The 56239-nt window shown below is 57.9% G+C and carries 53 protein-coding genes, 1 tRNA gene, 2 pseudogenes and 1 riboswitch; of the genes and pseudogenes, 35 read left to right on the top strand and 21 right to left on the bottom strand.

The window, feature by feature from the left end; all coding sequences use genetic code 11:
• Positions 1-28: 28 nt before the first annotated feature.
• From NW805_RS07690 to NW805_RS07670, 5 genes are all read left to right on the top strand, one after another.
• A protein-coding gene (locus NW805_RS07690; protein WP_414422143.1) for an IS5-like element ISSoc13 family transposase occupies positions 29-771 on the top strand; the annotation gives its coding sequence in 2 pieces (ribosomal slippage) (positions 29-347 and positions 347-771; 744 coding nt in all).
• 234 nt (positions 772-1005) lie between these two features.
• Positions 1006-3012 carry an argonaute PAZ domain-containing protein gene (locus tag NW805_RS07685; RefSeq protein WP_414422142.1) on the top strand — a complete coding sequence of 669 codons (2007 nt, stop codon included), beginning with the start codon at positions 1006-1008 and terminating at the stop codon, positions 3010-3012.
• 70 nt (positions 3013-3082) lie between these two features.
• Complete coding sequence (locus tag NW805_RS07680) at positions 3083-3271, top strand: hypothetical protein (protein WP_414374286.1); 189 nt, start codon at positions 3083-3085, stop codon at positions 3269-3271.
• A 129-nt stretch (positions 3272-3400) separates the two neighbouring features.
• Positions 3401-4636: a hypothetical protein gene (locus NW805_RS07675; protein WP_414422141.1), complete on the top strand. Its 1236-nt coding sequence runs from the start codon at positions 3401-3403 to the stop codon at positions 4634-4636.
• Between the two features lie 92 nt (positions 4637-4728).
• Positions 4729-5148, top strand: coding sequence for a bis(5'-nucleosyl)-tetraphosphatase (locus NW805_RS07670; protein WP_414422140.1), 420 nt, complete (start codon positions 4729-4731; stop codon positions 5146-5148).
• A gap of 50 nt (positions 5149-5198) precedes the next feature.
• Here NW805_RS07670 and NW805_RS07665 read toward each other — a convergent pair whose 3' ends face one another.
• Positions 5199-5342 carry a hypothetical protein gene (locus NW805_RS07665; RefSeq protein WP_414422139.1) on the bottom strand — a complete coding sequence of 48 codons (144 nt, stop codon included), beginning with the start codon at positions 5340-5342 and terminating at the stop codon, positions 5199-5201.
• Complete coding sequence (locus tag NW805_RS07660; protein ID WP_414383228.1) at positions 5339-5890, bottom strand: hypothetical protein; 552 nt, start codon at positions 5888-5890, stop codon at positions 5339-5341. The genes NW805_RS07665 and NW805_RS07660 overlap by 4 nt, the downstream gene beginning before the upstream one ends.
• Positions 5891-6026: 136 nt before the next feature.
• Here NW805_RS07660 and NW805_RS07655 point away from each other — a divergent pair, with 136 nt between their 5' ends.
• Positions 6027-7004 carry an acetyl-CoA carboxylase carboxyltransferase subunit alpha gene (locus NW805_RS07655; protein WP_414399575.1) on the top strand — a complete coding sequence of 326 codons (978 nt, stop codon included), beginning with the start codon at positions 6027-6029 and terminating at the stop codon, positions 7002-7004.
• 283 nt (positions 7005-7287) lie between these two features.
• Here NW805_RS07655 and NW805_RS07650 read toward each other — a convergent pair whose 3' ends face one another.
• The gene (locus NW805_RS07650) at positions 7288-9063 is read right to left on the bottom strand and encodes a phospholipase D-like domain-containing protein (protein WP_414422138.1); all 1776 of its coding nucleotides are present in this window, start codon (positions 9061-9063) and stop codon (positions 7288-7290) included.
• Between NW805_RS07650 and NW805_RS07645 the strand changes: the two genes are divergently transcribed.
• From NW805_RS07645 to NW805_RS07630, 4 genes are all read left to right on the top strand, one after another.
• The gene (locus NW805_RS07645; RefSeq protein ID WP_414416458.1) at positions 9034-9357 is read left to right on the top strand and encodes a fasciclin domain-containing protein; all 324 of its coding nucleotides are present in this window, start codon (positions 9034-9036) and stop codon (positions 9355-9357) included. The two genes, NW805_RS07650 and NW805_RS07645, sit on opposite strands and share 30 nt — an antisense overlap.
• Before the next feature lie 67 nt (positions 9358-9424).
• Positions 9425-9604 carry a hypothetical protein gene (locus NW805_RS07640; protein ID WP_414349732.1) on the top strand — a complete coding sequence of 60 codons (180 nt, stop codon included), beginning with the start codon at positions 9425-9427 and terminating at the stop codon, positions 9602-9604.
• A gap of 210 nt (positions 9605-9814) precedes the next feature.
• Positions 9815-11317: a DUF697 domain-containing protein gene (locus NW805_RS07635; RefSeq protein ID WP_414422137.1), complete on the top strand. Its 1503-nt coding sequence runs from the start codon at positions 9815-9817 to the stop codon at positions 11315-11317.
• Between the two features lie 267 nt (positions 11318-11584).
• A complete protein-coding gene (locus NW805_RS07630; protein WP_414349734.1) occupies positions 11585-11938 on the top strand; it encodes a DUF6464 family protein in 354 nt (117 codons plus the stop codon).
• Here the strand turns inward: NW805_RS07630 and NW805_RS07625 are convergent.
• Positions 11935-13395, bottom strand: coding sequence for a BCD family MFS transporter (locus tag NW805_RS07625; protein WP_414422136.1), 1461 nt, complete (start codon positions 13393-13395; stop codon positions 11935-11937). The two genes, NW805_RS07630 and NW805_RS07625, sit on opposite strands and share 4 nt — an antisense overlap.
• Positions 13396-13564: 169 nt before the next feature.
• Between NW805_RS07625 and NW805_RS07620 the strand changes: the two genes are divergently transcribed.
• Both NW805_RS07620 and NW805_RS07615 read left to right on the top strand, forming a co-directional pair.
• Positions 13565-14914 (top strand): hypothetical protein, encoded by a 1350-nt coding sequence (locus NW805_RS07620; RefSeq protein ID WP_414422135.1) that lies wholly within the window; start codon positions 13565-13567, stop codon positions 14912-14914.
• Positions 14915-15149: 235 nt separating this feature from the next.
• Positions 15150-16616, top strand: coding sequence for a hypothetical protein (locus tag NW805_RS07615; protein WP_414422134.1), 1467 nt, complete (start codon positions 15150-15152; stop codon positions 16614-16616).
• On the opposite strand, the gene cbiD is transcribed toward NW805_RS07615, so the two are convergent.
• Positions 16613-17725, bottom strand: a complete 1113-nt coding sequence (gene cbiD / locus NW805_RS07610; protein WP_414422133.1) for a cobalt-precorrin-5B (C(1))-methyltransferase CbiD — start codon at positions 17723-17725, stop codon at positions 16613-16615. The genes NW805_RS07615 and cbiD overlap by 4 nt on opposite strands.
• 199 nt (positions 17726-17924) lie before the next feature.
• Here cbiD and NW805_RS07605 point away from each other — a divergent pair, with 199 nt between their 5' ends.
• The gene (locus NW805_RS07605) at positions 17925-18278 is read left to right on the top strand and encodes a hypothetical protein (protein ID WP_414350209.1); all 354 of its coding nucleotides are present in this window, start codon (positions 17925-17927) and stop codon (positions 18276-18278) included.
• A gap of 38 nt (positions 18279-18316) precedes the next feature.
• Here the strand turns inward: NW805_RS07605 and def are convergent, their stop codons facing one another.
• The 4 genes from def to NW805_RS07585 all read right to left on the bottom strand — a co-directional run bounded on the left by def (position 18317) and on the right by NW805_RS07585 (position 19870).
• The gene (gene def, locus NW805_RS07600; protein WP_414350211.1) at positions 18317-18907 is read right to left on the bottom strand and encodes a peptide deformylase; all 591 of its coding nucleotides are present in this window, start codon (positions 18905-18907) and stop codon (positions 18317-18319) included.
• A 142-nt stretch (positions 18908-19049) separates the two neighbouring features.
• A complete protein-coding gene (locus tag NW805_RS07595) occupies positions 19050-19364 on the bottom strand; it encodes a DUF3593 domain-containing protein (protein ID WP_414422132.1) in 315 nt (104 codons plus the stop codon).
• 3 nt (positions 19365-19367) lie between these two features.
• Complete coding sequence (locus NW805_RS07590) at positions 19368-19694, bottom strand: DUF2499 domain-containing protein (RefSeq protein ID WP_414408724.1); 327 nt, start codon at positions 19692-19694, stop codon at positions 19368-19370.
• Positions 19694-19870, bottom strand: coding sequence for an NblA/ycf18 family protein (locus NW805_RS07585; protein WP_041437678.1), 177 nt, complete (start codon positions 19868-19870; stop codon positions 19694-19696). Before NW805_RS07585 ends, NW805_RS07590 begins: the two co-directional genes overlap by 1 nt.
• Positions 19871-19989: 119 nt before the next feature.
• Between NW805_RS07585 and NW805_RS07580 the strand changes: the two genes are divergently transcribed.
• From NW805_RS07580 to NW805_RS07555, 6 genes are all read left to right on the top strand, one after another.
• Complete coding sequence (locus NW805_RS07580; protein WP_414350215.1) at positions 19990-20178, top strand: hypothetical protein; 189 nt, start codon at positions 19990-19992, stop codon at positions 20176-20178.
• 69 nt (positions 20179-20247) lie between these two features.
• The gene (locus NW805_RS07575) at positions 20248-20499 is read left to right on the top strand and encodes an RNA recognition motif domain-containing protein (protein WP_011434316.1); all 252 of its coding nucleotides are present in this window, start codon (positions 20248-20250) and stop codon (positions 20497-20499) included.
• Positions 20500-20622: 123 nt separating this feature from the next.
• Positions 20623-21927 carry a metallophosphoesterase family protein gene (locus tag NW805_RS07570; RefSeq protein ID WP_414422131.1) on the top strand — a complete coding sequence of 435 codons (1305 nt, stop codon included), beginning with the start codon at positions 20623-20625 and terminating at the stop codon, positions 21925-21927.
• Positions 21928-22435: 508 nt separating this feature from the next.
• The gene (locus NW805_RS07565) at positions 22436-22681 is read left to right on the top strand and encodes a GlsB/YeaQ/YmgE family stress response membrane protein (RefSeq protein ID WP_414357675.1); all 246 of its coding nucleotides are present in this window, start codon (positions 22436-22438) and stop codon (positions 22679-22681) included.
• 70 nt (positions 22682-22751) lie between these two features.
• A complete protein-coding gene (locus NW805_RS07560; protein ID WP_414422130.1) occupies positions 22752-23126 on the top strand; it encodes a hypothetical protein in 375 nt (124 codons plus the stop codon).
• Position 23127: 1 nt separating this feature from the next.
• The gene (locus tag NW805_RS07555) at positions 23128-23367 is read left to right on the top strand and encodes a hypothetical protein (RefSeq protein ID WP_414329398.1); all 240 of its coding nucleotides are present in this window, start codon (positions 23128-23130) and stop codon (positions 23365-23367) included.
• 113 nt (positions 23368-23480) lie between these two features.
• Here NW805_RS07555 and speA read toward each other — a convergent pair whose 3' ends face one another.
• Positions 23481-25403 (bottom strand): biosynthetic arginine decarboxylase, encoded by a 1923-nt coding sequence (speA, locus tag NW805_RS07550; RefSeq protein ID WP_414422129.1) that lies wholly within the window; start codon positions 25401-25403, stop codon positions 23481-23483.
• 439 nt (positions 25404-25842) lie between these two features.
• Between speA and pstS the strand changes: the two genes are divergently transcribed.
• The 3 genes from pstS to NW805_RS07535 all read left to right on the top strand — a co-directional run bounded on the left by pstS (position 25843) and on the right by NW805_RS07535 (position 30253).
• Complete coding sequence (gene pstS, locus NW805_RS07545; RefSeq protein WP_414422128.1) at positions 25843-26943, top strand: phosphate ABC transporter substrate-binding protein PstS; 1101 nt, start codon at positions 25843-25845, stop codon at positions 26941-26943.
• Between the two features lie 249 nt (positions 26944-27192).
• Positions 27193-29085 (top strand): molecular chaperone DnaK, encoded by a 1893-nt coding sequence (gene dnaK, locus NW805_RS07540; RefSeq protein ID WP_414408719.1) that lies wholly within the window; start codon positions 27193-27195, stop codon positions 29083-29085.
• Between the two features lie 208 nt (positions 29086-29293).
• Positions 29294-30253: a DnaJ C-terminal domain-containing protein gene (locus NW805_RS07535; protein WP_414382310.1), complete on the top strand. Its 960-nt coding sequence runs from the start codon at positions 29294-29296 to the stop codon at positions 30251-30253.
• A gap of 140 nt (positions 30254-30393) precedes the next feature.
• On the opposite strand, the gene NW805_RS07530 is transcribed toward NW805_RS07535, so the two are convergent.
• A complete protein-coding gene (locus NW805_RS07530; protein WP_414415919.1) occupies positions 30394-31293 on the bottom strand; it encodes an RNA methyltransferase in 900 nt (299 codons plus the stop codon).
• Between NW805_RS07530 and NW805_RS07525 the strand changes: the two genes are divergently transcribed.
• From NW805_RS07525 to lpxB, 5 genes are all read left to right on the top strand, one after another.
• The gene (locus NW805_RS07525; protein WP_414422127.1) at positions 31292-31879 is read left to right on the top strand and encodes a hypothetical protein; all 588 of its coding nucleotides are present in this window, start codon (positions 31292-31294) and stop codon (positions 31877-31879) included. The two genes, NW805_RS07530 and NW805_RS07525, sit on opposite strands and share 2 nt — an antisense overlap.
• Before the next feature lie 14 nt (positions 31880-31893).
• Positions 31894-32748, top strand: a complete 855-nt coding sequence (gene lpxC / locus NW805_RS07520) for a UDP-3-O-acyl-N-acetylglucosamine deacetylase (protein WP_011434326.1) — start codon at positions 31894-31896, stop codon at positions 32746-32748.
• 213 nt (positions 32749-32961) lie between these two features.
• Entirely contained in the window at positions 32962-33462 is a 501-nt protein-coding gene (fabZ, locus tag NW805_RS07515; RefSeq protein ID WP_414422126.1) for a 3-hydroxyacyl-ACP dehydratase FabZ, read from the top strand.
• A 233-nt stretch (positions 33463-33695) separates the two neighbouring features.
• Positions 33696-34673 (top strand): acyl-ACP--UDP-N-acetylglucosamine O-acyltransferase, encoded by a 978-nt coding sequence (lpxA, locus tag NW805_RS07510; RefSeq protein ID WP_414422125.1) that lies wholly within the window; start codon positions 33696-33698, stop codon positions 34671-34673.
• Positions 34674-34699: 26 nt separating this feature from the next.
• The gene (gene lpxB / locus NW805_RS07505; RefSeq protein ID WP_414422124.1) at positions 34700-35908 is read left to right on the top strand and encodes a lipid-A-disaccharide synthase; all 1209 of its coding nucleotides are present in this window, start codon (positions 34700-34702) and stop codon (positions 35906-35908) included.
• On the opposite strand, the gene NW805_RS07500 is transcribed toward lpxB, so the two are convergent.
• The gene (locus NW805_RS07500; protein ID WP_414422123.1) at positions 35905-37377 is read right to left on the bottom strand and encodes an NAD(P)/FAD-dependent oxidoreductase; all 1473 of its coding nucleotides are present in this window, start codon (positions 37375-37377) and stop codon (positions 35905-35907) included. The two genes, lpxB and NW805_RS07500, sit on opposite strands and share 4 nt — an antisense overlap.
• A 34-nt stretch (positions 37378-37411) precedes the next feature.
• Positions 37412-37573 (bottom strand): annotated as a pseudogene (locus NW805_RS07495) (RNA-guided endonuclease TnpB family protein); the annotation flags it as partial.
• 176 nt (positions 37574-37749) lie between these two features.
• Between NW805_RS07495 and NW805_RS07490 the strand changes: the two are divergent.
• Complete coding sequence (locus NW805_RS07490; RefSeq protein ID WP_414422122.1) at positions 37750-38664, top strand: sensor histidine kinase; 915 nt, start codon at positions 37750-37752, stop codon at positions 38662-38664.
• Here the strand turns inward: NW805_RS07490 and NW805_RS07485 are convergent.
• Entirely contained in the window at positions 38654-39145 is a 492-nt protein-coding gene (locus NW805_RS07485; RefSeq protein WP_414329775.1) for a DUF4168 domain-containing protein, read from the bottom strand. The genes NW805_RS07490 and NW805_RS07485 overlap by 11 nt on opposite strands.
• An 819-nt stretch (positions 39146-39964) precedes the next feature.
• Between NW805_RS07485 and NW805_RS07480 the strand changes: the two genes are divergently transcribed.
• Both NW805_RS07480 and NW805_RS07475 read left to right on the top strand, forming a co-directional pair.
• Positions 39965-40306, top strand: a complete 342-nt coding sequence (locus tag NW805_RS07480) for a DUF3155 domain-containing protein (RefSeq protein WP_049749658.1) — start codon at positions 39965-39967, stop codon at positions 40304-40306.
• 220 nt (positions 40307-40526) lie between these two features.
• Positions 40527-40784, top strand: coding sequence for a DUF3146 family protein (locus NW805_RS07475; protein ID WP_414329773.1), 258 nt, complete (start codon positions 40527-40529; stop codon positions 40782-40784).
• A 181-nt stretch (positions 40785-40965) separates the two neighbouring features.
• Here NW805_RS07475 and NW805_RS07470 read toward each other — a convergent pair whose 3' ends face one another.
• Positions 40966-42513, bottom strand: coding sequence for a primary-amine oxidase (locus NW805_RS07470; RefSeq protein ID WP_414422121.1), 1548 nt, complete (start codon positions 42511-42513; stop codon positions 40966-40968).
• Entirely contained in the window at positions 42501-42890 is a 390-nt protein-coding gene (locus NW805_RS07465; protein ID WP_414422120.1) for a hypothetical protein, read from the bottom strand. Before NW805_RS07465 ends, NW805_RS07470 begins: the two co-directional genes overlap by 13 nt.
• A 984-nt stretch (positions 42891-43874) precedes the next feature.
• Here NW805_RS07465 and NW805_RS07460 point away from each other — a divergent pair.
• The gene (locus NW805_RS07460) at positions 43875-46502 is read left to right on the top strand and encodes an ATP-binding protein (RefSeq protein WP_414422119.1); all 2628 of its coding nucleotides are present in this window, start codon (positions 43875-43877) and stop codon (positions 46500-46502) included.
• Between the two features lie 13 nt (positions 46503-46515).
• On the opposite strand, the gene NW805_RS07455 is transcribed toward NW805_RS07460, so the two are convergent.
• A tRNA-Arg gene (locus NW805_RS07455) sits at positions 46516-46588 on the bottom strand.
• A 209-nt stretch (positions 46589-46797) separates the two neighbouring features.
• Here NW805_RS07455 and NW805_RS07450 point away from each other — a divergent pair.
• A complete protein-coding gene (locus NW805_RS07450; protein WP_414422118.1) occupies positions 46798-47235 on the top strand; it encodes a hypothetical protein in 438 nt (145 codons plus the stop codon).
• A gap of 101 nt (positions 47236-47336) precedes the next feature.
• On the opposite strand, the gene rpsT is transcribed toward NW805_RS07450, so the two are convergent.
• The gene (gene rpsT / locus NW805_RS07445; RefSeq protein WP_414355736.1) at positions 47337-47666 is read right to left on the bottom strand and encodes a 30S ribosomal protein S20; all 330 of its coding nucleotides are present in this window, start codon (positions 47664-47666) and stop codon (positions 47337-47339) included.
• An 87-nt stretch (positions 47667-47753) separates the two neighbouring features.
• Here rpsT and NW805_RS07440 point away from each other — a divergent pair, with 87 nt between their 5' ends.
• The gene (locus tag NW805_RS07440) at positions 47754-49118 is read left to right on the top strand and encodes a CRTAC1 family protein (protein ID WP_414422117.1); all 1365 of its coding nucleotides are present in this window, start codon (positions 47754-47756) and stop codon (positions 49116-49118) included.
• Here the strand turns inward: NW805_RS07440 and moaA are convergent.
• Both moaA and NW805_RS07430 read right to left on the bottom strand, forming a co-directional pair.
• On the bottom strand, positions 49115-50092 hold the full coding sequence (gene moaA, locus NW805_RS07435; RefSeq protein WP_011434340.1) for a GTP 3',8-cyclase MoaA: 978 nt from the start codon (positions 50090-50092) through the stop codon (positions 49115-49117). The two genes, NW805_RS07440 and moaA, sit on opposite strands and share 4 nt — an antisense overlap.
• Positions 50093-50290: 198 nt before the next feature.
• Positions 50291-52198, bottom strand: a complete 1908-nt coding sequence (locus NW805_RS07430; protein WP_414422116.1) for a cation:proton antiporter — start codon at positions 52196-52198, stop codon at positions 50291-50293.
• 246 nt (positions 52199-52444) lie between these two features.
• A riboswitch (Glutamine riboswitch) is annotated at positions 52445-52543 on the top strand.
• Positions 52544-52623: 80 nt separating this feature from the next.
• On the opposite strand from NW805_RS07430, the gene NW805_RS07425 reads away from it, so the two are divergent.
• Positions 52624-53076 carry a DUF4278 domain-containing protein gene (locus NW805_RS07425; protein ID WP_011434342.1) on the top strand — a complete coding sequence of 151 codons (453 nt, stop codon included), beginning with the start codon at positions 52624-52626 and terminating at the stop codon, positions 53074-53076.
• A 248-nt stretch (positions 53077-53324) separates the two neighbouring features.
• Here the strand turns inward: NW805_RS07425 and glnA are convergent.
• Positions 53325-54750, bottom strand: a pseudogene (glnA, locus tag NW805_RS07420) (type I glutamate--ammonia ligase).
• Between the two features lie 289 nt (positions 54751-55039).
• On the opposite strand from glnA, the gene NW805_RS07415 reads away from it, so the two are divergent.
• Positions 55040-56233: an RNA-guided endonuclease InsQ/TnpB family protein gene (locus NW805_RS07415; RefSeq protein WP_414422159.1), complete on the top strand. Its 1194-nt coding sequence runs from the start codon at positions 55040-55042 to the stop codon at positions 56231-56233.
• The last annotated feature ends 6 nt before the right edge of the window (positions 56234-56239 follow it).

Raw genomic sequence — 56239 nt, 5'->3', positions numbered from 1 at the left:
AGAGAGAATAATTTATAGAGGAAAGAGGATGAAGTTGGTTTTTTTAGATGAAAACAAATGGCAGAAGATATTGGCTTTTTTACAGACAGAAGAGAGAGTTAACATTGGGAAAGAAGCAAACTGCAAACAGTTTATTGAAGCAGTTCTTTGGATAGCCCGTTCCGGTGCTCCTTGGCGCTACCTCCCAGAAGGATATGGCAAATGGTACACCATCTATCAAAGATTCCACCGGTGGAGTCGTTTTGGAGTGTGGGAACGGATGTTCAAGTATTTTATTGACGACCCTGATTTAGAGCATCTCATTATTGATTCAACCATGGTTCGAGCGCACTCCTGTGCTGCCGGAAAAAAGGGGAGCAAGCTTTGGGGAGAAGCCGAGGCGGATACAGCACCAAGATTCATGTGAGTGTAGATGGGTTGGGAAATCCGCTGGAATTGAGAATAACTGGCGGAGAAAAGAGCGATATTACTCAAGGGGAAGAATTGATAGAGGGCTGGCAGAGAAAGGATACCAAAGTAATTGGGGATAAAGGATATGATGCGGATAAGTTGATTAAGAAGATAGGGGAAGCTCAAGCGGTTATTCCGCCTAAAAGGAATAGAAAGACGCAGCGGCATTATGACAAGCATCTGTATAAAGAGAGGCATTTAATCGAATGCTTTTTTCATAAGTTAAAGCAGTACCGGCATCTATGTTCTCGTTTTGACAAATTGGCCAGGAACTTCTTGAGTTTTCTCTATCTCGTCAGTGCTCTCTTTTGGCTCAAATGAAAGATCAACACAACCTAGAGCTTATCCTAGAGATCCTAGAGAGAAACTTGAAACTAGAGTCTGCCAATGAATTTACTCCAGAAGAAAGTTGAGGTTACTCTTAATCGCTTCTTCGTTAAGAGGCTAACTCAGGAGGATCTCACCTTCTACGGATACCATTGCAAGCCAAACCCTCTCCCCGCTCCGGGGGAAGAGCACAAAGCCCTCGCAAGGGTTTGTAATCAGCTAGGTGTAGTGGCTGTTCCTCTAGAGGGCTGCATTATAGCCCGGGAAAAGGTTGACCCCGATAAACTTAAGACAAAGGACGGGGAACTAGAGGAAATTGGACAGAGAGTTCTAAACTGCACCAATGTCCAAGAAAAAGATGCCCTCGAAAGCTTTGAGCGTAGGAGGCTACGGCTGTGTCTCAAATCTTTATACTCTGGGAAAACCGAAGTTGAAACATCAGGAGGCAGCTTACTTTGGTGGAAGAAGGAAGAAGTTGATTGTGGAGAGGGTTGGAAAATCCACGAAGGAAGAAGAATAGATGTTGTTGTCAACCAGGACAGTGAGCTGTACATAGAGATAGATGTTCAGTACCATTTCTACACGCCATGGACCTTGCATGAGTGGCTTGATAAATATCCAGATGTCCCGATCCATTGGGTCCAGAATACATACGATAAACGCCAGACTTGGGAATATCTGGGTATCCTTTCCAAACAGTCGCCGTGGGAGATTCAATTGCCAGAGCTGAACATGAGTCTAGCGGAGTATCATTTGCAGAAGCACAGTGCACCTAGAGAGGAAGTGGAAAGCTCCTGGGTAGTCGAAGTATCTTCAGGTCGAGGGTGTTTTCCCCATCTGTCTCGAAGGCTATCGCCTGTCTTAACTTTGGAGATGCTGGCCAGCATAGAAGATGCTAGAAATCCTGGTAAAAAAGTCAGTGCTTCGGTCATCGAGCATTTTAGAAAAAGTTTAGAATATAGACTTCAAGAGTCTAAAAAAGTTGCAGAGACTATCATAAGAAGAATCTACAAATCTCCCATTGCTCAAGAGAGAATTCAGCCTCTGAAAATAGAGGGCTATATCCTGCCAAGGCCAAGACTACTGGGTCGCAACAATCAAGCAATCGAGAACCCAGCCAGAGTTAGGTACCAAGGATGTGCAAGAGTTGGCGAGACAAAGTTTGGACTTCTAAATCTTGACGATAATAAACGTGAGTATCCTACTGAGGTTCGCAAGTGCCTACTTGAAGTAGCTAAAAAGAGCGGAGCAAGAGTTGAAATAGACTTTTACGCAACCCGTCAAGATTTGCCTGAAGGCGACCTTGCTCAACAGAGGTTTTGGCAAAGCTGGGCCGACAAAGGGATCAAAACCGTTCTGGTTGTCATGCCCTTGTCGCCTAATGAGCACAAGCAAAAGATCCGCTTGCAAGCACTTCGAGCAGGAATAGCAACTCAGTTTATGATTCCTGGAGCTGACCCCTACAAAGCTCTAAATGTCGTACTAGGACTTCTGTGTAAAGCTGCGTGGCAACCCGTGTTGCTTGAACCCCTCGATCATCCTGAGTGCTCCGAGCTTACCATTGGTTTTGATGTGGGGACGAATCGAGAGCTTTACTACGGAACCTCTGCCTTCGCGGTACTGGCCAATGGTCAAAGCTTAGGCTGGGAGTTGCCCGATATACAAAGAGGAGAAACTTTTTCCGGCGAGGCAATTTATCAAACCGTGTCCAAGCTCGTCAATAGATTCTACAACAAATTTCATCGATACCCTAGAAAGGTTCTTTTGATGAGGGATGGCTTAGTTCAAAGAGGCGAATTTGATAAAACAATTGAGGAACTAAGAAAAGAAAAGATTGCTGTGGATATTGTTGGAGTGCGCAAAAGTGGCACAGTCAGAATGGGAAGAGAGGAAAAAGGAAGCTATAGAGACGCTGCAATGGGCACTGTCATTTTTGACCATGAACGGAGGTCATTTATGCTCGTAACAAGCCAGCCCATTAAGAAGTCCTCGGTGCCAATTGGCAGCGCAAGACCGCTGCGAGTTGTCCATGAACACGGCAACACTCCTTTGGAAGTTCTGGCTATACAAACTTACCATCTCTCCCAGCTTCATCCCGCCAGTGGTTTTCAAGCCTGTAGGCTTCCTTGGGTATTGCACTTTGCCGACAAAAGCAGTAAAGAGTTCCAGCGCATTGGCAACAGCATTTTTAGTGTGCTGCAGAACATAAACCGAGAGAAGTTGATTGCCGTCTAGCCAAGGGAGGGGATCCCCACCTGCCGGCCTTGCTAGGATTGGGGGGGTGGTTGGTGTTGCGGCTATGGAGATGAATGAGGTCTGGAAGACCTTTCTGAGCAATCCTGTTCCGTTCTGTGGCGGTTTTCTCAGCGGCCTGCTGCGTTTGGACGTGAAGCAAGATCCGCTGCGCAGTTGGCTGGAGTCCCAGGGGCTGAGGGTGGAGGAGCCCCCGCCTTCCGGTCGCTCCGACGGCCCCCAATCCATTTCCATTGAATAGGCGTACTCAATCGGCGGGCAGAGAGTAGGGATCCCTTCCAAAGGGTTACTCACGGTCGTGGGAAGCGCTCCGATCCCGGCAGAAGCAGTGGCAAGAAGGGCAACAAGAGCAGGGTTGCGAGGTGAGCTGATGTTCCCTGAACAGTCCCAATTCAGGAAGTGGCAGGGATCCCTTCGAGGCTGGGGCTATCTCGGCGGGGTGGTGTTCCTGGCAACGGGACTGGTCGGTCTGCCGTCAGGGGATCCAGCCGTGGCCCAATCGGCTCCCTCTTCTCTTGCCAGCCCTAAGCAGGATCCCCAAGCTTGGCTGGAGCGCTACAACGCCGCTCTAGAGCAATTGCCCCCTTTGCCCAACTTGCAATATCGCCAGCAGGTGCGGGTGGAGGGATCCCAAACCTTCACAGCCACGTTGGATGTGCTCTACCGCCGCGACGGCAGTTGGCAGGCTTGGGTAGCCGAAGGGGATCGCATCCGCCTCTTGGATTCGCGCCAATTGGAAGTGGTGAACCAGTCGGATCTGCTGCAGCTGTACTCGGTGTATGTGAGCCGACCGGAAGCCCTCTTGCCCTCGGTGAGCTTTTACTTGAAGGCGGATCCCAGCCGCTACCGCGTCCTCTCCTCAGAACGGGTGGATTTGGCTGGATCCCCTGTCCAGCACTTGCGCCTAGAGCCCATTCAGGAAGGCCAGTTGCGGGAGCTGTGGCTGGATCCGCAGTCGGGGCTGCCGCGGCAGGTGTTGCTGTTTTTGTCGGGGGTGTGGGGGCAGGCCTATGTCCTGATGGGGTTTACGGCGGTGCCAGCTCCCGAGGGAGGGGAGCGCTACTGGCTGCCGGAGAGCACCCGCATCAATTTGGGCTATGGCTTTTGGACCCTGGAGGGCCTGAACCGCCGCGTGTTCAGGGGATCCCTGTCCATCCAGCATGACTACCAGGACTACCGCATTTTGCCAGAAGGGACGCAGTTGCGCTTTTTGCCTTCGCAGCCGCCGGTGGATGCGCCGCCGGTGGTAGCCGGCCTGCCGGGGAGCGCTCCTCAAGCGGAGTTGGGAGATGTGCGGGCCTTGGGAGTGGATGAGCAGGGCAACCAGCAGTTCAGCATTGGCCTGGGCCGGCGCTCCAGCCCGGACAATTCCTTGGAAGACCGAATCGTTGCTTTCAACCTAACCCGACCCACCAGCCGCAACGCCCTGACCCAAATCGATACTTTAGCTCTTTTGCCTCTGGGGAATGGCCAGTTGCCCATCTATCTCTTCCAATTCGACACCGGTCGCCCCCTCTCGCCCCTGCAGGGGGTAGAGCGCCCGCAGATGGATCCCAACGAGGTCTTCGCTCCTAAGCCGCCAGCCATCAAACTCTTTGGAGATTAGCTCCCCAATGCTGATAGATGCTGCCTATGGGGTGATCCCCATCCTGCCCCCACCCACCCGCCCAGGAAGCTCCCAGACTGGGCTCTTCTCATTTGTATCTGCTCATCCAGCACCAGAAGGGGCATTGGGCTTTCCCAAAAGGGCACAAGGATAGCTCCGAAAGCGACCTGGAGGCGGCGCAGCGAGAATTGCGAGAGGAAACCGGCTTGACCGACTACCAGCTTCTGACCCTGCCCGGCCAGTCTGACCCTTTGACGCTGCAGGAAGCCTACACCTTTACGGATCCAGAGGGGAACCGAGTGGCCAAAACCGTTACCTACTACGTGGCCTTGCTGCCGCCCCAATTTCCTCCTCCGGCCCTGCAGGTGCAACCGGAGGAGGTGGCCGCCTACCGCTGGTGCTCCTACCCCGAAGCCTTGGAGCAGATCAGCTTTGAAGAAAGTCGGCAACTGCTGCGCCGCTGCCAGGCTTATCTGCAAGAGCTGTGGGGAGGTCAGTCCACTGGAGTCTGACCTAGGGCAGGCCCGGCCCATCCGACTTGGCCAATACCTGGGAAACGCCCTCACTCGGCAGCCTGCGCCGCCTGACATCCTCCCAGTTGCAGCCTCTCCCCAGCCGCTATGCAGCTCAGGCCCGCCAACGGGGTATTGTGCAGTGGATCCCGCCAGTTGAAGGTCAGCTCCCCCTGTTGGTGTTCGACCCTCATCTCTGGCCTGCCTGTTCTTGAGAAGGGAGAAGGGGCAGTTGCAGCTCTGGATTCTCCACGCGGGTTAGCTCCCAGCGAAAGGGATCCCCACCCCGTCGCTGCCAATTCAATTGGAAGGGTTGCTCCAGCGCATTCACCTGATCTCGCGTCAGGTTGGCCAAGGGGCCGCCGGAGCCCTCGATAACAAACCAGAGGGTGGCCCGTCCTTGGCGACTGGGATCCCCTAGGTCGAGCTGCACCTGCAGCGCTTGGGGTTGGAGGCGCAAGCGAAAAAATTGGCCGAAGATCTCGCGGCTGTAGGCCAGCGCCCGCTGCTTGTTCAGGCCCCAACCATCGCTATAGGCCTCAGATACCAACATCTCCACCTGATCCCAGTTGCGCTGCTCCACCGCCCGCAGCAATCTCTGGGTGTGGGCCCGGATTTGCCGCTCGGGCCGCCCGTAGTGCCAAAAGGCGCCCCCTGCGATGGCCAAAACGACGGATCCCACCACCCCCCAGCGCAGCCAGGGGGGAAGGGGTGAAGGGGGAGAAGAGACAGAAGCAGACAAGGGATCCCTCTTGGGCAGTAGGGGGATTGCTCCCTCTAGCCTACGGGATCTACATGTGAGAAGATCAAAGCCTGACCCCGAAATCTGTGCAGCCTCTGCCGGTCACAGCACGCTCCCGAAATTTAGCCAACCGGTCATGACCAAGTCCACCGACCGCCTGCTGCTGGAGTTTGAGCAGCCTGTTGCCGCCCTGGAGCAACGAATTCAAGAAATTCGGGCCTTGGCAGAAGAAAACGACATCGATGCTTCTGAGCAGATTCGCCAATTGGAAGCCAAAGCCGAAGAGCTGCGCCGTGAGATCTTCAGCCAGCTCACGCCGGTAGAACGGCTCCAGGTGGCCCGTCACCCCCGCCGCCCCACCACCCTGGATTACGTACAGACCATCTGTGACGACTGGTTTGAGCTGCACGGGGATCGCCACGGCCAGGACGATCCAGCCATTGTGGGCGGGTTGGCCAAGCTGGGGGATCAGCCGGTGATGATCCTCGGCCACCAAAAGGGTCGCGACACCAAAGACAACATCCACCGCAACTTTGGGATGCCCAATCCCGCCGGCTACCGCAAAGCCCTGCGGCTAATGGAACATGCCCACCGCTTCGGCCTGCCCCTGCTCACCTTCATCGATACGCCGGGGGCTTACCCAGGCGTTAAGGCGGAAGCCGAGGGCCAAGGAGAGGCCATTGCCACCAACCTGCAGACCCTTTTCCGGCTGGAGATCCCCATCATCTGCACTGTCATCGGCGAAGGGGGATCGGGCGGAGCCTTGGCCATTGGGGTGGGCAACCGCATCCTGATGTTCGAGCACGCCGTCTACTCCGTGATCTCGCCGGAAGGCTGCGCGGCTATTCTCTGGAAAGACGCCAAAAAAGCTCCGCAAGCGGCGGCAGCCCTGCGCATTACCGCCCAAGACCTGCTGCAACTGGAGGTGATCGACGAGATCCTGCCAGAGCCGGTTGGCGGCGCCCACCGCGCGCCCTTGGAAGCTGCTCAAACCCTCAAAGAGGCTCTTCTCAGGCATCTCAAGGAACTTTCTAGCCTGAGCGGGCGAGAATTGCGCGAGGAGCGCTACCAAAAGTTTCGCCGCATGGGAGCGTTTCTGGAGCTTTCTGAATAGACTTATGCATCCCTGATTTATAGTCGTTTCAGATTAGGGTGAGACACCTGGGCCATTGATCGCGCCAGCGGGACGGAGTCCTTGAAAAGCCTTTTGGCCCCCTGCATTATTGCTCTGCAACGCCGATGCGACCAACATTTTAGGCGTGGGTGCAGTGTCCTGGTTTGAACTGAAATGACTATATTTGGGGTTTATTCGAGGGGAGAGGCCCTTTAGGAGCTGCTCTGGGATGAACTTCCGAAAGCACTCCGCGCCCTCAACCTGACCAAGAGGGGGCTAACTCCTACCAGGTTACCCGATCCCGCAGTTGCTCAATCCGGGCTGGGCCAATGCCATTGACCCGTTGCAGATCCTCCAAAGAGGAGAAGGGGCGGGCCTCGATAATGCGCTGCGCCAGGGCGGGGCCAATGCCGGGCAACTGTTCCAGCTCCGCCGCCGTGGCCGTATTCAGGTTAACGCGAGGGGATCCCCCAGGAGACGCCACCGGAAAAGCAACCGACGGGGAAGGGGATCCCGCCTCAGGAGGAAGAACGACCTCGACTTCCAGCAGCTCCGGCTCCGGTTCAGGCAAGGAAGCGGCAACGGGGACGGGGTTGGGGCAGCGACGGGATCCCTCTTCTGCCTGTTGTTGCAGGCGGCGGCTGGGGCCAAAACGGGCCTCGGCCATCAGCCGGTCGAACTCCCGCACAAAGTGATCCACCACTCGGCCATTGCGGATGATCAGGAGGTTTTCATCGTTGACGTGATTGGCGGCCATCGACCAGTTGTGGGATCCGGTGATCACCGTGGCCTGAGGAGTGCCGGGATCGATGATGGCAAACTTATGGTGCAGCTTATCGCCGGGGGCGAGGTTGGGTATGCCTACAGACTGGGCCGGCAGCGTCCAGGGCAGGCGCGCCGCCTCCACCTGGCACTTTTCGTCGGGGAGCAACAGCCCCCACATCTCCAGGGTGCGGCTGTAGTCGCGGAAGGCAAAGCCGGGATCGAACACCCCGCGGATCTCCACGTTACGCTCCTGGCGCAGTTGCCTGAGCTGGTTGGCAATGCCCGGATCCGTAAAGACGAACAGAGCCAGATCCACCTGTCGCCGGGCTTGGGCCAGGGCGGCGGCGATGATGCCGTTGGAGGTGGCTTCATAGGGCAGGGAGCGGCTGGCAGGAGAAAAGTGAACCCCCACAATGGCATCGCCAAGGTACACCGTTTCCAGGGGACGCTTGAGCTTTTGCACGCCGAAGCGGCTATCGGTCAAGCCACCGGGGCCATCGCCCCACATGAGATCGAATTCCTCGGTGTAGAGGCGGGCCAGCTCCGGGCTGTCCAGCAGCAGCAGATGGTTGGCATTGCCGACGCTGTCGGGGGCATCAAAGTCCCCGTGAATATCAGAGAGCGTGAAATTGGCCGATCCGGTCAAGACTTTCTGCCCGTCGATCACCACAAATTTGTGGTGCATCAGGCCACTGCCCTTGGAACCATCGGCGGTATCGTCCAGCCAGGGCACCTGGCCTCCATCCAGCAAGGCGTACACATCCCGCGTGGCGACCTCCTCAGCCGAAAACCGTCCATCCCGGTTCACATCCACCAGGTTGCGGTACTCCTCGAACTTGCGACGGCTGCGCTCGTCCAGCGCCCGCACTTCGGCAGGGGTGAGCTGGTGCCAGGCTCGCACGTAGGTGTTTTCAGTAATAAAACGCACAGGGATCCCCGCCTGCCGCCGCTCCACCAGAGCCTGGGCAATCAGGGGTAGGTTCAGCTCCTGCACGGCAATATCCACCGACTGCCGAGCGGAGCGAATCTGGGAAATGATGAACTCTTCCAGGTTGTAGCCATAGCGGCGGATCTGGCGATAGGGATCCCGATAGGTGCTCTCGCGGCTTTGGTTGAACACCACCCGGATGCGGGGGTGCTGCGGCAGAGGGGCCAGGGTGGGCAGCTCCGGCTCTTGGGGGTAGGCTCTGGGCCGAGGACCCACCCAGTAGCCGATCAAGACCAGAATGAGAAGCAGAGCAGCCCAGGGCAGCCAGCGGCGGAGTTGCCGCAGCCACGACGGGATCCCGTTCATGGCCTTTCTCCTCTCCAGCAATCACACCCCCAGGATACCGAACTTTATCGCAGCCACTTCTGGGGCAAGGTGTCTCTGGGGGGTATTCTCACCTATCACGTGGTTCCCGGTTTGGCCCCTTCCGACGCCCTCAGAGCCGGCCAGCAGGTGGCGACCTTACAGGGATCCCCGGTGACGGTCACCCTCGAGGGAGGACAGATCCGCATCAACAACGCCAAGGTAGTTGTGGCAGACATTCAAGCCTCTAACGGCATCATCCACGTCATCGATGCAGTCTTGATCCCGCCGCGTTAGGAATTGGGCCACCACTTCGGGCATCATAGAAGCATCGAGATCCAGCACTTTATTGGGGAGATTCAGCGTGGAGCGGCCTAAGTGGGTAGCAATCGTTACAGGGATCCTGGCCATTGCTCTGGGGGTGGGCTACTTGCTGCTGGCACAGCTGTTGGATTATCGCGGGGGCGAGTTTTTGCCGGCACCGCTGGAGCCGCCGGCGATTTTGGGAGAGGGGATCCCTGGCTCATTGGGCCGGTTGAGCTGAGGGCGCTTTTGACTTCCTGCTTCCCCTTCCTCTTTTACTTGCGGGTGGCTGATCCCCAGCAAAACTCTTGACAAAATTGTATGCTCAGCTACAGCAAGCCCTATGCTGGAGAAGCGGTTGCAGATTCAGTTGACAGCGGGGGCTGTCCTCTGGGATGACCGGTCGATTTTGGCTTTTTGATCTGGAGATCTGGGCAGGCTGTGGGTTGGGATGGTGCTGTCGCGCTCCACTTGGGTGTGGTTGTGGGCAGGGCTGGGTTTGGCGGCCCTGAGCCAATATCTGCAATGGGTTAGCGGGATCTATAGCTTTATCGCCCCCCATTCGTTGCCGCTGGCGGATCTGGCAGTGGCCGGGATCCTGGGAGGGACAGCAGCAGCAGGTCTGGCAGCGCGCCATTGGTGGCAGCAGGCTGGCCGACGGCAAAGTACTCCAAACCAGCGGACACAACCGCTGCGGCGGGTTAAGTTAACTCGGAATCAGGTGCAAGCCGATCTGGAAGATGCCGATCGCCTGATCCAGAAGCTGCAGAATGACATCAGTCGCCGTGCCCTGCGTGCCAAGCTGCAAGAGATCAATCAGCGGCTTAACCAGGAGGAATTGCATCTGGTGGTGTTCGGCACCAGTTCCGCCGGCAAGACCTCGTTGATCAATGCCTTGATGGGCCGACCAGTGGGCGAAACAGCCCCCACCCTGGGCACCACCCAGCAGGGATCCATCCACACCTACCAATTGGAGGGCTGGAACGGCCCCATTTCCCTTACCGACACACCTGGGCTGCTGACGATTGGGGGAGCAGGTGAAGCGGAAGCCCGCGCCCTGGCCCAGAAGGCGGATCTGCTGATCTTGGTGGTGGCCGGAGACCTGCTGGCTTCGGAATATGCCGAAATGCTGGAGTTGGCCCGGCTGGGCAAATCCGCCATCCTGGCCCTCAACAAAACCGATCAGATGCTGCCGGAGGATGTAGAGACCATCTTGGCCCATTTGCGCCGACGCACTGCCGGTGTGATCCCCGCCGAACAGGTGGTGGCCATCGCCGCCGATCCAGAGCCCCTCAAGGTTCGCTACTACTCCGAAGATGGCTCTGTGCGGGAAACTTGGGAGCCGCAGCCCCCCGATACGGAGGCCCTCATTCAACAAATGGCTCACCTGCTGCAGCAGAAGGGATCCCACCTGCGCTTGGCCAATGCCTTGTTGCAAACCCGAACTCTCAGCGAAGCCGTCCAGCAGGCCCTCCAAGAAGAACGTCGCCAACAGGGTCGCCAGATCGTGGAACGGATGCAGTGGGCCACCGCTGCTGCCCTGGCGGCAAACCCTCTTCCTGCTTTGGATGTGCTGGCAGGAGTAGCCATTCAGGCGCGCATGATTGGGGAACTGCACCAGGTGTTTGACCGACGCATTACCTTGCGCCGGGCCCAGCAAATTGCCCAGAGTTTGGCGCAAATGGTGGTGCAACTGGGGGGGCTGGAGCTGGCTACTCAGGCTTTGGGCTCTCTGCTCAAGGCCAGCCCCTTGATGGTTATGGGGATCCCCCTGCAGGCAGTGACGGGGGCCTATCTGACACGGGTGGCGGGGCTCAGTTACCTAGAGTGGCTGTCCTCTGGGGATCCCTGGCAAGAGGAAATCCTGCAAGAGCGGATTAGGCAGCAGCTCCAAAACCGTCATCCTCTGGCTTTTCTCACCCAACTGGCCCGCCAAGCCCATTCCAACAGCTAGTCGAAGCATCCATCTTTTCGCCGCCGCAGGCCCAACCTATCCCGTTCTCCGCCCGCCGCAGAAAATCCATTACACTGAGTACAGCTTTTTCTAACTTAACTTTGTAGAAGTTCTGTAGATTAGCAGGCTCCAGGTCACACAAGAGAGAACATTTGTACCAGCCATACTCAGTGTTGCCGGAAAAAGTTGCACAATTTGTTAATCACAAGTCAAGCCCAGTCCATCATTTTGTAGTCTGCTGCCCTAAACTGGCTCCGTTTGCGCCTTATGTCTTCCATCAACCCGACCTTGCCCATTCAGTGGATCGACGCGGATTCGGGAGAGGTGGTGGAAGAATGCCCTTGGGAGAGCAGTCCCCATCCGGGCACCTACGTCCAACTGGCAGAGCAGCACTACCTGGTTCTGGAAAAGCGTCATTCCTACCGGCTCCGGCAAGGCAAATACCACCTGTGTGGGATCCGCGCCCTGGTGCGTTCGGTCACCCCACCTCAGGAAGTGGGAAGGTTCCTGGGGGATCCCTCCTGTCGGTTTAATGCCCACTCGCCCTTGCTGCGTTGTGCCGTCAACCCCAGCGGGCCCTGTCAGGGCTGCCCCCACTACGAGTCGGCCCCGCGTTGCTAGCCCTCCAGCTCCAGAGCCAACACCTGGGTCAGCGCACGGTTGGTCTTTTCGCGAAACTCGGCCACGCTCACCCGCCCCAACAAATACACAGCCAGCAACATCACCGCCGCCTCTGTCCCGAACACCGTGGCATAGGCAAGTATTGGCGAGCCGGGAAATAGGATCCGCCCCAGATCGAGCAAAGCCCCACCAAGTAAGGTGGAAACTGCCTGGGACATGGCCTGGGCCAGTCCCCAAGCCCCGATAAAGGTGCCTGCCGTCTCCGCTGCCGTCAAGTCCAACATGAGGCTAATGGCGCCATTGGTGGTGATCCCAGAAGCCAAACCAAACAGGATCATGCACAGTTGCAACAGCCGTGAATTGCCTGTAAACCCTGATGCAATGGTCAGCCCAAAAGAGATGGCCACCAGCAGGCAGCCCAGACGAGCCGTTGTCTGTTTGCCCAGCTTGGGCACAATGAAAAATCCGGTCAGCACAATCCCTGCCAAAATACCCAGGCTCCAAAAGGCATTGAGCTGGGTGCTCTGGGCCACCGTCATGCCAAACACCTCGCCGCCGTAGGGTTCTAGGATCGGCTGTTGGATAAACAGGCCCATGGTCATCAACACCAAAAAGCCGAAAAAGATCAGGGTTTGGCGGCTGGCGGTCAGCACCTTGATGGCCGTACCCAGGGTGATTTGGTCTTCCCGTCCGGCCAGGGTGGAACGGGATCCGTAGCGGGAATAGCGCTTTTCCACCCCCCAGGTGGCAACCACCCCCAGCAGGATCACCACGGCTGGAATGATGATGAAGAGGCGATTAATGGTGCTCTGCAGGTTGTCCGGATCCAAGCCCCGCAGCAGAACTGCCGAGCCAATGGCCCCGCCGGCAATCCCCACCATCAACATAGACCAGACGATCCCCACCAACTTAGAGCGGTTGTCCTCCTCTGACACATCCACCAGCAGAGCCGCAAAAGGTGTGGAGCAGGCGCTGAGGCAGAGACCATAAAGGGCAAACATCAAACAGGCCAAGCCTATCCAGCCATAGGTGGCTCCAGACCAGCCCGTAGCCGCAAAGCTATCCCCCAAACCCCACACCACCTGCACCCCCAGGAAGATGCAGACCGCAAACAGCACCGATCCCAGACGCACATAGCCGGTGCGATGCAGGCCAAACAGGGGCTTGGCATCCGAGAGCTGCCCAAACCAAACCCGAGCCGGGGAGACCAACTGGTGCATGGCCAGGGATCCCCCCACCACCGTTGCCGGGATGGCCAGCAGATCCGTGTCGATCATGACGCGGTTCAGCACTCCCAGAGTGAGCAGCGACATCATTCCCAAGCCCATTTGAAACAGGCCCAGGCGGAACATGACATGCAGCGGCAAAGACTGAACCTGCACCTGAGGCTCTGGAGAAGCTGGAGTTACAGAAGCCACAGAAGCGTTGACCTCGGGATCCCGGCGGATATTGGCCATGATCTGGAATGATTCGAAAGGGTGCTACAGCCTTTTATCGTAGCCCAGGCAGCCTGGGATCCCGGCAAAAGCATGGGGTTGCCAAAAGTGAAACCGCCACGTCCTCTCCCCTTTTGGGAGCTATTGTCAGGGTATAGTCCCCCAATTTCCAATCCTCAGGAATATTGCTATGCGCGCCCCCATCCCCTGGCTGCTGAGTTCACTGAGCTGGGTGGGCATTTCCCTGGCCGGAGCAGCCCTCGTCCCTACACTGATGGTGTCCACCTCGCAGGCAACCCCTATGGATTTTCCGCTCCACCAGTCCCTTTCTTCCCCCACTCCTTCAGAGTGGGCGGAATACTTGGCCTACAGGCAGGTCATCGACCGGACGATCTCCATGACCTGGGATCCGCAAGCGCGAGCCTTGGCAAAGCAGTATGGGCTGGATATCGTCAACATCACCTGGGAAGATACCGGACGCCACAAGGGATCTGCCCTTGGCCCCAACATCAGCGACATGACCATCCAGGTACAACAGCTCAACCCCAGAACGGGTCACTACGAGCTGAGCTTGATGCCGGTGATCCGCTACCCCAACTTTGCCGATCTGTCTGCAGACCTGCCCCTCGACAGCCTACAGGTGCTGGTGGGCAACGAAAAAGGAAAACCCCTGCAACCAGTGTCGTTGCGAGAGCTGCTGGGGAATCTGCGCCGCTACTTACATGATCCCGGCTCTTGGGCCGGCAACCGGAACTCCCTGCTGGCTCCACGGGATAGCCATGTGTTGGTGAGCGCCCAAGCTGCCTTTTTGCCCATCCCTGCCGGGGGCTCTGCCCAATTCAACCCGGTGTTGTTCAACTACCAATCCTATCCCGGTAACCCAGCCGTGCTGGCAATCTTGGCCACCCGCGAGGGCACCAGCATTACGGTGATCGAGAACCGCACCGAAGATAGGGTGGGCGAGGCTATTTGGGGCCAGCGCCTTTTCTTCAATCAAAACAGTGAACGGGCCAGCCTCACCGGGCAGCGCCTCAGCGATTTTCGGGCCGAGCAAGCCGCCAACCCAACCCCCAGAGATCCCCATTCGGCGGAAGTAGCAGAAGAAGCCCTGAACCTGGTGATGGTGATCCAAGTACCTCTCCAGCAGCGGCAGCCGCCGCGAAGGGAAGTTGAGGATATCTCTGTCAATTTCGGACCCGCAGCCGGCCTGGCCGGCCTCAGCAATGTAGAAGCCGCTGTCATCGGACATGGAGAGGTAGAGGGCCCCTTCACCGAGATCAACAACCTGGACATCGAGCGGGATCCTCGCTTTCCCATTCGGGTCACGATCCAGTTCTACAAAGCCACCGACAACGGCGTGGTCTCCGCCGAGGACATGGCCCAAATCCACCATCAAATTGCCCGCGTCTACCGAGAGGCCGACTATGTGGGCAGCTTGGTGATTCAGGGGGATACAGGCCGACCTACGGAGTACGACCGCGACGCAGAGACAGAGCGCCCCTTTCCCTTTCCTTGGTTTCCTTGGTGGCCGCGACGCTAGGGCCTGCTGCGCATTTTTCCCACAACCTGCCGCCAGGTGGCAACATCTTCTCGCGCCTGGGTTTCTCCACTACACTGACTACTGACCTGACACCAAGGGGAATGGGTGTCGGCCCGATATCCTCGGCAAGGTCAGGGTCTGCAGAGACAGTTGCCAAGGTCTCATTTCTTGAAGCCATGGTGCTTGTCTGTGCCAGCTCTTGCCCAAGGCAGTGGGGAGTTTTTCCTGCAACACTATGGCTGACGCAGTTCCCGTTCGGCGCTACGACCTGTTTGTGCAGGCTTCCCGGCTGCTGCAGCGCTACCGGCAGCTCACGCCGGAACTGCGTCCCATAGGGCTGGAGGTGGCCCTGGCCATCCAGTATCACCGCGCTCAGGCCGGATCGGGATCCCTGCTGCCTTGGGTGGGATCCCCCCGCGGATTACCCTTGCAGCAAGTGGCCCAGCGCATTTGCGACCCGTTTTACAGCAAAACCCATCCTCTTTTGCCGACCCTACCCGAAACTGGCGAGCCTTTGGTGTGGCCTCTGTTCAACCAGGGGGAAAACGGTTTGATCCGGCCCCTGGCCCCGAGCAAAGTGGGCGGGAAACTGGCGGAACGGCGCTGGCTCAAAGCCTGCAACAGCCAGGAAGGGATCGGCTGTCATGCCTTGGCGGCCCACCTGTGGCAGGACGAGCGCTTTTTGGCCGAAGACCGGGATCTCTGTCCTTTCCGCCTTTATGATGGGCGCTACCCCTTGAGCGTGGATCAAGGGCGACAGACTTGCGGCTTTGACGATCACCCCTGTGGCTGGCAGCCGGGACACCCCAAAATGTTGCAGGTGGTGGGCAAAGGCAAACAGGCCGAGATCCTGCTCCCCCACTGGACGGATGACATGTGGGCGATGCTTATTCCCTCCCATCGTCCGCTGCCGATTTACCCGCTCTTGGTGATGCTTTACTTTGGCCAAGAAACTTTGCAAAAGGGGCGGAGCAATCTTTCCATAGAGCAATTCCGTCTGGATTTTCAGTTCAGCCAGTCTCAACTGCACCTGTTGTTCGACACCCACCCTGAGCACCCCTTGAATCGACACCTGCTTACCTGGGCTCAGCAGCCAGAGGTGGAGTGGGGATCCACAGAACTCTTGCCCCAGATGCCGCCCCTCCTGCATCAACCTGCTGGGGGCAAGGTGGTTTTGGATCCCGATGAGCCGCCCCAGTTCCGCAGCAGTGGGATCCCTCACAGCGCCGGGACAGACCCGCTGATGGCAGAACGCCGCCGTCGACGTCAGTTGGAGCGCAGCGAGCGCCACAACGAGATCTTGCACCAGTTTCGCCGCTGGTTCCGCCTGGCAGGATTGGAAGTCCGGGAGGATCAGCATACCTTTGACTTTTTGGCCGTGGCGGACGGGCATCTGCTTTTGGCCGAAGTAAAGCTCCTGCACCACAAGGATGCGGCAGAGGCTTTGCAGGAAGTGGTGGGACAGTTGCTCTACTATGAGCGCTTTGCCCTCGGCCCTTGGATCGAGCAGGGCTTTTCCGTCCAGAAGGCCGCCGTTTTCGATGGACCGCCGCCGGATCCCTATGTGCGATTTCTAGAAGACCTGGGCATTGCCACCTACTGGATCAACGAGCAGCAGATGATCGATGGGCCGGAAAACTCTTTACGCCTGCTGCGCCAGATGGGGGTGCGGGTACGACCGGATCCCGAATTGGGGGATTAGGAGAAAGGGATCCCCACCTGGGCGCAGATTTGCCCCTGTCGGTCGAACAACGTCACCGCCAACAGCAGGGATCGACCGGCATACTTTTGCACATAGCCTGTGGCTCGCTCCAGGATTTGGCGAGCCAACTCCTGCATCACGGGTGCTGCCCAGCCAAGGCCATCCAGATGGTGCACCGCTGCCTCTACTGTCCGCAACTCCAGCACTTGCCGTGCCTGTTCTGCCGTTCCCCCACGCCGGATCAGGGCTGCCGCCAGAATTTCCAAGCGGGCATCGGCCACGTGGCTGGAAGTGGTGAAGATCCCCCCTGCCAGCTTGATCAGCTTGCCGTGGTAGCCGATCAAATGAATGGACTCCGCCCCCCGCAGCGCCGCTTCCACTAGCAACGGCCCTATCCAATTGGCTACTCGCAGGATCTGGTCTTCCGGGATCCCTTGCCGCAGCGCCACTTGCTGCCCATGGCTGCCCACGCAAAAGGTCAAATGCTTGTGCTGCTCCAGCTTCTGTTGCAGCTCTTGGCGGGCTCGCTCTAAGCTCTCAACACTTGAGGAAGGCTCCACCTCCGCCCGCGTTCCCAACAGGGCCAGCCCTTCCAGCACCCCAAAAGCGGCATTGGAGGTGCGCTCCGCCAGGAGCTTTCCTTCCGGCAAAATGATGCGCACCCGCAGGCGGCAGCCCTCTGGGATCCCGGGCAAAAGATTGATCTCAAACAAACGGCGGGCATAGGCATAAATGGCCGGGCTGCCATCGGTGCGTCGCCCCAGCCCTTCCCCGGCTTCCAAGATCAAGGGGGGATCCTCGGGATCCCTCTCCTCCAACCTCACCCAAGCCCAGACCGGTGTGTCGCGGGTGAGATCCAGGTGGGGGCCGGGATCCGAGCGGGTAATGGCCAGAGCTGTTGTCTTCTCTAAGGCAGCTACCTGCTCCACTGGGATCCGGATCCAAGCCTCAAGGGACCGGGGCTCAGCCTGCACCGCAATCGCCAAGCGCCCCCCTTCCTTCTCCAAAGGGATCCCCAGAAGGTGGTGAAGAGCAGCTTTGGCCGAAGCAACGGCGAAAACCGGCAAGGTATAGCCCCGCGGTCGGGATCCCTGAACAGCATCCTGCATCTGCAGAGATTTTTGCTTGGGAAATGGGTAACCGGAAAACCAAAATCTCCGGAAAATGCACACCTCAATTGTGGCTTGTGAGAGAACCCAGGAGTTTCGGGGAACACCTCCCGGAAGCAATCGTTAAATGATCTGGGGGAAGAAGAGGGGATCCGAAATTTGCCTTTTTCAATGAAGGTAGTCGAAAACTGGGGCAGCTATGAGCGAAGCAGTGCAGCACTACCTTGAGCGTCTGGAGTCGCAAATACAGGAGCTAAAAGCTGCCATCGAGCGGATGCCCGAGCAGGTGGTGGCTGTTCTCCTGGCTACCCAGGAAGCCAAAAAAAACACCCCCGCCCCCTCCCGTTACAGCGTTCTAATCTCAGACTTGGTGGAAGATGGCAGCCACAACTTCCTGCTGGATGATGAACCCACCGTGGTGAGCAACCGCAGCATGGGGCATGAGCTGGCCCCCGAAGCCCAAATACAGCGCCTGAGTGCCCAGTTAACCGCTGCCTACAACCGCATTGCCGCTCTGGAAGAGCAGCTCTTGGCCCAGCGCTTGCAACACTAAACCAAACCGACAGTCGTCCGGACCGGTCTGGAAAGGCTTCAACGGGGAACAGCAGAGGGCTTGCCTTTGCGTTGCACATCCTGCATCTGGAAGCCGTGTTTGCGCAGCTCTTGATCCAGCACCAGCTCGTTTTCCACGTGATCCACAAACAACACGCCGTTGAGGTGGTCGATTTCGTGCTGGATCACCCGCGCCAGCAAATCGTCCGCTCGAAGGGTGCGGGGCCGCCCCGTTTCATCCTTAAACGAAACCACAATCCCTTCTGGGCGCACGACCTCGCAAAACACCCCCGGAATGCTTAGACAACCCTCCTGCCCGGCAACGGCTTCGCCAATGTACTCCCGGATCTCCGGGTTGATCAGCACCAGCGGTGGCACCTCCGGCTTATCGGGATAAAGATCCACCACAATCATGCGCTTAGGAATGCCAACCTGCGGAGCCGCCAGACCAATCCCATCAAAGCTGTACATGGTCTGCAGCATGTCCCGGGCAAGCTGGCGGATCTCGTCGTTGACCTGGCTGATGCGCTTGGCCGGCTGCCGCAGCACCTTGTCCCCCATGCGATAAATGTGCAGGGGCGGATGCTTCAGCTTCACTTTGGGAACAGCAACAGAAAGGGTAGCCACCATCTGGCAGATCTCACAGAATAACAACAGGTATCAGGCCTGGATCCCTATTCTACATTCAGTCCCAGTTGCGCCGAAACCACTGTTGCCTAACTCTCTTCTCCTTTTTGATTTTGAAGAGGGGGTAGGGACCTGTTTGGGATGATCATGGCTCAGGGTTGCCGTCGCCAGCCTCTGGAAGTCGTTGGGCCTGTTGGTCAATTTCCTGCTTAAAGCCCAAGGCCACCAAAATATTGGAGAGGGTGAGAAAAGCCTCTGCCCCTCCATGCAAGGGATCCACATTGGCCAGGGAAGTGCCGTAGTGCATCTGAGCGTACAGCCCTGCCGGGATGCTGACGGCCACAAAAAGCAACAACAGCCAAAATCCAACCAAAGCCAAACGTGGGATCCGGCGCAGCCGCGACAGAAAGAATAAAAAGACCAAGTAAGGGAACAGAGAGAGGGCAAATAAACTGTTCATCGCCTAGTCGGGATCCCCCTCCTGTGCAGGCTCGTCGGCTCTCTCAGCTCGCCAAATGCGGTAGGCAGCCCAAGCCAGGGTACAGTTGCCCAGCAAGGTCAAGCTGGCCTGTGCAGTGACCACCCAGTCCAACTTGGGGTCGTTGTCAAACCAGTGCCAGGTGATCGCGCACATCGCCCCCGACAAAGCAGGCAGCATCGCCCAGCTCAAACTTCGCCATTCGGGCCGGCCCACTCGCTCCCCAAATTGCCACACGAGAACAACAGCAGCGATCCACTCCAAAACACTGGCAATGTGAATCCACCAGGTGGGAAGCGAAAGGGCGTGCATCAGGCGCTGAGGGAATGACGCAGCAGTTGGCGGTAAGTGGCCTCCTGCAACAGCATTTGCTTGTGCAGTTTGACCAAAATGTCTTTGGCCTGCTCGGGGCTCATGCGAGAAACCAAGGTCTCGAAAGCCCGCTGGCGAAATTGCTGCTCCAAAGAGAGCTCTAGCGTTTCATCCATCATTATCACCTCAGGGTGCTCAGGTAGAGAGGTCTGCAGAGAGTTCCAACAGCGCAGATCTGGCCAGGTAGTGCAAGCAGGATAATACATATCTTAACAAATCGCAACAACGTGACAAGATGCCGGATCTCGACGTGCCGGAAGGGAGCTTGGCCGAGGCGAGGGCAGAGAACCTCAACCCAGTGGCAGAAAAAGTACAGGCCCGTCAAGTTGGACAAAGGTGCATTTTGGATGGGGAAGGGGGAAGATTTTCCGGCAGGGATCCCTTTACATCCTTTCACGTTGTGCGACTTAGCAAGGCTCCATGATAGAAGTGAAGTACTCTGGAGCTTTGTTGCCACCCTTGCTGATTGGTGACTTACTTTGCTTGAATTGCCATGACCATTTTTGTGGGGAACCTAAACTATAAAGCCTCAACAGAAGAACTGAAAGCTTTCTTCCAGCAGAGGTGGAACGTTAAGTCGGTTACAATCCCGATAGACCGAGAGACAGGTCAGACACGAGGCTTCGCGTTTGTGGATCTGGCAACCGAAGCTGAGGAGGACGAAGCCATCGAGAGCGCGAACGGGCAGGAATTCATGGGCCGGCCTCTGCGTTTGGATCGAGCCAGGCCCCGCCGCCAAGCCTAAGCAAAGATTGTTCAACCCTGGGTTTGCCATTCTGGACAACCAAAGGACTCCGTCCCGCTAACGCGAACGGCAAGGTTTATCCCAACAGATGGGAGAGCTGCAAAGTCTCCAAGAGCGCCCAAGATGGTAAGGTTGCTACATCTTTCCGACATTCATCTGGGCAGTGGTCTTGCCTACGGCCACATTAACCCAGCTACCGGCCTGAATACCCGTTTGGAAGATTTTGTAGCTTCTTTGCGCTTGTGCATTGACCATGCTCTCAACCAAGCGGTGGATCTGGTGTTGTTTGGGGGCGATGCTTTCCCCGATGCGACACCCCCCCCTCTCCATCAAGAGCTTTTTGCCCAACAGTTTCGCCGCCTGGCCGATGCAGGGATCCCAACCGTCCTGTTGGTGGGCAACCACGATCAGTACGGGCAGGGACAGGGAGGCAACAGCCTGGCTATCTACCGCGCTTTGGGGGTCTCAGGCTTTATTGTGGGGGACAGACTGGAAACTCATCGGATCGAAACTCGCGGTGGCCCGGTGCAGGTGACCACTTTACCTTGGCTGAGTCGCTCTGCTCTACTCGCCCAACAGGAAAGCTTGGCGCTTGAAGGGGAAATCCTCGCGCATCAGCTCCTGCAGCGCCTCCGCCTAGCCCTAGAAGGGGAGATCCGCACCCTGCAGCCAGGGATCCCGGCGATTTTGTTGGCTCACGTCATGGTGGAGACAGCCCGCTACGGAGCAGAACGCCATCTTTCGGTGGGCAGAGGATTTACGGTGCCCCTTTCGCTGCTGGCTCGGCCTGCCTACCAATATGTTGCCTTGGGGCATGTACACCGTCACCAGGTGCTGTGTCGGGATCCCTTGATGCTCTATCCCGGCAGCATTGAGCGGGTGGATTTTGGCGAAGAAAAAGAGGAAAAAGGCTGTGTGCTGGTGGAAGTCACCCCTACGGGGGCCAGCTATGAATTTTTGCCCCTGCCAACCCGTACCTTTCACACCATTCGCCTAGATCTGAGCGCGGATCCGCCCCAGCAGGTGCAGTCCAAGCTGTTGGCGGCCATCGCCAAGGCCCCCGTGGCCGGCTCCATCCTGCGGTTAATCTACCGCATCCGTCCCGACCAGTTAGACTGCATCGATGAGCGGGCTTTGCACAATGCTCTCGCCTCTGCTTTCAGCTACACCATCGCCCCAGAAGTGGTCAGCCCCAGCCGCATCCGTCTGCCGAGATTGGATCCCAGCCGACTTGAGCCCCTGACGGCTCTGGAGCAGTATCTGGCCGACCGCAGCGATCTGGCCCCCTTGCACAACGATTTGCTGGCCGCGGCCCGTCAGTTGTTGGAGGAATATGTGGATCCTTTACAAGACTGGGCCCCCAACTGGGAGGAGCTGGGATCTTCAAGCCTTGCCCCAGTGGAAGAGGAGCAGTTGCCTTTGTTTTGATTGGTTTTGAGATGCTCTCTTTGTCGCCTCAGGGTTCATAGGGGTGGGGATGGGGGATCCCTGTAGAAGAAATCAGGACAGGAGTGCTCGCCAAAGCTGCGGGCTCCTCAAGTTTCAAGTGATCTGAATCACTTCGAAATGGCAAAAAGCAACACAAACTGGGAATCGGGTTGAAGACGTTGGCAACGACGGCATCAGCTCACTCACAGGGAACTGACTCAGACTGGTAGACCTCACACTGCCAGTCTTTTTTTGTTTGAGGTTTAGGTATTGTGAAGCTGCAGCAAGCAGGGGATCCCTTTCATAATCATTCACAAGATTCTTATCTTTATCTCCATAGAGGTCTGTTATCAAAAGACAAATAACCATCTGTTCTCGGCAAAGGCTACCAATTTGGTAAGTAGCCGTCAAGTGTGCCGAGTGTATAGAAGGTTGGTTCTTGGAGCATTTATTTTCTTGCAACAAGGGGTAATCTGTAGGAACGGCATACCTTGAGGAAGTAGGTTCTATGAACAGCATACTTTGGTTTCTCCTAATCGGAGCCCTAGCAGGTTGGCTGGCAGGAAATATCCGACGCGGCTATGGCTTTGGCTTGATAGGCAACATAATTGTTGGTGTTTGCGGGGCATTTTTTGGAGGATTCCTCTTCGATTTACTTGGCCTGTCGGCTACGGGCCTGTTGGGAAGCTTGTTGATGGCCACGATTGGGGCTTTGGTTTTGTTGGCGTTAATTAGCTTTGTTCGTCGGGCTTGATCTTTAAGATGGCCCGCAAGGGCTTGTGTTTCCGTTGGGATCTTGATCGAACATTTACCGGAGAATTTTTATGAGCATTCGTGTTCTTTCGGCAGCGATGATTGGCTTAGCCATCCCCAGCTTGGGTCTGTTGACAATGCCATCTGCTTCTGCCCAGCACTTGTTTGATTTGGGAGTGCGCCAACTGCAGCCGGGCACCATCATTCCCGTCCAAAGCTTCAAGGGAGAAGAGCCCCAGTACTTCAGCCCCAACAGCACCCACCCACTTACCCTGCGGGTGGCTCAGGACATCTACAACGGCAGCGGCCAATTGGTAATCCCAGCAGGCAGCGAGGTGCGAGGCAGCTTACGACCGACTCAGGGAGGGGCCAGGTTCTTCGGCACAGCTTTGATTGCCAATGGGCGACTTTACTCGGTGCAGATGTCTTCTGATTTGATCCACTGATTTGATCCACACTGAGAAAGACCCGCGCCACTATTCTGCCGAAGCGATTGCTCAAGATGCAGCCATTGGTGCTGTGGGGGGTACGGTGCTGGGCTTGCTCACAGGAGGCGTTTCTGCTTTAGGGGTTATTGGCGGAGCTGGAGCCGGAGTGGCGGTGGGCAATATCACGGCACCTCAAGTCGTGGTGTTGCGCCCTAACCAAACGATTAACTTGGCTTTGGACAGTCCGGTGCGTCTGTGATCGACAAATTTTTGATCTGGTTTTGATTTGGTTTGATCTGGAAGCAAAAAGGATCCCGGTTTTAGGCCGGGATCCCTGTTTGGTTTTAGGGATTTTTTCGAGGAACACCACCTTCAGTGCAAGTAGGTGTAGGCCCGCAGATTGTCTTCAAAGTGCTGCTGCAAGGCGCGGGCTTGATCCAGCGTGATCTGCCCTCGCTGCAGGGCGGTCTCGGTGGCGTGGTGGAGGGTCTCCACCAGATCTTCGCTGTTGTACTGCACCCAGCTCAGCACTTCGCCGATGGTGTCCCCCTTGATGACTTGGGAAACGTGGTAGCCGCCGGGGCGGGAGCGAATATGCACCGCGTTGGTATCGCCAAACAGGTTGTGCAGATCCCCTAGGATCTCCTGGTAGGCACCCCCCAGAAACACCCCCAGTAGGTAGGGATGCCCGTCAGGATCATGCAGCGGCAAAACCGAGGTGATTTGCCCGTCTTCGCCAAAGAAGCGGTTGATCTTGCCGTCGCTGTCGCAGGTCAGATCCGCCAGGGTAGCCCATTGGCGTGGCTCCTCATCCAGACGGTGGATGGGCATGATGGGGAAGACCTGGTCGATGGCCCAGCTATCCGGCAGGGATTGGAACAGGGAGAAATTGCCGTAGTAGATGCTGGCCAGCATCTCGTCCAGATCCAGGAGATCCACTGCCACGGGGTGCCCTGCTTGGTGCTGCTCGTAGGCCAAGGTGCAGATCTTGTCGGAGCAGTTCCAGAACAGCCGCTCCACTTCAGCTCGCTCCTGCAAGCTGAGGGATCCCTCGGTGAACTGACGCAGAGCAGCCTCCTTCAGCTCCTGACAACGGCGGTAATTGACCACCAGAGTATCGGGCTGGATTTGGTAGTAAAGCTGGTTTAGCTTCTGGATCACCTCTGCATCGGAAGTAAGCTGGGTGGGCATGGGGTAGGGGCTGGCGGCGTTGACATCTTGCACGTCAAACACCAGCACCGACTGGTGGGACATCAGGGCGCGTCCGCTTTCGGTCACCAGTACCGGCGGCTGGATCCCGTGGGGTTCTAGGGCGGTGAGCACGGTCTGCACCACGGTGGCGGCGTAGTCCTCCATGCTGTAGCTCTGGGAAAAAGGATTGGGGGACTGGGATCCGTCGTAATCAACCCCCAAGCCGCCGCCGATATCCAGGTAGCCCATGGGGGCCCCCAGCTTGACCAGCTCGATGTAGATTTGGCTGGCCTCCCGCACGGCCCGTCCATGCACGCTCACCATCGAGATCTGGGAGCCGATGTGGTAGTGCAACAGGCGTAGACAATGCAGCTTGCCCGCTTCCCGCAGCCGTTTCACCACTTGCAAAATCTCGGTGGCCGTGAGGCCGAACTTAGCCCGATCCCCAGCCGAGGTGCCCCAGCGTCCACTGCCCTGGGCGGAGAGCTTGGCCCGTACCCCCAAGATGGGGTCAATGCCCAGTTGGTCGGCAGCCTGCAGCGCCAGCTCCAGCTCCTGCAGCCGCTCCAAAACGATGATCGGGGTGCGCCCCAGCCGCTGGGCCAAGAGAGCCGTCTCCATAAAATCCCGGTCTTTGTAGCCGTTGCAGATCAGCAAAGCCCCGGGAGTATCCAGCAAAGCTAGGGCAATCAACAGCTCCGGCTTGGATCCCGCCTCCAGGCCAAAGTGGTAGGCGCGACCGTGCTTCACCACTTCCTCCACCAGGTGGCGCTGCTGGTTCACCTTAACGGGGTAAACCCCCCGATAGACGTTGGGGTAGCCAAAGCGCTGGATGGCCTGCTGAAAGCTCTCGCAAATCCGCCGCATGCGGTCGGCCACGATCTCGGGAAAGCGAATCAACAGAGGCAACTGCAAACCCCGTGCCACCAGATCCATCACCAAGTGGTACAGGTCAATGCCCGGTTCCTGCTGCTGTAGGCCCTGTGGGGTCACCTCCACATGACCGGCGGCGTTGATACGGAAGTAGGGATCCCCCCAACCTGAGATGCGATAGAGCTTTTCGCTGTCTCGCAGTGTCCAGGGAGAACGAGTCAAAGTCGGCATAGTAGTCCCCCAGATACCGAGATGTGAACAGCGCAGGATTTCTGCACAGAATCCACAATATATTGCCCTATTCCAGAATATGTCAAGATTTTTCTGGTGCGGGGGGACTCAGGCCCAAAAACCGCTAAGCCTTGCCAGACAAGGCTTTGGCTTGGGGATCTCTGTGCAACTGCCGCAGAACTCAGCTCGCTCAATCTCTTGTTTGCGCTGTTTTTCTTTGTTTTTCTCTTGAATTCTCCATTTTCTGTCTTTCCTTTCTGGACTTGGGTTGGATCCTGAGTTTTGCTGGGAAGCGTAGCGAGGAATACGGGGATGGCGCAGAGGGAAAAGACAGCCACCTGGGGCAAGTGGACCTACGCAGGGGATCCCACTGGCAACCCTTGACAGGGCCCCGCAGGCAAGACAAGGATCGGGGCGGTGACCTCGGAGAACCTGAACCATGGCTCAACTGCCCCGCTTCCGTCGCCGAGAAGTGTTGCTTTCTTTATTGGCCACCGGCGCTACCTTGAGCGCCTGTCAAAGGGGATCCCGTTCTGACCAACCCAGCGGCAGGGATCCTGTTCCTGCCTCCGGCAGCCAGCCCGCCGACAAAGTTTTGCTGATCAACGGAGCCGGGGCCACCTTTCCGGCTCCTCTTTACTTGCGCTGGTTTTCCGATTACCGCCAGGTGGATCCCAAGGTGGAGATCAACTTCCAACCGGTGGGCAGCGCCGCCGGGATCCGGCAATTTATCGACCAAACGGTGGACTTTGCCGCCAGCGACGTGGCCATGACCGACGCCGAGATCGCCGAGGTGAAGCGGGGTGTGGTCATGATCCCGATGACCGCAGGCAGCATTGCCGTAGGCTACAACCTGCCGGGGATCCCTTCTGGACTCAAGCTGTCTCGACCCGTTTTGGTGAAGATCTTTCGCGGCCAAATCGACCAGTGGCGGGATCCGGAGATCCTGGCCCTGAACCCGGAGCTAACCATTCCCGATCTGCCCATCACCGTCTGCTACCGCTCCGATGGCAGCGGCACCACCGATACCTTTACCCGCCACCTGGCGGCCATCGATCCGGCTTGGGCCTCGGAAGTCGGTGCTGGCATGTCGCTGGAGTGGCCGGTGGGCATTGGGGTGAAAGGCAACGAGGGCATGAGCGCCCAAATGCTTCTCAGCGAAGGGGTGATCGGCTACGTGGAGTCGGTCTATGCCCGCGAGCTGGATCTGTCGGTGGCAGCTCTGGAGAACCGCCGCGGCGAGTTCATTCTCCCCTCCCCGGAAGCCTCGGCCCTGGCCTTGAGCGAAATTGAGCTGCCGGAAAACCTGCGGGCTTTTGTGCCGGATCCCGCTGGCCCTGGAGCGTATCCCATCGTCACCTACACCTGGATCCTGACCTACCGCCGGTACCCGGATCCCGCCATGGCCGCTGCCTTGCAAGCCGTGCTGCGTTGGGCCCTCACCGAAGGGCAATCCCTGGCCAAAACTATGGGTTACCTTCCCCTGGCTGAAACCGTTGTGGCCCGCAGCCTCGAAGCCCTGCAACTCATTCAAAGCTAGGTTCCAAAACCGCACCAATCCCGCTTGCCCGGACACAGCAGGTACGGAGATCCGTAATGGGTCCGCTTTTCAACCCCGAGAAATGGGCGGCATTCTCGCCCTGGCCAAGCGGCTGGGCCGGATAGGATCGACCCAGAAAACGGTTAAGTTACCTGCTGGACTTTCACGGATTGGCTGCCCAAGCTACTTCACACAGGCTGGCGGCGGTAACCGAAGCAATGTACTCAAGAAGAGGAGAATAAGGAGCCGATGGGAAAAGTTGTAGGAATTGACCTGGGCACAACCAACTCGGTTGTCGCCGTAATGGAGGGGGGTGTCCCCACCGTCATCGCCAATGCTGAGGGCACTCGCACCACGCCCTCGGTGGTTGCCTTCACCAAAGATGGAGAGCGCCTGGTGGGCCAGATGGCACGCCGCCAAGCGGTGCTCAACCCGGAAAACACGTTTTACTCGGTTAAGCGGTTCATCGGTCGTAGGTACGATGAGCTGAATGCCGACTCCAAGCGGGTCTCCTACCAGGTACGGCGGGATGAGCGGGGCAATGTCAAGTTATACGCCCCCCGCCTGAACAAGGAATTTGCGCCCGAAGAGATCTCGGCCATGGTGCTGCGCAAGCTGGTGGATGACGCCAGCCGCTACCTGGGCCAGCCAGTCACCCAAGCGGTGATCACGGTTCCTGCTTACTTTAATGACTCGCAGCGGCAGGCCACCAAAGATGCGGGCCGCATTGCCGGTTTGGAAGTGCTGCGCATCATCAACGAGCCGACAGCAGCCTCTTTGGCCTACGGCTTGGACAAGCGCAACAACGAGACCATCCTCGTCTTCGACCTGGGCGGCGGCACCTTCGACGTGTCCATCCTGGAAGTGGGGGATGGTGTTTTCGAGGTGAAATCCACCAGCGGCGATACGCAGTTGGGCGGCGATGACTTCGACAAGAAGATCGTCGATTGGATGGCCGAGCAGTTTAAGCAAATGGAAGGGATCGACCTGCGGCAAGACCGGCAGGCGCTGCAACGGCTAACGGAAGCTGCGGAAAAAGCCAAGATCGAGCTGTCCAGCGTTTCCGAAACCACCATCAACCTGCCCTTCATCACTGCCACTGCCGATGGGCCCAAACACCTGGAGCTGAAGCTCTCCCGCGCTCAATTTGAACACCTCTGTGCCGACCTGCTGGAGCGCTGCAAGGGGCCGGTGGAACAAGCCCTGCGGGATGCCAAGCTCACCAAGGCCGACATCAACGAAGTGGTGCTGGTGGGGGGATCCACCCGCATTCCGGCGGTGCAGCGGCTGGTGAGGGAGCTGCTGGGCAAAGAACCCAACCAAAGTGTCAACCCCGATGAGGTGGTGGCGGTTGGGGCGGCCATCCAAGCGGGTGTGCTGGCGGGCGAAGTCAAAGACGTGCTGCTGCTGGATGTCACCCCCTTGTCCTTGGGGGTGGAAACCTTGGGCGGCGTGGCCACCAAGCTCATCCCGCGCAACACCACCATCCCCACCCGCAAGTCGGAGATCTTCTCCACTGCCGAAGATGGGCAGACCTCTGTGGAAATCCACGTGGTGCAAGGGGAGCGGGAGCTGGCCCGCGACAACAAATCTCTGGGCCGCTTCAAGCTGGACGGGATCCCGCCGGCCCCCCGCGGTGTGCCGCAGATCGAGGTCACCTTCGACATCGACGCCAACGGCATCCTCAAGGTGACGGCCAAAGACAAAGGCAGCGGCAAAGAGCAGAGCATCTCCATCACCGGCGCCTCTACTTTGGATAGCAAAGAGGTGGAGCGCATGATTGCTGAGGCAGAAAAATACGCTGCCGAAGACCGGGCCCGCCGGGAGAAAATTGAGCGCCGCAACAAGGCCGACTCGCTGGCCTACCAAGCCGAGCGGCAGTTGAAGGAGTTGGGCGACAAGATCTCCTCCAGCAAACGCAGCCAAATCGAGACTCTGGTGCGAGAACTGCGGGAGGCCATCCAGCGGGAGGACGACAGCGCCATCCAGAGCAAAGAGCGGGAGCTGCAAGAGGCTCTCTACGCCATGAGCAGCGAGCTGTATCAACAGCCGGGGGCCTCCTCTGGCCCCACTCCCGGCTCAGGGAAAACCTCCGGCGGCAGCGATGATGTGATCGATGCCGACTTCACCGAGAGCAAGTGACTGCTCAGGGATCCCTCCGTGGGCCGCGGGCCCAGGGCGGATCCCGCCCTTACTTGTAGCGCCGATAATGAGGAGGGACGGGATGGGCGATGGCGTCTAGCCCGCCTCCTCATTTTCTTCAGTAGGTCGGAGGGAAGGAGCCCTTGCCGGGGACGCCTAGCCTCGTGGTTTTCTGCCCACTCTCAGCGATTTGCCTGCGGACGCCTCCATGCAAAACTTTAAGGACTACTACAAGATTTTGGGGGTCAGCAAAACGGCCACTGCCGATGAGGTGAAACAAGCCTATCGGCGCCTAGCCCGCAAGTATCACCCAGATGTCAACCCCAACGACAAAGCGGCTGAAGAGAAATTCAAAGACATTAACGAAGCCTACGAAGTTCTCTCGGATCCCAGCAAGCGCAGGCAATACGACCAATTTGGCCAATACTATCAGCAGGGCGGGTTTCGCTCCAGCCGCGATGCCTACACCTACAGCAGCAGCCCCTTCAGCCAAGACTTTGGGGGGAGCGGATTTGGGGGGAGTGGCGTCGATTTCAGCCAATTTGATGATTTTCAAGACTTCATCGATCAACTGCTGGGCCGGGTGCGCAGCCAAACCACAGACCGCAGCAGCGGATTTTCGGGATCCACTGGCAACACCAGTTACGATGCTGAGGCCACCATCCAGATCAGCATTCCAGAAGCTTTTGAGGGGGGCAAGCGTCGCCTGCGGGTGGGCGGGGATCGCGTGCTCGAGGTAAACATCCCGCCGGGAATTACGCCAGGGAAGCGGATTCGCCTGCGCGGCCAAGGCCACCCCAACCCCAACGGCGGTGCCGGTGATCTGTACCTTAAAATTGAGCTGAAAGACCACCCCTTCTATCGCCTAGAGGGATTCGACGTTTACTGCGATCTGCCCATCAGCCCCAGCGAAGCGGTTTTGGGCGCCCAGGTGGAGGTGCCCACCTTGGATGGGGTGGTGAAGCTGCGGATCCCACCTGGCATGCAGCCGGGGCGAAAGTTGCGGCTGGCGGAAAGGGGATTTCCCAAAGGCAACGGAGAACGGGGGGATTTTTACGTGGTGGTGCAGATCCATTTGCCCACCCAGATCTCCGAAGAAGAGCGAGAACTTTACGAAAGGCTGCAGCGGGTTCAATCCTACGATCCCCGCGCCACCCTTAAGCTCTAGCATTGATATTCTCCGATATTCTCCCACGGCCAAAGCCTCAAGATTCTTGACAAGCGCTCCGCGCCGCCTGAAAGCAGGAAGCCGCCCTTCTAGCTTGCTTCCGGTAGCGGTAGGGCGGGGCTGGAGGCCCAGCCTTGGGGTCAAGATGGGGTCCTGCTGGAATCTGGTTGCGTCGGCGGGACGGGAGCTGCATTTGCTTCCAGAGGTTCCTGACGAGAGCATCCCTGGCTCCATTGCAGTTGCCGCAGGATCCCGCGCAACAAGGCCACCTCGGCTACGGTCAGGCCGGCTCGCTGGAACAGGGCGCGAAACTTGAGCATTTTGCGGCGGGCTGTGTGGGGGTGCAGGTAGCCAATTTGCAGCAACAGCGCTTCTAAGTGGTCGAAAAATCCCTCCAGCAGCTCGAAGGGGGCAAGCCTTTGAGGCGAGGGCATAGGAGGAGCAGGGGAAGGGCTCTGGCAGACGAGGGTGTACAGCTCATAGCAACAAATGGCCACGGCTTGGGCCAAGTTTAAAGAGGGATAGGTCGCATCGGTGGGGATCTGGATCTGGCGATGGCAAAGGGCCAGCTCCTCGTTGCTCAAGCCGCGATCTTCGGGGCCAAACACGAGGGCGGCAGGGCCGGCGGCCAGCAGAGCGGGAAAGGCTTGGCGGGGGGACTGAATTTGCCATTCGGGTGGGTAGGTTTGGCTGCGCCCCGTTGTCCCGAAAACCTGCACACACCCTTGCAGGGCTTCGGGCAAAGTTTGCACCTTCCGGGCTTGATGGAGCAGGTCTGCCCCATGCACGGCTGTGGTGATCGCTTCCATATCGAGGGGATCGCATTGGGGATCCACCAGCACCCACTGCCTGAAGCCCATGTTTTTCATCACGCGGGCAATGGCGCCGAGGTTGCGCGGCCCAGCCGGCTGCACCAATACAAGCCGTACCTGCGCCAGTTGTTCAGGGCCAGAGTGGGGTAATATCGGCATCAGGTTGGGATCCCCCAGAGTGCCTAGAGTAGAGAAGAGGAGCTTGATTTTGTCATAGATTGCATCCATGGGATCCGCATACCGTTGTTGGCTGAGCTTGATTTGTCTGGTGTTGGTGGGATGCTGCTGGGGATCCCCGGCGCTGGCTGCCCCTTCATCGCTGGCAGGGCCGGCTCAGGTATCGCCCCAGCTCGTTCGCGATAGCGACTCAGAGCGGTTTTCTCTGGCCGAGGCGCGGCAGCGGCTGGAAGCCATTGCCGAGGTCATGCGCTCGATTCGCCTGTGCAACCGGCCCAACTGCCGCTACCGAGATATCGCTGTGGACGTGTGGCCTGTGGACATATCCATCCCCAATGGTGGTGCCGAGCCGTTCTACGAGGGCAGCATCGACGCCATGATCGACCGTCCTTCCGGCAGCTTGGATAAAGCCCACTACCGGCTGCAGTTTCGCCAGGGGCGCTGGCAGTTGCTGGGGGGCGAAGAGGTGTCCGATGTCTCTTCCTTTTTCTTTGAGGGAGATACCTACGAGGTGTTCAGCGCCTACGGCACCCGCAGCCACAAAGCCAAGTTGGCAGATGCCAGCAGCAACCTGCGCGTGGGCTATCGGGAGCTGTATTACCGCGTTTTCGACCAGGGCCAAGAGCGTTTGCACTAGCGCTGCGGAGCACGATGAGAGGCCGGCAACACACCTTAGCCAGCTCTATTGCCCTAGAAGGCGTTGGCCTGCACACCGGCCTGCCAATTGGCTGCAGTCTGCATCCAGCTCCTGCCGGCAGCGGTCGGGTTTTTGTGCGGGTGGATCAACCGGGATCCCCTGAGATCCCGGCTCGGTTGGGATCCCTGGCCCCTGCCCATCTCTGCACCCTGTTGCAGCAGGGATCCCCCTCTGTTCAAGTGCAGACGGTGGAACACCTGCTGGCCGCCCTTTACATCCTGGGCATTGACAACTGCCGCATCGAGGTGGAGGGGCCGGAGCTGCCGATTCTGGATGGCTCTGCCCTGCCCTTTGTAGAGGCCATTGCCCAGGCCGGGATCCAGGCCCAAGATCAGCCAGCCCTGCTGGGGGTGATCCAAGAACCGGTCACTGTCTGGGCGGGGGAAGCCTTTGTCAGCGCCCTCCCCCATCCTACAGCTCGCTTTACCTATGGCATCGATTTTGCCGATTGCCCGATTGGAGAACAGTGGCTGAGCTGGAGGGAGAACAGGCCGGATTTTGTCCAGTCCATTGCGCCGGCCCGCACCTTCGCCCGCCAGCAGGATGTGGAGCTGGCCCGGGAACGGGGGCTAATCCAGGGGGGCAGCCTGGAAAATGCCATTGTCTGTAGCCAAACCGAGTGGTTGGGGCCATTGCGCTACCCAGATGAGCCGGTGCGCCATAAGCTGATAGATTTACTAGGAGATCTCAGCCTCCTGGGCTGCCGACTGCAGGGGCACATTGTGGCCTACAAGGCGGGCCATGCCCTGCACCACCGTTTGGCCGAGCAGTTGCTCAAGAGTGGATCCCTGCTGATCCATGAAGAGTGAGGGGGAGCAAGGGATCCGGTTGCGTAGCCACAACCCTGCCATCCTCAGTTGCGAGAGCGGTGCGGAGCACTTGTCTTCAAGGGGATCCCCAGGGTGGGATCCGCTTCATTCCCCTCCTTTCCGCAGCTCCCTGGGTGCTCTTTTGGCTGAGTTCTGGCCTGCTTCCTCCCCATCCGGGGTTTCAGTTTTATCTTCTGTCTCCACGGGTTCACCATGGCCTCTGATGTCTCCCCTCCTCCCCGCCTCTCGGCTGAGGCAGCCGCTCAATTGGCAACTGCTCCCCCTGTCTTCACAACGGAGCAGATTTTGGAGATCTTGCCCCATCGCTATCCTTTTTTGCTGGTGGATCGGGTTGTGGAGTATCAACCGGGGCAACGGGCAGTGGGCCTGAAAAACGTCACCTTCAACGAGCCTTTTTTTCAAGGGCATTTCCCCAACCGACCCATCATGCCCGGCGTCCTAATCGTCGAGGCCATGGCCCAGATAGGGGGGATCGTGTTGACCAAGTTGCCGGACGTGGCCGGGCGTTTGGCCCTGTTTGCCGGGATCGATGGCGTTCGCTTTCGCCGCCCGGTACTGCCGGGGGATCAGCTGCTGCTCTCCGCCGATTTGCTCACCATTCGCCAGAGGCGCATTGGCAAGATGTTCTGCCGCGCTCAGGTGGGAGGGCAACTGGTAACCGAGGGGGAGCTGATGTTCTCCCTGGTGGATTGATGGGCCAACAGCGGCCATCCAGGAGGCGCTCCGGTGTGGGTGTTCTCGCAATTGAGATAAAGTGTTGGGATAGAAAGATGGCTCAGGGGCTGCTTGCGCCTTTCTGTCGGGATACGGTAAACATGTTGTCGCGACAGTGGGGCGTAGCTCTAAGGCTCATCTCCCCTGGAGTCAAGTCTTGGTGATCCTTCGCAGGGTTGGGAGCGTAACCACAGTTGCTGGCTAGGTCGGAAATGAGTTCGTTCGCTTCAGCGGGATCCACTCCCAACATCTCTGCAAGTGCGCCGCACCGCTCACGGGAGCGGATTCATCCCACTGCGGTGATCCATCCGAAAGCTGAGCTGCACGAAACGGTACAGGTTGGCCCCTATGCGGTGATCGGCGAGCATGTTCGCATTGCTGCCCATACGGTGGTGGGGGCCCATGTGGTGATCGATGGCTGGACGGAAATCGGCGAGGGCAACCACATTTTTCCGGGAGCAGTTGTGGGCACCGAGCCTCAGGATCTGAAGTACAGCGGCGCCCCCTCTCAAGTGGTAATCGGTAGAGGCAATCGCATCCGCGAGTTCGTCACCATCAACCGGGCTACCAATGAAGGGGAAGCCACCCTGATTGGAGATTACAACCTGCTGATGGCCTACACCCATGTCGCCCACAACTGCGTCATCGAAAATCAGGTGGTGATTACCAATGCTGTTTCCTTGGCCGGCCATATCCACATCGAGTCTCAAGCCCGCATTGGCGGCATGGTCGGGATCCACCAGTTCACCCGCATTGGGCGCTTGGCCATGGTGGGGGCGATGAGCCGGGTTGACCGCGACGTTCCCCCCTACATGTTGGTGGAAGGACATCCGGCTCGCATCCGCGGTCTGAACTTGGTGGGGCTGCGGCGAGCCCAAGGGATGGAGGGATCCCTGCCCTTGCTGCGGCAGGTCTACCGATTTTTGTACCGCTCAGGGTTGCCTTTGGAAAAAGCGCTGCAAACACTGCGCAGCAGCCTGTGTGTCGTTTGTAACAACGGTGCGGAGGGAGAGCGCCATGTCCTTTCCCTACAGGGGAAAGAGTGGGTGGACGAGACGGGATCCCTGCAACATCTGCTGCAATTTTTGGAAGACTCCCTCTCCCATCCCCAACGACGTGGCCCTCTGCCGGCCCTGCGCGGGAGGGGGGAAGATCCGCCGGTGCAGAGCACTTCAGAGCTGGATGACTAAAGATTGGGGTCGGGAACGTAGCTCTAGTGAGCCACCTGTTCATCTGCACGGGCGAGGTCTCAGGGGATCTGCAGGCCAGCCATCTGATCGAAGAATTGCTGCGCCAACGCCCTCAGCTGCGCATCACCGCCGTGGGAGGGGAGCGCATGGCTGCTGCCGGGGCCCGTTTATTGCACCGCACTACCGAGATCAGCTCCGTTGGCATTTTAGAGGCTCTTCCCTTTGTCGGCCCCGCCCTCTGGACGGAGTGGAAGATTCGCCGCTTTTTAGCCCAAGACCCGCCAGATGTGGCCGTGCTGGTGGACTACATCGGCGTCAACAGCCGCATTGCCCGTCTGCTGCAACGGCGGCAGATCCCTGCCGTCTATTACATTGCTCCCCAAGAGTGGGTGTGGTCGCAGGATGCCCGCCTCACCTACCAACTGGCCCAGCAGATGCGGCTGATGTTGGCGATTTTCCCTGAGGAAGCCCGCTACTACGCGGCGGCAGGAGCCCATGTCCAGTATGTGGGCCATCCCCTGTTGGATATTTTGGCCGCTGTGCCCAGCCGTGCTGCCGCCAGAGCCCAGTTGGGGATCCCTGCCGAAGCCACGGTGGTGGTGGTGGTGCCGGCTTCGCGTCGGCAAGAGCTGCGCTCGGTTCTGCCTGTCTTGCTCAAGGCGGCTCAGTTGTTGCAAGCTCACCTGCCTCAGGCACAGTTTTGGGTGCCCCTGGCCTCGCCCCGTTTTGCTGCCCCGATTGCGCGGGCTGCCCACCGCCTTGGGCTCAACCTCACCCTTTTGGATCCCCAAGCTCTGCCCTTCTTCTCCCCCCACAAAGCTCATCACCTCGCCTTGGCAGCGGCTGATTTGGTGTTGGCCAAGTCGGGCACGGTGAACTTGGAGACGGCCATCTTGGGGATCCCCCAGGTGGTGATCTATCGCCTCAACCCCATCACCTTCTGGATCGCCCGCCATTGGCTGAGGGTGTCGGTGCCCTTCATGTCTCCGCCCAACCTCGTGCAGATGCGCCCCATTGTCCCGGAGTTGCTGCAGGAGCAGGCCCAGCCGGAGAAGATTGCCCAACTGGCGCTGGAGTTGCTAACTCGGCCCGAACGCCAAGCCCAACTGCAAGCCGACTACGCCGCGATGCGGGCAGCCCTAGGAGAACCCGGCGTTCTGGCTCGCGCTGCCAAGGCCATCCTAGAGGTGTTGGATGGCGAAGCTGGATCGAAGCAGGATCCCTTCCGCCGCTAACTCCGGCGACCCAGCACCTGGGGCACGGCCCGTCCTCCCACCAAGGCCGCTGTCGAATCCGCCTCTTCCAGATACTCAGCATCTTGGTTGACCCGCCACCCATCGTAGCGCCGTTCCCCTGCCACAATGTTGCGAGCGGCCAAAAGGCCCGTCATCATGGCGTGATCCTGGTTATTGTAGCGGTGCATGCCGTTGCGGCCTGCCACCTGCAAATTGGGCAGTGCTTCTTCCAAAAAGGTTCGAATGGTCTGGATGTGAGCTTGATAGCCGTGATTGTAAACCGGGTAGGCTTTCGGGGCGCGAATGACTGTGCCGCCCAAAACCTTTGCCTTCCCCAGCAGGCCCAACCGCTGCAATTCCAGCGTTGCCAAGGCCATCAAATCCCCATCGGTTTGTCCCCAAAAGGGATCCGTCGCTGAGCAAAAATACTCCAAACCCAAGCAGGTGACCGAGGGATCCGGAACCATGTCCGCGCTCCAATTCTTGAAGTTTTGGATACGCCCCACCCGCACCGAGGGATCGTGAATGTAGATCCAGTGATCTGGAAATAGGTTGGGCTCATCCACCAGCAAAGCCACCGTCAAAAAATCCCGATACCGCAGTTGTTCGGCAGCCTCTCGCACCGGCTCCGGTGCTGCAGGTACCAAAGCCCGCACCAGAGAGCGCAGCGGCATGGTGGAAATGAACTGCTCGCCGGTCACCCAAAAGGTCTCTCCCCCTTGAGAACAGGCTTGTACAGCTTGAACTCCGGCCCGGTTCCAGTGGATTGCCGTAACCTTGCGATCCAGTTGTACCGGCTGCCCGGCTTCTGCCAGCAAGGTTTGAACGCGCTCCCACATCTGGCCTGGCCCTAGGCGAGGATAGCGAAAGCGATCGATCAGGGTTTTGATCACCCCCTCTCGGTTGGGGAAAAAGGTTTTACGGATCAAAGAAGCCATCGACAGACCCTTGATCCGCTGGGCTGCCCAGTCGGCGCTGATCTCGTGACAAGGGATCCCCCACACTTTCTCGGTGTAGGTCTTAAAAAAAGTGCGATACAGCCGTTCCCCAAATTGGTTAATGACCCAATCTTCAAAAGATACAGGATTGGGCCTGGGAAAGAGGCGCGCCTTTAGGTAACTGAGCAGACAGAGGGTGGTAAACCCTGGCCCCAGTTTGGCAAAAACATCCGTAGGTCGAATTGGATAATCAAAGAAAACACCTCGGTAAAAAATGCGGGAAAGCCGACGGCAAACCTGCATTTCCGAGTCCAAAATCTCCGTCCACAGAGCCTCAATTTCCGCCGACTTGGAGAAAAAGCGGTGTCCACCGATATCAAAGCGATAGCCTTGGTAGGTTACAGTGCGGGATAGCCCCCCTACCTGCACCGGATCCGCTTCCAAAACCGTTACCGGGTAGCCCTGCTTGTTCAGCTCGTAGGCGGCACTCAATCCAGCTGGCCCCGCCCCGATCACCACTGTGGACTGCACTCTGGATAGCTGCCTTGAGGTACCCTCTGGTAGTATAGCAAAGGGATTGCAGTTTGACGGCGTTGGCTGTCTTTTGTGGTGTGTTCTGATTCACTCAGTTCAACGCCTGCACAAAGGCATCTATTGTCGCATCCAATTTTGCAGCTTGCGACTGGGACACCTTGAGTTTGCAAGCTACAGTCAGGACTTGGGTCATGCGCCGATTGTACTTCATCAAGGAAGGCCGCATTCCTTCCGGCACTGACCCTGGATAGTGGTGAGTGGGTAGTGACTAGCCACTAGTCACTAGCCACTAATAGAGTGCGGGGCTCCTGCGGGTTCTAGCTGAAAACAGCACGTCCCGGTTGGCTGGCCACCAATCAGGATCTGATCTTGGCCCTGGCTGCTCACCTCTCCACCGCCATTCGGCAGGCGGAACTGTTCCAACAGGTTCAGGAACTGAGCCGCACCCTGGAAGAAAAGGTACAGGCCCGCACTGCCCAACTGGATCGCCAAGTACAGGAATTGCAGCGGCTGGATCGCCTGAAAAATGACTTCCTTAGCACGGTGTCCCACGAGCTGCGCACCCTTCTTTCCAACATGAAAATGGCCATCCACCTGCTCAGCTCCGTCCTGCTGCCTGCCCAGGGCGCTCCCAGATCCCCGGATCCGGCCAAAATCTCTCAGTACTTGAAGGTGTTGGAGAACGAATGTGAGCGGGAGATCAGACTGGTCGAGGATCTGCTGGAACTGCAGCAGTTAGAGGTGCTCAAGGGACTCCGTCCCGCTAACGCGAACGGTTCACAGCGGCCCTGCTGGTTGGAGCTGCAAGAGTGGTTGCCCCAGATCGCGGAGCCCTTTGCTCAGGAGGCCCATAGCCGCCATCAGCGCTTCAGCCTTGGGATCCCTCCAGGACTGCCTGCCATTTTTACCCTGCCGGGAGTGCTAAAGTCGGTGCTGGCGGAATTGCTGAAAAACGCTTGTAAATTCACCCCTGCTGAGCACCTGATCAGCCTTCAGGCCACCTGCCATTCCGACCACCTGGACATCCAAGTCCTCAACACCGGCGTAACCATTCCCCTGGAAGAGCAAAAGCGGGTATTTGAGAAGTTCTATCGGGTGCCCAGCGCGGATCCCTGGCGGCAAGGGGGGACAGGGTTGGGGTTGGCCCTTGTGCAGCAGCGGGTAAGCCTGTTGCAAGGAAGCATTCACCTCAACAGCGAGGCCAACCACACCTGCTTTACCTTGCGGCTGCCTCGGGTTCTCCCTGCCTTTAGCCAAGGCAAGCCAGCTCAGCCTAGGGTGTAGGCGTCGGGGTGGCCGGCTTTGGAGAGTTGGAAGCTTCCCCTTCCTGCAAAACTTCTTGCAAGCGGGCCCGAACCCGCTGGTTGAGAACAGGATTTTCGTTCGCCAAGGTCATCAATTCGCGGTATTGAAGCACTGTCAGCCCTTGCTCCTCGACAATGCGGCTGGCTTGGGTTTCTGTGCGCTGCATAATTTGCTCGTACTCCTCCTCGTTCTGGGTTTCCCGCAGTTGGGCGCTCGCTTCCCGGATCAGGGGATCCAACTCCAACAGAATCCGCACCAACTGTTCCACCTGGGCATCGGTGACTTGCTCTGGGGTCAGGGCTGGAGATGCCACAGGGCTGGGAGTTGCTGTGGCCGGAGCCCCCCCCGAAGTCGGAGAAGCAGTTGCAGCAGGGCCAGGCGACGGGGTTGCTCCCTGTGCCCAAGCCGGCAGGGATCCCAAGCTGAGTCCCAGACCCATCAGCAACGCGAATTTCATCATGCCCAAAACTCCCCAAACCCAGACAAGATAGACCTAAGCCCTTGAGGTGCAGCCAAACCTGAAGCCAGACTAGCAAGATGCCTGGATTCCGTCTAATCGGTTCAGCGCAGTCCTGGCAGCCCATCAAGCCCATTCCAGCTTGCCGGTCACCTGGCGCGGGATCTATCCAATCCCTACGGTACCAGAACTCCTCACTCCAGGGCTCCCAGGATGAACTCGCGAAAGGGCTGTGTGGACATGCTGGGGATCTGCAGTGGATCTCTTGTAGAAACAAGAAGTTGGTTGTACAGTCTTACATGCGCTGTTCAACGGTAGCCCGGCACCGGAGTGCCCCTTTCTCTCCTCGGTTGAGCAGCTCCAGACTTGCAGCATTGGCAATTGACTTAGCACTTCAGCCCAAAGGGGGTTGTCTTGAAGCTGAGCTTAGGTATATGTTCTGTTGAGTATCGTTTTTGTTAATGTTAGGCTAGGGGCCAGATTTGATGCGGATCTCCCACATCGGCATCTGACTTTCTTCGCAGGTGTCAGAGCCCGTGGATCCCCTATCAATATCAGCAGTCAACCTAGCAAACGCCCAATCGCTAGCTCTCTTTGCAGGCGATTGTTGGAGGATTTTTTGTTCGGAGAAAGGTTCCCGATTAGATTTTTTTGGGCGCGTCCATAAGTAACCCTTCAAGGGCTTTGAGGGCGACTGCTGTCTTTATTGCCTTTGTAAAAGATGATAACAAAAATGGGTAAAAGTTATTGCTTTTCTTAAGCAGCGCTGATATATTCTTTGCGGTTGCGGTTGTTCGGTCATCCTTCTACAGGAGGCTTACATTGGTTAGGAGAAGAAAGCGTAAGAGTCGCCGTCGTCTGGAAGGGCGCAAAATTTTAGATCACATTCCTCAATTTAATCTGGACAGTGGTGAAGAGAAGTCTGTAACCGCTGCTCGAAAGTATATTCAGGAAAAGTCTATTCAGCCCCCCGCGCTGATTTTGGTGCGGCGAAATGAGCATACCGTTGATCGGTTTTTTTGGGCGGAGAAGGGGTTGTTCGGCGCGCAATATGTCGAGGAGAACCACTTCCTTTTTCCCAGCCTGCGAGCTTTGTTAGCAGAGGTTGCGGCTGAAAAGCCAGAGAAAAAATCCTCGAAGACCCTTGCAACTGCCGCTCGCTAGCTTCTGGCCAGCTTTTCCTACAGCAGGAGCCCAGGAAACAGCCCCCCTACCCTGGGGGGTTTGTTGCAGCCGCTCTCAGAAGATCGAAAGAACTGACCCTGTGTACGGGATCCCTCCCCACGGGTTGAGCTCCTGCTGCCTCACTCGCCATACTCGACCTGCTGGCGGCAGCGAGGGAGCCACGCGCTACCCTACAAGGGATCCCGTCGGGAGATGCCGGATGAGCCGACTGCCTCAGACCACTGCCCATATCCAAATTACCCGCCGCTCTTGGCAAGAGGGTGCCATTGAGGGGGAAGTCAATGCCAATGGTTGGGTTTGGCGCTTTTGCTGGCGCTTTCGGGCCGGGGAACTCAGAGTGGAGCCTTCTGTGGGGCGAGCTTTGATTTGCGAGCCCTTGAGCCGCTTTCTGGAAAAATCCGACTATCTGCTGGAACCGGGCAGCAACTACTCGTTTGTGATTCGCAGCAGCTTGTGAACTCTCAATCTGAGCAGATCTGAGCAGAGCTTTTGCCCAGCACCAAAGACCGGGGCTGAGCAATGGAAGGCACCTGCTACGGTGACCCAGAAACCAGGTCTCAAGCCCCGTGGGCGAAGAGTGCCTCCCCTCTCACTCCTGTCGCGCCCAAGCTGTTCGCACTTGAAAGAATCCTCGCCCTCTAGGCAGGGGGGTAGTCAATAAAGCTGCAGCAGCCTTTGGTCTTCGGCGGGGGAGGAGGCACATCCAGAGCTGGGTTGCACTCAAAGAAGCCCAGGGGCTTGAGCATAAAGCCGATGTAGCTAGCCGGCATCACTGGCCAGTCCTCGGTGCGGGGGAAGTGATTGCAGCCAAAGCTATACCAGAGCACTAGGCGGGTGTTTTCCAGGGAGCGGTTCGCTTGCGTCCATTGCACCAGCCCTTCGCCACCGGGGTGTTGGTTGGGGTAGTCCCCTGCTGGGAACTTCTCGCCGGGATGGTAGGGCGTGGCCCAGAGGTGGTGGGCCAGGTATCCTGCCCGTCGGTACAGCCAAGAGTCGGGGTGGGCCAAAAGCTGGACGTTTTCCCCCGGCATCAGTTTGTAGGCCACCGGCTGTCCCAGGCGGTTGTGGCGATTGGGGTTGACAATCTTCCAATAGCGGCCCCGCAAGGGATCCACCGTTTGCTTAGCCTCCTGCTCGGTTTTGAGCAGGGTGGAGCGGGCGCGAAAGGCGTTGCCATGGGGGTTATCTGGCCCCAGAGGCAGAGGTTCTGCATGCACTTCATAGAGGGAGTTGCACGGCCCATCCACCGCCATATCGAGGCGGACAGTGAAAAAGTGCTGGTGGTTGAGGCCGGACAATTGGGGTGCCACCAAGACGCCAAACTCCGGCTCTTCCCCCGGCAACGTGGCGCAAGTGTTGATGATGCCGGTGAGCTTGGCTTCAAACTCCAGCGTGCCATCCTGGTAGAAGTACCAGAAAAAGCCGTAGTCGTAGTTGCCAATGGTGGTGAAAAAGGAAAGCACCAACCGCCGCGAGCGCCGCACCTGCGCCCGTTCCGTGCGCCAGTCGGTGTGCTTCCAGAGCACCCCAAAGTCCTCCTCGTGCATACAGACGGCATTTTTCAAAAGCATGGGCTCGCCGCTGTTGGTGGGCAACCAGGCATCGAAGTAGTAGATCTCTCCCAAGCAGTCGCAGCCCAGCTGCAGGGAATTGGCCTGCATGCCAATGCCGTATTCCCCCACATCAAAGGCATTTTTGCGACAGTGGGGATCCCGCGGATCCCCGTAGGGCACCACCATCTCGGCTACCGAGGCGCGGTAGAGAATGGGGCGAAGGCGGCCTTGATCCTCGTAGCTCACCTGGTGGAGGACGAGCCCCTCTCGCGGGTTAAAGCTGATGCGCAGATCCCACTTCTGCCAGCGGATGTGGTGGCCGTCCACCTGGAAGCTCACCCCTTGGGGCTGAGTGATTTCTAGCGGCTTCAAGTCTTGGCGAAAATCTTTGAAAAACAGCTCGTCGAAGTTACCGGACTCCGGCGGCAAGGGCCACAGACCCCGATCCTCCACCTTGACAACTTGCATGCGGTTGAGGTCAATCCAGGGGTAGAGCCCCTCGATGGGGCGGGCATAGCCGTTGTCGCAAGGGGAAGTACGTAGGAAACAAAAGCCTCGCACCAGCCGCCGCCCTTCTTCTTCCGGGATCCCGAAGTAGCCCACCGTCCAGTAGTCCACCATCACCAAATCCACATCGGCAATCCCCGCCGCTGCAGAGCCGCCAAAAATTGGGGATCCTCCTTGAGCAGGCGGTCGCAGGCGTACACCTCATCGTCGAGCAGAGGGGGCTGCACGCCCGGAACGAGCTGCCAAGAGCGCACCTGCTGTGTTGACAGAGAGACCACGGCTTCGTAGGTGTTGCCACTGGCCGGATCCAACAGCACCACAAAAGCCTGCCGATCCCACGGCTGCCCCGGCTGCCACGCTTCCATCCAAGGCCGCTCCGGCTCTTGTAGCTGGATGGTTACAAAGCGCCCCTGAGAACTGAGGGGCCGTTGCCGGCGCAGGATCTGCACCACTTGCCGCATCTCCTCAGCACTGAGGGGATCCAAGGGGTGGCCTTGGGGCAATGAAGCCTGGCCAAGCAAAGCAGATTCACTCGACTGGCTATGTCGATCCAAACTGGGAGAAACTTTACAAACCACAGCAATAACCTTGAATTCTTCGGTTGGAAAATGATTGAGTTGAGCTAGGAAAAAATAGGGAGAAGTCTGCTGAGAAAGGTCAAAGGCATCCCTTCGCTCGCCATGCCGCGGGCCAGCCCATCAACCCAACTCAAAGAATCCAGAAAACCTAACAGCAGGCTAAACAGACTATCCTGTTGCCATCGCCAACATCGGGCAACTCTGCAAGAGATACCCGGGGAAAGGAAAACTTAAGCCAAAGCCCAAGGAAGTGAAGACAACCTCGGCCCTGCTAATTGTCCAGATCTAGCAATCTTCTGTTTCCCCGTCCGCTAACCAAATGAAGAGGGCAACGGCACCTTGAGAAGCCGCGCCAGGGCGAACAGGAAACCGTCAACCCATCGGGAAAATCTGAATACAGGTCTTACTACAGATAAACCCAAACTCGAGAGCAGGAGAAGTTTTCTGTGATTAAACGTCAGGCTTAACGTTGCACAGGAAAGCATAAAAAAGAGAAAACGCTTCACGCAGGCTAAGGGCAGAATCACACCGAGAAAGCTCAACGCAACGTCAACTCTCGCAAGAGCGCAAAGACATCTCGAAGCCTGCCCTGACCCTACCTGCCAGGGGGATCCCACCACTTGGGATCCGAAATGCAACTGACGATACTATAGCAGAGGCACCCCCCTTTCCCACAAGCCCGGCCCAAAGCCTCCCGGTTGCATCAGCAGGGTGTGACCCTAGGCCTTCTCCCCGTGAAGTTGAAGTCCAGCTCAAGTTGAAGGTTTGGTGTCGGAGAACACATATCTAAGAGTTACCCTGAAGCCATGCTTAAGGTTAGGAATTTCTAACAGTTCGAATAGTAGGATCCCTCACGTCTCCTGAAAATCGTCCACAATGAGGCAGGGCTCATAGAATCTGGTGAGGGAGATGGCTTCAACTCGATACCGCCTGGTGCCGGTGCGGCCAGGAGACGGCAGCTTTTATCCAGAGCATCTCTATTTGGCCTTAGAAGCCACCCAACTGGGCTATTGGCAACTGGATTTGCGCACCTGGAAGTTGATTGCCTCTCCCCAATGCAAGGCCAAATACGGGCTGGATCCCGGCCAAGATTTCACCCTGGAAGTGTGTTTGCAGCACGTTCACCCGGAAGATCGCCAAAGGGTGAAAGAAGCTTTGCAGACGGCTGGGCCCAGGGCGGTAGGGGGGGATCCCAACTTTTCGGTGGAATATCGGGTTTACCAGGCCGACGGCCAGATGCGCTGGCAGCTTTCCCAGGGGGTTGTCCTGCTGGAGCCGAAAGGGGATCCCGGCGAGATTGTCGGCGTGACCCTGGACATCAGCGAGCGCAAGCAACTAGAGGCCACCTTGGCTGAGCGGGAGCGTCGCCATCGCCAGATCCTGGAAGCTCTGCCCGAAATGCTGCTTTGTCTGGATCGCCAGGGCCGCTGTCTGGAGTTCAAGCCGCCCAGCCATTTTTCTGTCCCCCATTCCCCTGCCTACTATTTGGGCAAAACCCTTGAAGAGCTGTTTCCTGAGGTCGCCTGCGCCGGTGCGGCAGAGCCCACAGCCCAAGCCATTCGCGAGCATCTGGAGCTGGCCCTAGCAACCCGGCAAGCTCAAGAGATCGAATACCCCTGCCCAGAGGGATCCCCTCAGCCCCAATATCGCCAGGCCCGCATCGTTCCCTTTGGGGAAGATCAAGTGCTGGTGATCATCAGAAACATCACCCCTCGCAAGCAAGCTGAGCTGAAACTGCAGCGGCAATTGCAGCGAGAAAGACTGTTTAATCAGCTCATTCAGGCCATCAACACCTCTCTGGACTTACCCACCCTGTTTGATGTGGCGGTGCGGGAAGTGGGGGCAGTGTTGCAGGCAGCACGGGTTACCCTTTACCAGTACCTGCCGGCTGAGGCTGTATGGTTAGGTGTTGCCAGCTACGTCCAATCGCCTGATCTGCCCACTGCCCTTCACCTGCACATCCCGGATAGTCCAGACATTGTGGCCATCCAATACTTGAAGCAGCTGCAAGTTTTTCATGCGCCGGATCCCGAGCAAGTTTTGGATCCCTTTGCTATCCATGAAAAGCGAGAATACCACCTGGGCCCTTGGTTGGTGATCCCAGTGGCTTGCCAGGGAAAAGTGTGGGGTGCCCTGTCCCTGCGGCGCCTGACTTCAGATCCGGATTGGCAAACCGATGAGATCGAGTTGGCCAAGGCCATCGGGGAGCACCTGGCAGTGGCCATTCAGCAGGCAGAGCTTTATCAAAAGCTGCAACAGACCAACGCAGAGCTCGAACAAGCTTACAACGACGAAGCGCTACTCCAGCTCATCACCGAAGAAATTCGCTCCACTTTGGATGAACAAAAAATCTTGGAAACGGTGGCCCGAGAATTGGCCCTCAGCTTGAACCTATCCAATTGCACCATTGCCCTTCATGACCCAGAGCGGCAGGTCAGCGTTTTGGCGGTGGACTATTTGGCCGGAGAAGGGATCCGGCGCTTTCCCCTGGAGATCCCGTTTGCAGATTTTGCCGATGTGCTTCGCCAGCTCCGGCGCGGACAGCTCTGCCACTTCAGCAATCTCCATCACCCCTGCTGGCCTAACCATGACCGCTGTACCCTGATCGTCGCCCCCATCTGTGAAAAAAGGGATCTGGCAGGGCAAGACGAGGAACTGCTTGTTTCGGGGAATATTTGTGGATCCCGTCCACCGGGGCAGATATTTACCGAGCGGGAACAACGGCTTATCCAACGGGTAGCCGGCCAATGTGCCATCGCCATTCGCCAAGCACGTCTTTATCAAACGATCCAGCGTCAGGTGCAACAGTTGCAGGAGCTCAACCAACTCAAAGATGAGTTTCTGCACATGGTCTCCCATGAAATGCGCACGCCTCTCACCAACATGAAGCTGGCCATTGGGTTTTTATCCAAAGCCAACCTAACCGAGCGGGAAAGGCGCTACTTGCAGATTTTGGAGATGGAGACCAACCGCGAGCTGGAGTTGATCAACGACTTATTGGAATTGCAAGCCATCGAGTCCGGAAACAAAGCCCTCAGACTTACCTGTTTATCTCCCCAGGAGTGGATCCCCAATCTTTGCGAGCCCTTCCGGCTGCGAGCTGCCCAACAGGGCCAACAGTTTCAGGTGGAATGGGATCCCGACCTTTGGCCCCTCTGCACGGATGAGAGCCTCTTGTCGCGGGTGGTCAGCGAGCTTTTAAACAATGCGTGTAAGTACACCCCCACTGGGGAAAGCATCTATTTAAGTGTGAGCCAGGCTAACTCCAATGGCCGTCCCGGCTGGCTGATCACGGTGCGCAATACAGGGGTGGAAATTCCTGCAGAAGCGTTGCCCCGCCTTTTTGAAAAGTTCTATCGCCTCCCCCAGTTGGATTGCCGCAACGCCGGGGGAACGGGCTTGGGTCTATCGCTGGTTCAAAAGGCAGTGGAGCTGATGGGCGGATCCCTGCGGGTAGAAAGCCACTCTCGGCAGGTGATGGTTCAGATGTGGTGCCCCCATCAGGGCAGCTTGTCGGAAACCCCAAGCAAGGCTTAGAGGGCAAGGCCAGCGCCTTGCGCAGGACTCGAACCTGCAACCGTCGACTTAGAAGGTCGGTGCTCTATCCTTTGAGCTAGCAAGGCCGAAGAAAAGGGTGCAGAGCCATTATATCCCCGACCAAGTTCCCAATCCCCAACCCTGCCCACCTGCCTCTGACCTTGAGTTCTGCATTGTTGCTTGGGCAAATTGCGCGGTTTGACTTAGGGAGCCGGGTCGGGATCCCATGTGACCGAGCTTTCCCGGCGCAGACCCGGCCAAAATGGGTTTTGAGGTGTTGAACATCGGGATCCCCATGCCATTGCTCCCTGATCCTGGCTCAGTTGGGCGAAAGAAAGCTTCTTCCGGCACTCAATCCCTGTCTCCGGCAGCCAAGCGTCTGCTGCGCCTCTATCACGGTGGTAGCTTCATCTTTCTGGGCCTGCTGTGGCTGGTAGTCGGGATCCCTAGCCTTTGGGCTTTGCGAGCGGATATAGCCCGCCTGTTGGATTACTTTACTTGGACGGGCCTGCGATATGCCTTGTTTCACCGCCCAGGATGGCCGACTTTGGGGTTGTTGCTCTGTGTCAGCTTCACGATGGGGATCCTGATTGCCCAAAGCCGCTATGAGCTGTTCGGCCTGTATCCGGTGGAGCGTCTCATGCTGGAGCAGCAATCCCGCTGGATCCTATCCTTGCCGGTGTGGCATCCGCTGCGGCGCTGGTTGGTGCGCAGGTTGGATACTCAAGATTAGGTTTGGCTGCTACTTGGGATCCCTGCCGGCACCGAGGCAAAATCTCGTTTGCGTGCGGCTGAAATCCCGCACAAGCACCACTTCCGAAGCAGCAGGAGAAGTCAATCACGCCCACCCAAAGCCTCAGCCTGGGATTTTTCCGAGGAAGCCACAGACAGCTTCACAATCCGGGCCAGCCGAGCCTTACGACGAGCGGCTGTGTTTTTGTGCAGAACGCCGGTTTTGGCAGCTTTATCAATGCGGCTGAAAGCAGCACTCATCGCCGCCTGGATTTCCTGCAGAGTTTCTTGCTGTGGGTTGGCAGCGTAGGCAGCCGAGAGGGAGATCACTTTCTTCATCAGAGCGCGCACCATTGCTTTGGTGGCTTTATTGCGCAGCCGATTACGCTCTGCGATCTGAACGCGCTTGATGGCAGATTTGATGCGTGGCATGGTTGAAAGGGAAGTTTCGGCGAGGATCCAGCATACCATCAGAGCTGGAAGCTCCACCAGTTCCTGTTGCTCTCTGATGAGATCCCCATGTTCCAAGATTGCAGCTCGCAGATCCGCTTTAACCCACCTGCCCTTTTCTACGGGGTTGCCGCTTGCGATTTGGATCGGGATGGGGCCTTTGAGCTGTTTGTGTGCGGGTTCCGTGGCTCGAATCGGGTCTTGAAGTGGGATGGGCAAGCCCTGGTGGATCAAGCAGACGACACCCTGGCCGATGCAGGGCGCATGGCAATTGGGGTGGCTGCCGCCGACTTTGACGGGGACGGGCAGGAAGAACTTTATGTCTTGAACACCGATACCTTCGGCGGGCGCAAGCGCTTTGGGGATCGCCTCTTCGACTGGCAGGGATCTCGCTGGGTGGACCTGTTCTCCCTGCCGCAAAACCAAGATGCCCTCAACTTGACCGCAGGTCGCTCTGTAGCTTGTGTGGATCGTCTTGGCCAGGGGAGCTATGGATTTTTCGTGGCCAACTACGGCGGCCCCATGCGCCTGTATGAGCTGGCCTCCAACCAGATGATCGCCGATGTAGCGCCGGAAGCGGGATTGAATCGGGTGACGGGCGGGCGGGGGTTGGTGGCCGTGCCCTTGGTCTCGCAGCGGATGGACATTTTTGCCGTCAATGAGCAGGGACCTAACTTTCTGTTTCGCAACCGGGGAGATGGCACCTTTGAAGAGATTGCCGCTGAGGTGGGCCTAGCAGATCCCGACGAGCATGGGCGCGGCGTGGCAGCGGTGGATCTGGATGGGGATGGACGGCTGGATTTGCTCTATGGCAACTGGGAAGGCCCCCATCGCCTCTGGATCCAGGCCCCCGGCGGTTTTTTTAAGGATGTAGCCCCCCCGGAGTTGGCTAGGCCCTCCCGCATTCGCACGGTCATCGCTGCCGACTTCGACAACGACGGCTATCCGGAGCTGTTTTTCAACAACATCGGCGAGCCCAACCGTCTGTTTGCATGGCGCTCAGGCCGTTGGCAAGCCATTGACATTGGAGATGCTGCCGAGCCGCAGGGATTGGGGACAGGAGCAGCAGTGGCCGATGTGGATGGGGATGGTCGTCTGGAATTGTTGATCGCCCATGGGGAGTCCGGCGCACAGCCCCTGAGCTTTTATCGCCCTCAGGCCAATGCCAACAACTGGCTGAGGGTTCTGCCCCTCACCCGCCAGGGAGCCCCGGCCCGCGGCGCGTTGGTAAGGCTGCTCACCTCCACCCGTACCCAGATCCAGGCCATCGACGCCGGCAGCGGCTACCTCTGTCAGATGGAGCCGGTGGCCCACTTTGGCCTGGGATCCGAAACAGGGGTCAAGGAAATCCAGATCCAGTGGCCGGATGGGAAACAGTTGCAGGTGGCCCACCCACCGGTCAACCAGCTTTTGCGGATCCCTTATCCCCGCTAGCCGCCAATCTGAGACATGGTGCGCCGGTAGGATCCCTGGCTGCCGGTGTCCCGTCCTTTGAAGTTGATGTCCGGCTTGATGTCCAGCAGTTCTCGCACCTGCTGTCTTAGCCTTTCGGCAGGGATCCCAGCTCGCAGCGGATCCCGCAGGTTGATTTGGCCGGATTCGTTGAGCAGGCAAGGGCGCAGCCAACCGTCGCTGGATAGCCGCATGCGGTTGCATCGATCACAAAAGCACTCCGACATCTGGCTGATAAAGCCCAAGGTGCCTTTTGCCCCCGGGATTCGAAACACATCCGCCGGCCCATTGCCGGCCACAAACCCAGGTTCCAGGCCAAAGCGAGCGCGAATTCGCTGTCGCAGCACCTCAGACTCCACCCAGCCGGCCTGCTGAAAGAGGGCGGCATTGCCAATGGGCATAAACTCGATGAAGCGCACATGCCATTGTCGCTCCAGAGTAAGGGCAGCCAGATCTTCCACTTCCGATTCGTTGAGCCCAGGGATCACCACCACATTCAACTTGAGGGGATCAAACCCCACTTGGTGGGCAACTTGGATCCCGGCCCAGACCTGCCGCCAGCGATCCCGCCCCGTGATCAGTCGAAAGGTCTCGGGGTTGAGGGAATCAAAGCTGATGTTGATGCGGCGCAACCCCGCTTCATAGAGGAGTTGAGCTTTTTGGCTGAGGTTGAAGCCGTTGGTGGTAAGGGCCACATCTCTCACCCCAGGCAGGCTGCATAGAGCCCGGATGAGGTGCTCCAGCCCCGGCCTGAGCAGGGGTTCGCCGCCGGTGAGGCGAAAGCAATCGATCCCCAACGGCAAAAACACCTCTCGAACCAACGTGAGGATTTCCTCATCCGTTAAACGCTCTGGGGCTTGCAGCCACGTCAACTCCGCCTCGTCAGGCATGCAGTACTGGCAGCGGAAATTGCAGCGATCGATCAAGCTGATGCGCAGATAGTTAACGGTCGGCATGGCAACCTAGGCCAGAAACAGATGGGGCACCCCTCCCCCCAGAGTGCCGAGCAACGCCGAGGACCCTTTCCGTTGCCTCTGGAAAACCTCCCAGCGTCTCCATCCGCAAAGGCAGCGGGGGAACTGTCCCGAGGCTTGCAACTTGCAGTGGCCACACCTCCAGTTTGCAGGATACTATGAAGATTGAGGTGCAAATCTCTACTCGGCAGAGCCAGGGATCCCTGCCCATTCGGGTTGAACAGGCCGCTGCCAGCGTTCCCACCAGGCCAGCACAGACTCAGGTGGGTGGCTGTCGTGGCTGCCGTTGGCATTGGCGGGGAGGGGGGGAGAGGGAGGTGGGGCCGGCGGTGTCAGCCAACTGACAGGCGCGGGGATCAGACAACTGGGGTGGAGAGGGCGCAGATCGCGGTAGTGGCTGCTGCGAATGGCCAGGATCTCCTGCTGAATGATGTCTGGGGGTTCTCCCAACTCCAGCAACACATGGCTGCACAGCCCCAGGCTGGCCTCAAATTCGGGGTGGACGACTTCTCTGGCCCCCAACTGATAGAGCTGTTCGATGTCTTCCTTGTCGGTAGCTCGCACCACCACATCCAATTGCGGCGCCAACTCCAGAGCTCGTTTCAGGCAGAGGCGGATGCTCATGCGATCCGGCAGAGCAATAACCAGGGCGCGGGCCTGGGGCAGGCAAGCTTTCTCCAGCACCAACGGGCTGGCCGCATTTCCGTAGAGGTAAGGGATCCCACGGGAACGCAGGTGTTGGATCACCCGTTCTGATTGATCAATGACCAAGAGGGGGTGACGACGGGCTTCGAGAATGCGCACAATGTCTTGCCCCACCTGCCCATAGCCGCACACCACCACGTGCCCCTGTTGAGGAGCATCGGGGGCCAAAGCGCGGGGCCGCTCGCCCGATTCCAACCAGCGGGCCAAGAAGGGGATCCCGTGTAGCCCGGAAAACAGTCGAGGAGCGCCCCTCAGCAGAAAGGGAGTGAGCAGAAGGGTAACGGCTGTGGTGCTGACAATCAACAAATAGATCTGCCGCGACACCAATCCCAAAGCCTGCCCCTCGCTGGCCAGCACAAAGGAGAATTCGCCGATTTGCGATAGGCCCAGCCCCACCACCACCGCTGCCGGCAGAGTGTAACCAAACAGCCGCGCCAAGGGAGCCACGATGCAAAACTTGCCCACCATCACCAGACCCACCAGCCCCAGGATCAGCAACAGATGGCCGAGGATAAAGCTGGGATCGATGAGCATGCCGATGGCCGCAAAAAAGAGAGCAGCAAACACATCTCGCAAAGGCTCTACATAGTCCAGGGTTTGGTCGGCGTACTCCACCTCCGAGATCATCAGACCGGCAATGAAAGCCCCAATCTCGCTGGAAATGCCCAGCCGCTCCGTCAACAGGGCAATCCCCACGCAGAGGCTGATCACCCCCAGCAGAAACACCTCTTTGCTCTCCTGCTGAGCCAGCAGACGCAGGAAACCGGGAACCAGCCAAATCCCGCCTACCACCGCCCCCAGCCCCACCAAGCCGATTTCTGCCAAGGCCCTGGCCAGGGATCCCGCCAGCTCCGGCAGGGGAGAGTCCAAAGCCGGCAACACCGCCAACATCAGCCCCACCGCCAAATCTTGCACAATCAGGATCCCCAGCATGGCCTGGGCTTGGGGAGTGCCCATTTGGTTGGTCTCAGTGAGACTTTTCAGCACCACGGCAGTCGAGGACAAGGAGAGCACGGCCCCCAAAAAGATCCCTTGCACCGGCGTCAACCAGCCGCTGACCACTGCCAGCACCGCCGTGATCAAAATCGTCAGGCCAATTTGCAAAATGCCTCCGCCAACGGCGATCCCCCGCACTTTGCGCAATTCTTTCAGGGAAAACTCCACCCCCAAGGTGAACAGCAAAAAGGTCACCCCAAACTGGGCCAAGGTTTCCACCTGAACCAACTCTTTGATCCACCCCAACCCGGTTGGCCCCACCAAGATCCCGGCCAGTAAGTAGCCGAGCAACACCGGCTGCCTCAGCAGCGAAGCCAAGAATCCACCTGCTGCCGCTGCCGCCAATACCGTCACAATGTCCAAAATCAGACGAAAGTCTTCCTGCACAGGGCACCCACCAAGGAATGTGAACTTTTGTAGCCAATCCTGAGGATTCTTCCACGATAATGCTTCCTCTGGCATCTCGGACAGAGCGAAGAACTCGGCTTCAAGCTCTGCACCCTGCTGCCCCCGAGGATCCCGGCTGACTAGTCCCGATTAGAGGAAGCTGGCCAGAAACTCAGTGGAAATTTTTGTTAAAACTTGCTGGCAATACCTCAAAACCGTAGCTTATAATACAGAATGTAGATAGAAATCGTTCATCCTCTCGCGTGCTGGGCGGCTCGTTAATGTAGGTAGAGCGACATCACGGCCAGAGGACGGAAGTAGGGAGATATCCCGAAGGAACGCGCCTCAACTCTTCTGGTAACCGTGTGGCTTCTCTTGGGAGAAGGCGAACGGATGAAAACTCAACTCATTTGGAGGCGAAGATCATGGCACTCTTTTACCGTGGCGTCGATTACACCCCCTCTTCTGCAACAGCGGCGGTTTCTCCCGGCAAAGTGGGGGGTCGTTACCGGGGGCTGGACTGGCGGTTCCGCCACCTGAGCAAGCCGGTGGTTTTGCCCACCAACCTTGACCTGCTCTATCGGGGTGTTGCTCATCATCTCAAGGCGGCCGAAGGGCCGGCTCAACCCGTTCAGACGGCAGAGGCATCTGCCCCGGTGGCTGCCAATGGCCGTTCTCATGTCTTGGATGAGCTGTCTCGCCGCTTGATGATGAGCCATCAACGCTTGATTCGGATTCGCCAGCAATCCATGCTGCTCCGCGGTACAGAGCAGATTGGCCTGCATGTCAACGTGCGCAACTTCTGGAACCGCATCCAAGGAAAAGTGCATCCCACCTTTCGGCTCAACTACGACCGTAGCCGTGTCAGCATGAGCTGATCTGCCCGTAACTGTTGATGCTCTGGCATGAGCTCAGCGAGAAGGGATCCCGGCTGGGGATCCCCTTTTGGTTTCTGGGTTGAGCTTCCTCAGGTCGATGGACGGCACAGGACGCTTCAACGCTGGCACGAGGTGCTGTTGACCAAAAGTAGCTAAGTTGCCCAAGGGATCCACAATTGAGGGGTGCTATTTCCTCGGAAAAAAACGGGATCCCATCAGGGATCCCGCTGCAGAATCGGCCACACCGCTTAGGCGTCGAAGTAAAGGGCGAACTCGTAGGGGTGAGGCCGCAGATTGATGGGGTTGATCTCGTTGTCGATCTTGTACTCGATATAGGTCTGGATCAGATCCTCAGTAAAGACACCGCCCTCTAGCAAGAAGGCATGATCCTTCTGCAGGTTTTCCAGGGCATCCAGCAGGGATCCAGGCGTGGAAGGGATCTTGGCCAGCTCTTCCGGCTCCAGATCGTAGATATCTTTGTCCAAGGGCTCGCCGGGATGGATCTTATTCTTGATCCCGTCCAGGCCAGCCATTAGCATGGCCGAAAAGGCGATGTAGGGGTTGCAGGTGGCATCCGGGCAGCGGAACTCCAGACGCTTGGCCTTGGGATTGTTGCCGGTCACCGGAATGCGAATGGCAGCGGAACGGTTGCCCTGGGAGTAAGCCAGGTTCACCGGCGCCTCGAAGCCGGGCACCAAGCGCTTGTAGGAGTTGGTGGTGGGGTTGGTGAAGGCCAGGATTGCCGGGGCATGCTTGAGCAAGGCCACCGATGTAGTAGAGAGCTGTCTCGCTCAGGTTGGCATAGGTGCCTTCGCTGTAGAACAGGGGCTGGCCATCCTTCCAGAGGGACTGGTGGGTGTGCATGCCAGTGCCGTTGTCGTTAAATAGGGGCTTGGGCATGAAGGTGACGGTTTTGCCGTGCTTGCGGGCCACATTCCGGATCACGTATTTGTAAACCATCATGTAGTCGGCAGCCGTGATCAGATCGGCAAAGCGATAGCCCAACTCCCCTTGCCCGCCGGTAGCCACCTCGTGGTGATGCTTCTCGATGGGCACCCCCAACTTGCCCATGGTCAGCAGCATCTCGGTGCGGATGTTTTGATGGGCATCGGTGGGCGGGGCCGGGAAATAGCCCTCTTTGTAGCGAGGCTTGTAGCCCAGGTTGCCACCTTTCTCCTCGCGGCCCGAGTTCCAGCGACCTTCGATGGAATCCACGAAGTAGTAGGCCGAGTTTTGGGTTTGGTCGAAGCGAACATCCTCAAAAATGAAAAACTCCGCTTCCGGCCCGAAGTAAGCCGTATCGGCAATGCCCGTCGATTGCAGATAGGCAACGGCACGGGCGGCAAGGCTGCGGGGACAGCGGCTATAGGGCTGGCCAGTGCGCGGCTCAACAATGCTGCAAGTTATGCTGAGGGTGGGCACCTCCAGAAAGGGATCGATCCAAGCCGTTTTGGGATCCGGCACCATGTACATGTCCGACTCGTTGATCGCTTTCCAGCCCCGGATACTGGATCCGTCAAAGGGAAGCCCCTCGGTGAAGGTTTCTTCCTTGATCATCGAGGTGTGGAAGGAAACATGCTGCCAGGTGCCAAAGATATCCACAAACTTGAGATCCACTATCTGGACGTTGTTGTCCTGGATCATCTGAAGCACTTCTTGGGGCGTGGATGCCATTACTCTCTCCTGATTGGGTTGCGGTTAAGACTGGGGGAACTGTGGCTGAAACAAATGGGATCCCAGCAGGTGATCCCCACGCTTCGACCCAGACAGGCCAAAAACGCTCACTCATCCTAGAAAGGCCAACACGGGTATTTTGTAGTTTCTGATACAAAATTCATTTGAGCTCCGCTTTCTGACCAAGACCAAATTGCTGGCCATCTCAGCTAGAAATCGCAGGAGCCCCGCACTGTACCCGTAGGGTCAGTGCCGGGAGGAATGCGCTTTGATGAAGTACAATGAACTTATGAGCCAAGTCCTGACCGTCTCCTGTAAGCTCAAGGCGTCCCAGTCGCAAGCCGCCAAATTGGACGCGACGATGGAGGCTTTTGGCCAAGCCTTGAACTGGGTCAACCAGAACACGCCGGAGAAGATCGTCAACGCGGTCAAACTGCAATCCCTTTGCTACTACGAGATTCGAGCCCGGTTCGGCTTGTCCAGTAACTTGGCTCAACAGGTGTGCAGACGGGTGGCAGGCGCTCGCAAAGTGGCGAGACAGCGCAACCGTCCGGTTAAAGAGTTCAAGCGTAGGTTCGTTACCTACGACGCACGTATCTTTTCATTCCGCGAGAAAGACTGGACGGTGTCGCTGACCACGGTGGAAGGGAGAGAACGCTTTGAGCTAGCCATTGGTAACTACCAGAGGGGAATGCTGGCTGGCTCTAACCCCAAATCGGCCACCCTAGTCCAGCGGAAGGATGGCTCCTACTACATCCAGATTTGCGTAGAGAAAAAACCACCCAAGCAACAAGATACCGACAGGGTGATCGGGGTGGACTTGGGCAGGACGGATATCGCCCATACGTCAGACGGGGACAACTGGAATGGACAGCAGTTGAACAGAGTCCGCGACCACTACTCCCGGTTGAGGGCGGCACTCCAACGCAAAGCCAGTAAGGGCACACGCAGTTCGCGGCGCAGATGCAGAGAACTGCTGCAACGGCTGTCTGGCAAGGAGAGACGCTTTCAAGCGTGGGTCAATCATCGCATCTCCAAAGCTATTGTCTCTAGGGCAAAGGTCACAAACAGCGCTATTGCTCTGGAAGACTTGACAGGGATCCGGGAAAGGGTCAATCAACAGCCACGCAGCAAAGCTGAACGGCGCAGGGCCAACAGTTGGGCGTTCTACCAGCTGAGGCAGTTTCTGGAATACAAGGCTCTGCGTGCAGGGGTTGCTTTGATTCTGGTGCCGCCTGCCTACACGTCGCAGACCTGCCACCGGTGTTTGCACATTCATCCCGACCCTGCGCAATCCTATCGCAGTGGGAAGCAGTTCAAGTGTGGGCACTGTGGATGGGAAGGGGATGCGGACTGGAATGGGGCCAACATGATTGCCAAGCTTGGGGCTGTCGTAAACCAGCCTAGAGGCCCGTGGTTGGCTTGCCAACTGCAGGGCTACCGAAAGCCCGCCCTGTACTGCGAAGCAGTCAGGGCCGGGTAGTTTACT

It is taken from the genome of Synechococcus sp. W60.1 (assembly GCF_047461575.1).
GTDB lineage: Bacteria > Cyanobacteriota > Cyanobacteriia > Thermostichales > Thermostichaceae > Thermostichus.
The sequence above is the reverse complement of the archived record's forward strand: the minus strand, read 5'-3'. Positions and strand labels throughout refer to the sequence as shown.

Excerpts from the sequence above, each read along its gene's own strand:
- NW805_RS07680 (WP_414374286.1), top strand. The coding sequence starts at position 3,083 with ATGAATGAGGTCTGGAAGACCTTTCTGAGCAATCCTGTTCCGTTCTGT.
- NW805_RS07675 (WP_414422141.1), top strand. The coding sequence starts at position 3,401 with ATGTTCCCTGAACAGTCCCAATTCAGGAAGTGGCAGGGATCCCTTCGA.
- NW805_RS07665 (WP_414422139.1), bottom strand. The coding sequence starts at position 5,342 with ATGAGGGTCGAACACCAACAGGGGGAGCTGACCTTCAACTGGCGGGAT.
- NW805_RS07655 (WP_414399575.1), top strand. The coding sequence starts at position 6,027 with ATGACCAAGTCCACCGACCGCCTGCTGCTGGAGTTTGAGCAGCCTGTT.
- NW805_RS07650 (WP_414422138.1), bottom strand. The coding sequence starts at position 9,063 with ATGAACGGGATCCCGTCGTGGCTGCGGCAACTCCGCCGCTGGCTGCCC.
- NW805_RS07635 (WP_414422137.1), top strand. The coding sequence starts at position 9,815 with ATGGTGCTGTCGCGCTCCACTTGGGTGTGGTTGTGGGCAGGGCTGGGT.
- NW805_RS07630 (WP_414349734.1), top strand. The coding sequence starts at position 11,585 with ATGTCTTCCATCAACCCGACCTTGCCCATTCAGTGGATCGACGCGGAT.
- NW805_RS07625 (WP_414422136.1), bottom strand. The coding sequence starts at position 13,395 with ATGGCCAATATCCGCCGGGATCCCGAGGTCAACGCTTCTGTGGCTTCT.
- NW805_RS07620 (WP_414422135.1), top strand. The coding sequence starts at position 13,565 with ATGCGCGCCCCCATCCCCTGGCTGCTGAGTTCACTGAGCTGGGTGGGC.
- NW805_RS07615 (WP_414422134.1), top strand. The coding sequence starts at position 15,150 with ATGGCTGACGCAGTTCCCGTTCGGCGCTACGACCTGTTTGTGCAGGCT.
- cbiD (WP_414422133.1), bottom strand. The coding sequence starts at position 17,725 with ATGCAGGATGCTGTTCAGGGATCCCGACCGCGGGGCTATACCTTGCCG.
- NW805_RS07605 (WP_414350209.1), top strand. The coding sequence starts at position 17,925 with ATGAGCGAAGCAGTGCAGCACTACCTTGAGCGTCTGGAGTCGCAAATA.
- def (WP_414350211.1), bottom strand. The coding sequence starts at position 18,907 with ATGGTGGCTACCCTTTCTGTTGCTGTTCCCAAAGTGAAGCTGAAGCAT.
- NW805_RS07595 (WP_414422132.1), bottom strand. The coding sequence starts at position 19,364 with ATGAACAGTTTATTTGCCCTCTCTCTGTTCCCTTACTTGGTCTTTTTA.
- NW805_RS07590 (WP_414408724.1), bottom strand. The coding sequence starts at position 19,694 with ATGCACGCCCTTTCGCTTCCCACCTGGTGGATTCACATTGCCAGTGTT.
- NW805_RS07585 (WP_041437678.1), bottom strand. The coding sequence starts at position 19,870 with ATGGATGAAACGCTAGAGCTCTCTTTGGAGCAGCAATTTCGCCAGCGG.
- NW805_RS07580 (WP_414350215.1), top strand. The coding sequence starts at position 19,990 with ATGCCGGATCTCGACGTGCCGGAAGGGAGCTTGGCCGAGGCGAGGGCA.
- NW805_RS07575 (WP_011434316.1), top strand. The coding sequence starts at position 20,248 with ATGACCATTTTTGTGGGGAACCTAAACTATAAAGCCTCAACAGAAGAA.
- NW805_RS07570 (WP_414422131.1), top strand. The coding sequence starts at position 20,623 with ATGGTAAGGTTGCTACATCTTTCCGACATTCATCTGGGCAGTGGTCTT.
- NW805_RS07565 (WP_414357675.1), top strand. The coding sequence starts at position 22,436 with ATGAACAGCATACTTTGGTTTCTCCTAATCGGAGCCCTAGCAGGTTGG.
- NW805_RS07560 (WP_414422130.1), top strand. The coding sequence starts at position 22,752 with ATGAGCATTCGTGTTCTTTCGGCAGCGATGATTGGCTTAGCCATCCCC.
- speA (WP_414422129.1), bottom strand. The coding sequence starts at position 25,403 with ATGCCGACTTTGACTCGTTCTCCCTGGACACTGCGAGACAGCGAAAAG.
- pstS (WP_414422128.1), top strand. The coding sequence starts at position 25,843 with ATGGCTCAACTGCCCCGCTTCCGTCGCCGAGAAGTGTTGCTTTCTTTA.
- dnaK (WP_414408719.1), top strand. The coding sequence starts at position 27,193 with ATGGGAAAAGTTGTAGGAATTGACCTGGGCACAACCAACTCGGTTGTC.
- NW805_RS07535 (WP_414382310.1), top strand. The coding sequence starts at position 29,294 with ATGCAAAACTTTAAGGACTACTACAAGATTTTGGGGGTCAGCAAAACG.
- NW805_RS07525 (WP_414422127.1), top strand. The coding sequence starts at position 31,292 with ATGGGATCCGCATACCGTTGTTGGCTGAGCTTGATTTGTCTGGTGTTG.
- NW805_RS07530 (WP_414415919.1), bottom strand. The coding sequence starts at position 31,293 with ATGGATGCAATCTATGACAAAATCAAGCTCCTCTTCTCTACTCTAGGC.
- lpxC (WP_011434326.1), top strand. The coding sequence starts at position 31,894 with ATGAGAGGCCGGCAACACACCTTAGCCAGCTCTATTGCCCTAGAAGGC.
- fabZ (WP_414422126.1), top strand. The coding sequence starts at position 32,962 with ATGGCCTCTGATGTCTCCCCTCCTCCCCGCCTCTCGGCTGAGGCAGCC.
- lpxA (WP_414422125.1), top strand. The coding sequence starts at position 33,696 with ATGAGTTCGTTCGCTTCAGCGGGATCCACTCCCAACATCTCTGCAAGT.
- NW805_RS07485 (WP_414329775.1), bottom strand. The coding sequence starts at position 39,145 with ATGATGAAATTCGCGTTGCTGATGGGTCTGGGACTCAGCTTGGGATCC.
- NW805_RS07475 (WP_414329773.1), top strand. The coding sequence starts at position 40,527 with ATGAGCCGACTGCCTCAGACCACTGCCCATATCCAAATTACCCGCCGC.
- NW805_RS07460 (WP_414422119.1), top strand. The coding sequence starts at position 43,875 with ATGGCTTCAACTCGATACCGCCTGGTGCCGGTGCGGCCAGGAGACGGC.
- NW805_RS07450 (WP_414422118.1), top strand. The coding sequence starts at position 46,798 with ATGCCATTGCTCCCTGATCCTGGCTCAGTTGGGCGAAAGAAAGCTTCT.
- rpsT (WP_414355736.1), bottom strand. The coding sequence starts at position 47,666 with ATGCCACGCATCAAATCTGCCATCAAGCGCGTTCAGATCGCAGAGCGT.
- NW805_RS07440 (WP_414422117.1), top strand. The coding sequence starts at position 47,754 with ATGTTCCAAGATTGCAGCTCGCAGATCCGCTTTAACCCACCTGCCCTT.
- moaA (WP_011434340.1), bottom strand. The coding sequence starts at position 50,092 with ATGCCGACCGTTAACTATCTGCGCATCAGCTTGATCGATCGCTGCAAT.
- NW805_RS07425 (WP_011434342.1), top strand. The coding sequence starts at position 52,624 with ATGGCACTCTTTTACCGTGGCGTCGATTACACCCCCTCTTCTGCAACA.
- NW805_RS07415 (WP_414422159.1), top strand. The coding sequence starts at position 55,040 with ATGAGCCAAGTCCTGACCGTCTCCTGTAAGCTCAAGGCGTCCCAGTCG.